Source organism: Bradyrhizobium glycinis, from assembly GCF_016031655.1.
Lineage (GTDB): Bacteria > Pseudomonadota > Alphaproteobacteria > Rhizobiales > Xanthobacteraceae > Bradyrhizobium > Bradyrhizobium glycinis.
This window is the reverse complement of record NZ_JACCHQ010000031.1, coordinates 1-56,569: the sequence shown is the minus strand read 5'-3', so window position 1 is coordinate 56,569 and position 56,569 is coordinate 1. Positions and strand designations below refer to the sequence as shown.

Annotated in this window: 55 protein-coding genes (1 of these 55 cut by a window edge); 30 read left to right on the top strand and 25 right to left on the bottom strand. The window is 64.3% G+C overall.

The window, feature by feature from the left end; genetic code table 11:
* Positions 1-238 carry the 5' portion of a threonine/serine dehydratase gene (locus tag HZZ16_RS31640; protein WP_197953979.1) on the bottom strand. It extends 746 nt beyond the left edge of the window, so the window shows 238 of its 984 coding nt (coding positions 1-238); it begins with the start codon at positions 236-238; its stop codon lies beyond the left edge, outside the window.
* Positions 239-265: 27 nt separating this feature from the next.
* Here HZZ16_RS31640 and HZZ16_RS31635 point away from each other — a divergent pair, with 27 nt between their 5' ends.
* Both HZZ16_RS31635 and HZZ16_RS31630 read left to right on the top strand, forming a co-directional pair.
* Entirely contained in the window at positions 266-568 is a 303-nt protein-coding gene (locus tag HZZ16_RS31635) for an ArsR/SmtB family transcription factor (protein ID WP_197953977.1), read from the top strand.
* Between the two features lie 139 nt (positions 569-707).
* Positions 708-1,337 carry a glutathione S-transferase family protein gene (locus HZZ16_RS31630; RefSeq protein ID WP_197953975.1) on the top strand — a complete coding sequence of 210 codons (630 nt, stop codon included), beginning with the start codon at positions 708-710 and terminating at the stop codon, positions 1,335-1,337.
* 397 nt (positions 1,338-1,734) lie between these two features.
* On the opposite strand, the gene metH is transcribed toward HZZ16_RS31630, so the two are convergent.
* Together metH and metF are read right to left on the bottom strand one after the other, a co-directional pair.
* Positions 1,735-5,577, bottom strand: coding sequence for a methionine synthase (metH, locus tag HZZ16_RS31625; protein WP_197953974.1), 3,843 nt, complete (start codon positions 5,575-5,577; stop codon positions 1,735-1,737).
* 6 nt (positions 5,578-5,583) lie between these two features.
* A complete protein-coding gene (gene metF, locus HZZ16_RS31620) occupies positions 5,584-6,504 on the bottom strand; it encodes a methylenetetrahydrofolate reductase [NAD(P)H] (protein WP_197953972.1) in 921 nt (306 codons plus the stop codon).
* A 375-nt stretch (positions 6,505-6,879) separates the two neighbouring features.
* On the opposite strand from metF, the gene HZZ16_RS31615 reads away from it, so the two are divergent.
* Entirely contained in the window at positions 6,880-7,893 is a 1,014-nt protein-coding gene (locus HZZ16_RS31615; protein ID WP_197953970.1) for an LLM class flavin-dependent oxidoreductase, read from the top strand.
* A gap of 37 nt (positions 7,894-7,930) precedes the next feature.
* Here HZZ16_RS31615 and HZZ16_RS31610 read toward each other — a convergent pair whose 3' ends face one another.
* Positions 7,931-8,788, bottom strand: a complete 858-nt coding sequence (locus HZZ16_RS31610) for a prephenate dehydratase (RefSeq protein WP_197953968.1) — start codon at positions 8,786-8,788, stop codon at positions 7,931-7,933.
* A 37-nt stretch (positions 8,789-8,825) separates the two neighbouring features.
* Positions 8,826-9,566, bottom strand: a complete 741-nt coding sequence (locus tag HZZ16_RS31605; protein ID WP_197953967.1) for a 3-deoxy-manno-octulosonate cytidylyltransferase — start codon at positions 9,564-9,566, stop codon at positions 8,826-8,828.
* A 233-nt stretch (positions 9,567-9,799) separates the two neighbouring features.
* On the opposite strand from HZZ16_RS31605, the gene HZZ16_RS31600 reads away from it, so the two are divergent.
* From HZZ16_RS31600 to HZZ16_RS31575, 6 genes are all read left to right on the top strand, one after another.
* Entirely contained in the window at positions 9,800-10,351 is a 552-nt protein-coding gene (locus HZZ16_RS31600; RefSeq protein WP_197953966.1) for a c-type cytochrome, read from the top strand.
* A gap of 210 nt (positions 10,352-10,561) precedes the next feature.
* Positions 10,562-12,478: an extracellular solute-binding protein gene (locus HZZ16_RS31595; RefSeq protein ID WP_197953965.1), complete on the top strand. Its 1,917-nt coding sequence runs from the start codon at positions 10,562-10,564 to the stop codon at positions 12,476-12,478.
* Positions 12,479-12,492: 14 nt separating this feature from the next.
* Entirely contained in the window at positions 12,493-14,367 is a 1,875-nt protein-coding gene (locus tag HZZ16_RS31590; protein WP_197953964.1) for an extracellular solute-binding protein, read from the top strand.
* Between the two features lie 2 nt (positions 14,368-14,369).
* Entirely contained in the window at positions 14,370-15,479 is a 1,110-nt protein-coding gene (locus tag HZZ16_RS31585; protein WP_197953963.1) for a microcin C ABC transporter permease YejB, read from the top strand.
* Entirely contained in the window at positions 15,479-16,657 is a 1,179-nt protein-coding gene (locus HZZ16_RS31580) for an ABC transporter permease (RefSeq protein ID WP_197953962.1), read from the top strand. Before HZZ16_RS31585 ends, HZZ16_RS31580 begins: the two co-directional genes overlap by 1 nt.
* A gap of 5 nt (positions 16,658-16,662) precedes the next feature.
* On the top strand, positions 16,663-18,300 hold the full coding sequence (locus HZZ16_RS31575; protein ID WP_197953961.1) for an ABC transporter ATP-binding protein: 1,638 nt from the start codon (positions 16,663-16,665) through the stop codon (positions 18,298-18,300).
* A gap of 156 nt (positions 18,301-18,456) precedes the next feature.
* On the opposite strand, the gene HZZ16_RS31570 is transcribed toward HZZ16_RS31575, so the two are convergent.
* Together HZZ16_RS31570 and HZZ16_RS31565 are read right to left on the bottom strand one after the other, a co-directional pair.
* Positions 18,457-19,302 carry a C40 family peptidase gene (locus tag HZZ16_RS31570; RefSeq protein WP_197953958.1) on the bottom strand — a complete coding sequence of 282 codons (846 nt, stop codon included), beginning with the start codon at positions 19,300-19,302 and terminating at the stop codon, positions 18,457-18,459.
* Positions 19,295-20,668 carry a leucyl aminopeptidase family protein gene (locus tag HZZ16_RS31565; RefSeq protein ID WP_197953957.1) on the bottom strand — a complete coding sequence of 458 codons (1,374 nt, stop codon included), beginning with the start codon at positions 20,666-20,668 and terminating at the stop codon, positions 19,295-19,297. The genes HZZ16_RS31570 and HZZ16_RS31565 overlap by 8 nt, the downstream gene beginning before the upstream one ends.
* A 448-nt stretch (positions 20,669-21,116) precedes the next feature.
* Here HZZ16_RS31565 and HZZ16_RS31560 point away from each other — a divergent pair, with 448 nt between their 5' ends.
* Both HZZ16_RS31560 and HZZ16_RS31555 read left to right on the top strand, forming a co-directional pair.
* Positions 21,117-22,622, top strand: coding sequence for a metallophosphoesterase family protein (locus HZZ16_RS31560; protein WP_197953956.1), 1,506 nt, complete (start codon positions 21,117-21,119; stop codon positions 22,620-22,622).
* A 91-nt stretch (positions 22,623-22,713) separates the two neighbouring features.
* Positions 22,714-23,541, top strand: coding sequence for a tetratricopeptide repeat protein (locus HZZ16_RS31555; RefSeq protein ID WP_197953955.1), 828 nt, complete (start codon positions 22,714-22,716; stop codon positions 23,539-23,541).
* Positions 23,542-23,588: 47 nt separating this feature from the next.
* Here the strand turns inward: HZZ16_RS31555 and HZZ16_RS31550 are convergent, their stop codons facing one another.
* The 10 genes from HZZ16_RS31550 to HZZ16_RS31505 form a co-directional block, all read right to left on the bottom strand.
* The gene (locus HZZ16_RS31550) at positions 23,589-24,563 is read right to left on the bottom strand and encodes a type II secretion system F family protein (protein ID WP_197953954.1); all 975 of its coding nucleotides are present in this window, start codon (positions 24,561-24,563) and stop codon (positions 23,589-23,591) included.
* 9 nt (positions 24,564-24,572) lie between these two features.
* Positions 24,573-25,550: a type II secretion system F family protein gene (locus tag HZZ16_RS31545; protein ID WP_197953953.1), complete on the bottom strand. Its 978-nt coding sequence runs from the start codon at positions 25,548-25,550 to the stop codon at positions 24,573-24,575.
* A 16-nt stretch (positions 25,551-25,566) separates the two neighbouring features.
* Positions 25,567-27,036, bottom strand: coding sequence for a TadA family conjugal transfer-associated ATPase (locus tag HZZ16_RS31540; RefSeq protein WP_197953952.1), 1,470 nt, complete (start codon positions 27,034-27,036; stop codon positions 25,567-25,569).
* Between the two features lie 21 nt (positions 27,037-27,057).
* Positions 27,058-28,326 carry a CpaE/TadZ family protein gene (locus HZZ16_RS31535; protein WP_197953951.1) on the bottom strand — a complete coding sequence of 423 codons (1,269 nt, stop codon included), beginning with the start codon at positions 28,324-28,326 and terminating at the stop codon, positions 27,058-27,060.
* The gene (locus HZZ16_RS31530; protein ID WP_197953949.1) at positions 28,323-29,057 is read right to left on the bottom strand and encodes a CpaD family pilus assembly protein; all 735 of its coding nucleotides are present in this window, start codon (positions 29,055-29,057) and stop codon (positions 28,323-28,325) included. The genes HZZ16_RS31535 and HZZ16_RS31530 overlap by 4 nt, the downstream gene beginning before the upstream one ends.
* Before the next feature lie 20 nt (positions 29,058-29,077).
* Entirely contained in the window at positions 29,078-30,568 is a 1,491-nt protein-coding gene (locus HZZ16_RS31525) for a type II and III secretion system protein family protein (protein ID WP_197953947.1), read from the bottom strand.
* Positions 30,565-31,362: a Flp pilus assembly protein CpaB gene (gene cpaB, locus HZZ16_RS31520; RefSeq protein ID WP_197953945.1), complete on the bottom strand. Its 798-nt coding sequence runs from the start codon at positions 31,360-31,362 to the stop codon at positions 30,565-30,567. Before cpaB ends, HZZ16_RS31525 begins: the two co-directional genes overlap by 4 nt.
* Positions 31,363-31,492: 130 nt before the next feature.
* A complete protein-coding gene (locus HZZ16_RS31515; protein ID WP_197953943.1) occupies positions 31,493-32,017 on the bottom strand; it encodes an A24 family peptidase in 525 nt (174 codons plus the stop codon).
* 123 nt (positions 32,018-32,140) lie between these two features.
* Positions 32,141-32,281: a hypothetical protein gene (locus HZZ16_RS31510; protein WP_197954028.1), complete on the bottom strand. Its 141-nt coding sequence runs from the start codon at positions 32,279-32,281 to the stop codon at positions 32,141-32,143.
* A gap of 77 nt (positions 32,282-32,358) precedes the next feature.
* Complete coding sequence (locus HZZ16_RS31505) at positions 32,359-32,523, bottom strand: Flp family type IVb pilin (protein ID WP_197953941.1); 165 nt, start codon at positions 32,521-32,523, stop codon at positions 32,359-32,361.
* A gap of 274 nt (positions 32,524-32,797) precedes the next feature.
* Here HZZ16_RS31505 and HZZ16_RS31500 point away from each other — a divergent pair, with 274 nt between their 5' ends.
* The 4 genes from HZZ16_RS31500 to HZZ16_RS31485 all read left to right on the top strand — a co-directional run bounded on the left by HZZ16_RS31500 (position 32,798) and on the right by HZZ16_RS31485 (position 35,700).
* Positions 32,798-33,625, top strand: coding sequence for a sterol desaturase family protein (locus tag HZZ16_RS31500; protein WP_197953939.1), 828 nt, complete (start codon positions 32,798-32,800; stop codon positions 33,623-33,625).
* Positions 33,626-33,774: 149 nt separating this feature from the next.
* On the top strand, positions 33,775-34,269 hold the full coding sequence (locus HZZ16_RS31495) for a pilus assembly protein N-terminal domain-containing protein (RefSeq protein ID WP_197953937.1): 495 nt from the start codon (positions 33,775-33,777) through the stop codon (positions 34,267-34,269).
* A 211-nt stretch (positions 34,270-34,480) separates the two neighbouring features.
* A complete protein-coding gene (locus HZZ16_RS31490; protein ID WP_197953935.1) occupies positions 34,481-35,062 on the top strand; it encodes a TadE/TadG family type IV pilus assembly protein in 582 nt (193 codons plus the stop codon).
* Between the two features lie 5 nt (positions 35,063-35,067).
* Positions 35,068-35,700 (top strand): TadE/TadG family type IV pilus assembly protein, encoded by a 633-nt coding sequence (locus tag HZZ16_RS31485; RefSeq protein WP_197953933.1) that lies wholly within the window; start codon positions 35,068-35,070, stop codon positions 35,698-35,700.
* An 81-nt stretch (positions 35,701-35,781) separates the two neighbouring features.
* On the opposite strand, the gene HZZ16_RS31480 is transcribed toward HZZ16_RS31485, so the two are convergent.
* The 3 genes from HZZ16_RS31480 to HZZ16_RS31470 form a co-directional block, all read right to left on the bottom strand.
* Positions 35,782-35,994 carry a cold-shock protein gene (locus tag HZZ16_RS31480; RefSeq protein WP_027573722.1) on the bottom strand — a complete coding sequence of 71 codons (213 nt, stop codon included), beginning with the start codon at positions 35,992-35,994 and terminating at the stop codon, positions 35,782-35,784.
* Positions 35,995-36,253: 259 nt separating this feature from the next.
* Positions 36,254-36,541 (bottom strand): translation initiation factor IF-1, encoded by a 288-nt coding sequence (infA, locus tag HZZ16_RS31475; protein WP_035998101.1) that lies wholly within the window; start codon positions 36,539-36,541, stop codon positions 36,254-36,256.
* A gap of 23 nt (positions 36,542-36,564) precedes the next feature.
* Positions 36,565-38,163, bottom strand: a complete 1,599-nt coding sequence (locus HZZ16_RS31470; RefSeq protein WP_197953931.1) for a DEAD/DEAH box helicase — start codon at positions 38,161-38,163, stop codon at positions 36,565-36,567.
* A gap of 477 nt (positions 38,164-38,640) precedes the next feature.
* On the opposite strand from HZZ16_RS31470, the gene urtA reads away from it, so the two are divergent.
* The 15 genes from urtA to HZZ16_RS31395 all read left to right on the top strand — a co-directional run bounded on the left by urtA (position 38,641) and on the right by HZZ16_RS31395 (position 52,760).
* Positions 38,641-39,963, top strand: a complete 1,323-nt coding sequence (gene urtA / locus HZZ16_RS31465; protein ID WP_197953929.1) for an urea ABC transporter substrate-binding protein — start codon at positions 38,641-38,643, stop codon at positions 39,961-39,963.
* An 84-nt stretch (positions 39,964-40,047) separates the two neighbouring features.
* Complete coding sequence (gene urtB / locus HZZ16_RS31460; protein WP_197953927.1) at positions 40,048-41,655, top strand: urea ABC transporter permease subunit UrtB; 1,608 nt, start codon at positions 40,048-40,050, stop codon at positions 41,653-41,655.
* Positions 41,652-42,821 (top strand): urea ABC transporter permease subunit UrtC, encoded by a 1,170-nt coding sequence (gene urtC, locus HZZ16_RS31455; RefSeq protein WP_197953926.1) that lies wholly within the window; start codon positions 41,652-41,654, stop codon positions 42,819-42,821. Before urtB ends, urtC begins: the two co-directional genes overlap by 4 nt.
* Positions 42,822-42,827: 6 nt before the next feature.
* Positions 42,828-43,589 carry an urea ABC transporter ATP-binding protein UrtD gene (gene urtD / locus HZZ16_RS31450; RefSeq protein ID WP_080134998.1) on the top strand — a complete coding sequence of 254 codons (762 nt, stop codon included), beginning with the start codon at positions 42,828-42,830 and terminating at the stop codon, positions 43,587-43,589.
* A gap of 3 nt (positions 43,590-43,592) precedes the next feature.
* Positions 43,593-44,288: an urea ABC transporter ATP-binding subunit UrtE gene (gene urtE, locus HZZ16_RS31445; RefSeq protein WP_036021619.1), complete on the top strand. Its 696-nt coding sequence runs from the start codon at positions 43,593-43,595 to the stop codon at positions 44,286-44,288.
* Between the two features lie 38 nt (positions 44,289-44,326).
* Positions 44,327-45,157 (top strand): urease accessory protein UreD, encoded by an 831-nt coding sequence (locus tag HZZ16_RS31440; RefSeq protein ID WP_197953925.1) that lies wholly within the window; start codon positions 44,327-44,329, stop codon positions 45,155-45,157.
* A gap of 24 nt (positions 45,158-45,181) precedes the next feature.
* Complete coding sequence (locus HZZ16_RS31435; protein ID WP_027553946.1) at positions 45,182-45,484, top strand: urease subunit gamma; 303 nt, start codon at positions 45,182-45,184, stop codon at positions 45,482-45,484.
* A 131-nt stretch (positions 45,485-45,615) separates the two neighbouring features.
* Entirely contained in the window at positions 45,616-45,921 is a 306-nt protein-coding gene (locus HZZ16_RS31430; protein WP_026202067.1) for an urease subunit beta, read from the top strand.
* Between the two features lie 163 nt (positions 45,922-46,084).
* A complete protein-coding gene (locus tag HZZ16_RS31425) occupies positions 46,085-46,624 on the top strand; it encodes an HD domain-containing protein (protein ID WP_197953923.1) in 540 nt (179 codons plus the stop codon).
* Between the two features lie 34 nt (positions 46,625-46,658).
* The gene (gene ureC / locus HZZ16_RS31420; RefSeq protein ID WP_197953921.1) at positions 46,659-48,374 is read left to right on the top strand and encodes an urease subunit alpha; all 1,716 of its coding nucleotides are present in this window, start codon (positions 46,659-46,661) and stop codon (positions 48,372-48,374) included.
* Positions 48,375-48,504: 130 nt separating this feature from the next.
* Positions 48,505-48,804, top strand: a complete 300-nt coding sequence (locus HZZ16_RS31415; RefSeq protein ID WP_197953919.1) for a putative quinol monooxygenase — start codon at positions 48,505-48,507, stop codon at positions 48,802-48,804.
* Positions 48,805-48,817: 13 nt separating this feature from the next.
* Positions 48,818-49,429: an urease accessory protein UreE gene (locus HZZ16_RS31410; protein WP_197953917.1), complete on the top strand. Its 612-nt coding sequence runs from the start codon at positions 48,818-48,820 to the stop codon at positions 49,427-49,429.
* Positions 49,410-50,138, top strand: coding sequence for an urease accessory protein UreF (locus HZZ16_RS31405; RefSeq protein ID WP_197954024.1), 729 nt, complete (start codon positions 49,410-49,412; stop codon positions 50,136-50,138). Before HZZ16_RS31410 ends, HZZ16_RS31405 begins: the two co-directional genes overlap by 20 nt.
* 39 nt (positions 50,139-50,177) lie before the next feature.
* The gene (gene ureG, locus HZZ16_RS31400; protein WP_197953916.1) at positions 50,178-50,801 is read left to right on the top strand and encodes an urease accessory protein UreG; all 624 of its coding nucleotides are present in this window, start codon (positions 50,178-50,180) and stop codon (positions 50,799-50,801) included.
* Positions 50,802-51,101: 300 nt separating this feature from the next.
* On the top strand, positions 51,102-52,760 hold the full coding sequence (locus HZZ16_RS31395) for a CHASE domain-containing protein (protein ID WP_197953915.1): 1,659 nt from the start codon (positions 51,102-51,104) through the stop codon (positions 52,758-52,760).
* Between the two features lie 107 nt (positions 52,761-52,867).
* Here the strand turns inward: HZZ16_RS31395 and HZZ16_RS31390 are convergent, their stop codons facing one another.
* From HZZ16_RS31390 to HZZ16_RS31370, 5 genes are all read right to left on the bottom strand, one after another.
* A complete protein-coding gene (locus HZZ16_RS31390) occupies positions 52,868-53,476 on the bottom strand; it encodes a TetR/AcrR family transcriptional regulator (protein WP_197954022.1) in 609 nt (202 codons plus the stop codon).
* A gap of 91 nt (positions 53,477-53,567) precedes the next feature.
* A complete protein-coding gene (locus HZZ16_RS31385; protein WP_197953914.1) occupies positions 53,568-54,716 on the bottom strand; it encodes an OpgC domain-containing protein in 1,149 nt (382 codons plus the stop codon).
* A 176-nt stretch (positions 54,717-54,892) separates the two neighbouring features.
* Positions 54,893-55,348 carry a hypothetical protein gene (locus HZZ16_RS31380; RefSeq protein WP_197953913.1) on the bottom strand — a complete coding sequence of 152 codons (456 nt, stop codon included), beginning with the start codon at positions 55,346-55,348 and terminating at the stop codon, positions 54,893-54,895.
* 87 nt (positions 55,349-55,435) lie between these two features.
* Positions 55,436-55,807 carry an ElaB/YgaM/YqjD family protein gene (locus HZZ16_RS31375; protein ID WP_197953912.1) on the bottom strand — a complete coding sequence of 124 codons (372 nt, stop codon included), beginning with the start codon at positions 55,805-55,807 and terminating at the stop codon, positions 55,436-55,438.
* 78 nt (positions 55,808-55,885) lie between these two features.
* Positions 55,886-56,569 (bottom strand): AI-2E family transporter (locus HZZ16_RS31370; protein ID WP_197953911.1); only part of this gene is annotated, 684 nt, incomplete at its 5' end.

The window sequence follows — 56,569 nt, the reverse complement described above, 5'->3', positions numbered from 1 at the left end:
GCAGCAACAGATTGGCGAAGGCGCCGCGCGCCTTGAACGATCCGGAATGCTGCAGCATCTCGAGCTTGAACGTGACCGGCGCTGCCGGCAGGCCGAAATCGGCGAGATCGGCCTGAAGCAGCGGCGTGCGCCTGATATGCGGACGGATGACCGGCTCGGTCGCCGCAATCCGCTGCCGCGTGATGTCCATTGTCGCTGTCATGATGCCGTCCAGAATAGTCCAAGGGAGCGTTGACATCAATTAGGTAATTAGCAAAATGGCTAAATGAAAATTGCCGTCGCCTTGCGCGCGCTCGCCAACGAACGCCGCCTGCAGATCCTGGAATGGCTGCGGGACCCCAGGAAGCATTTCCGTGAGCAGGAAGATGGCGACCTGGTCGAGGACGGCGTCTGCGGATTGCTGATCGCCGAAAAGCTCGGCGTCAGTGCGCCCACATTGAGCGAGCACATGCGGGTGCTGACATCAGCCAAGCTGGTGCGCGCCAAGCGCATCAAGCAGTGGACCATGTACAAGCGCAACGAGACCGCCATCGCCGCGATCAAGCGCTCGATCCAGGACGGCCTCTGAGCGTGGTGCGCCGTGAGGCCGTCGCGGGTCGTTGCAGCGGGCGCAATGCTCCATTTCCAAGATTCTTGTTGCGTCGCACTGATCTGGTCGTGGAGACTGATCGGCCCTGCCTGTTCAATGATCGAGAAGAGCGAGAACCATGTTCCTGATCGGCCAATATGATTCCCCCTTCGTCCGCCGCGTCGCGATTGCGCTTCGGCTTTACGGGCTCGCCTTCGAGCACAAGCCATGGTCGACCTTCGGCGACGCCGACAAGATCGCGTCGTACAATCCCTTGCGCCGCGTGCCGACCCTGGTGCTCGGCGACGGCGAGGCGTTGATCGAGAGCACGATCATCCTCGATTATCTCGACGACCTCATCGGGCCTGAGAAGGCCATGCTGCCGCGCGGCGGCACCGAGCGGCGCAAGCATTTGCGCATCTGCGCGCTGGCTTCCGGTCTCGGCGACAAGGCGGTGAGCCTGCTCTACGAGCGCGTGCTGCGGAAGGAGCAGCTCGCGCTATGGGTCGAACGCTGCCAGGCGCAGATCGCGGACGTGCTGAAGGTGCTCGAGGCCGAGCGCGCCAAGGTGACGACGCCATACTGGCTGGGGACGCGCATCGGCCACGCCGACATCGCCGTCGCCTGCGTCGTCCGGTTCACCCGCGAAGCGCATCCCGACCTGTTCGATGCCTCGCGCTATCCGGCGCTCGCGGCCCATAGCGAGCGCTGCGAAGCACTGGCCCCGTTCCAGGAGATCGTGCAACCGCTGGCCCCGCCGAAGGGCTGAGTCGCTCACCCTCCCCTGGAGGGGGAGGGTCGATCGCGCGCAGCGCGAGCGGGGTGGGGTGACAGACCATCCGTGATCTCGCTGCTTCTGTCCGCAGTCCTGAGGCTCTCACAGCGAGCTCATTCGTGGCTTCACCCCACCTCGGTCCGCATGCCGCTGCGCCGCATGCGAACCGATCCTCCCCCTCCAGGGGAGGATGGGGATCGTGCGTGTGGGGAGAGTCACAGGGCAGCGCCGGCTTTGCGACACCGCGCACAGCAGCCGATGATGCAATAATACCCCTGTTTTGCCCGACGCCGCAAACCGCCTTCGGCAAGACCGAAAATCCTCAAGCCTTTCAACCCCATCGCTACTGTGCATGGGGTTGTTTTCTCCACTTTTTGTTTTGCAGGCGCGCCTAGCCCGCGCCGGCGCGCTTTTTCTGCCAGACGAGGTGCACCGCGCAGGTGCAGCCTGGCGGATGCGAGGCGAGGTCTTTCGGTATCTCGTCGTTCGCCGGCCTGGCGGCGAAGGCCTTGTCCTGCGAGGGGATGTAGTTCAGCACCGGCGCGAGCCAGCGCTCGGCTTCCGCCACGCTCATGCCCTTGCGCGCGGCATAGTCCTCGACCTGGTCGCGCTCGATCTTGCCGACGCCGAAATAATAGCTTTCAGGGCTGGCAAAATAGAGCCCGGACACGCTGCTGCCCGGCCACATCGCAAAGCTCTCGGTCAGCTTCACGCCGGCGGTCGCCTCCGCATCGAGCAGCTCGAACAGCGTTGCCTTCTCGGTGTGATCGGGCTGGGCGGGATAGCCGGGCGCCGGGCGGATCCCAGAGTACTTCTCCAGGATCAGCTCCTCGTTGGTGAGCGCCTCATTCGGCGCATAGGCCCAGAACTCGCGGCGGACGCGGGCATGCATGCGTTCGGCGAAGGCCTCGGCGAGGCGGTCGGCCAGCGCCTTGCACAGGATCGAGGAGTAATCGTCGTTGGCTTTTCTGAAGCGGTCGGCGACCGCGTCCTCGCCGATCCCCGCCGTGACGACGAAGCCGCCGATGTAATCGGGCACGCCGGCCGGCGCGATGAAGTCGGACAGTGCCGCGTTGAAGCGGCCCTCGCGCTTCTCCAGCTGCTGGCGCAGCGTGTGCAGCGTCGCGATGCTCTTGGTGCGGCTCTCGTCGGCATAGAGCACGATGTCGTCGCCTTGCGCATTGGCCGGCCAGAAGCCGATCGTCGCGCGCGCCCGGAACCACTTCTCCTTGACGATGGTGTCGAGCATCTTGCGGGCATCGTCATAGAGCGAGCGCGCGACCTCGCCGACCTTGGAATCGTCCAGGATGGCCGGGAAGCGTCCGGCGAGCTCCCAGGTCTGGAAGAACGGTGTCCAGTCGATATAGGGCACGAGCTCGGCGAGGTCGTAATCGTCGAAGCTCCTCGTGCCGAGGAAGGTCGGCTTCACCGGCTTGTTCGCGGCGAAATCAATCGGCACGCGGTTGGCGCGGGCGTCAGCGAGCCTCAGCCGCTTCTTGTCGGCCTGCGCGCGCAGATGCGCCTCCGAGATTTTGGCATATTCGGCACGCACCTCGGCCGCATAGGCCTCGCGCTTGTCGGGCGAGAGCAGTGCGGAGGCGACACCGACAGCGCGGCTGGCGTCGTTGACATGTACGACGGGACCAGCGCGATAGCTCGGGTCGATCTTGACGGCCGTATGCACGCGGCTGGTGGTGGCGCCGCCGATCAGGAGCGGCAGCCTGAGGCCTTCGCGCTGCAGTTCGCCGGCGAAGAACGCCATCTCATCGAGCGAGGGCGTAATCAGGCCGGACAGCCCGACGATGTCCGCCTTCTCGGCTTTCACGGTCTCGACGATCTTCGCGGCCGGCACCATCACGCCGAGGTCGATCACCTCGAAATTGTTGCACTGGAGCACGATGCCGACGATGTTCTTGCCGATGTCGTGGACGTCGCCCTTCACCGTCGCGAGCACGATCTTGCCGGCGGACGAGGAGCCCTCGGTGCCGATGCCGCTGGCAAGGTTGCGCGCCTTCTCCTCCTCCATGAACGGCATCAGGTAAGCGACGGCCTGCTTCATGACGCGGGCGGACTTCACCACCTGCGGCAGGAACATCTTGCCGTCGCCGAAGAGGTCGCCGACGACGTTCATCCCGGCCATCAGCGGGCCTTCGATGACGTCGAGCGGGCGCGAGGAGTTTTTGCGGGCCTCCTCCGTGTCCTGTTCGATGAATTCGGTGATGCCGTGCACCAGCGAATGCGACAGCCGCTTCTCCACCGGCCATTCGCGCCAGGCGAGATCGGCTTCCTTGGATTCGCTCTTCTTGCCGCGGAATTTCTCGGCGAGTGCAAGCAGCCGCTCGGACGCGCCCGGATCGCGGTTGAGGACGACGTCCTCGCACACCTGCCGCAGCTCGGGATCGATGTCGTCATAGACGATCATCTGCCCGGCATTGACGATGCCCATATCCATGCCGGCTTTGATGGCGTGATACAGGAACACCGAGTGCATGGCCTCGCGCACCGGCTCGTTGCCGCGGAACGAGAACGACAAATTGGAGACGCCGCCCGAGACATGCGCGCCCGGCAGGTTCTGACGGATCCAGCGCGTCGCCTCGATGAAGTCGACGCCGTAATTGTTGTGCTCCTCGATGCCGGTCGCGATCGCGAAGATGTTCGGATCGAAGATGATGTCTTCCGGCGGGAAGCCGACCTTGTTCACCAGGATGTCGTAGGCGCGCTTGCAGATCTCGGTCTTGCGCGCGAACGTATCGGCCTGGCCGATTTCGTCGAACGCCATGACCACCACTGCCGCGCCGTGGCGACGGGCGATCTTCGCCTCAAGGATGAACTTGTCCTCGCCTTCCTTCATCGAGATCGAGTTGACGACCGGCTTGCCCTGCACGCATTTCAGGCCGGCCTCGATCACGGAGAATTTCGAGGAATCGACCATGACCGGCACGCGCGCGATGTCGGGCTCGGCGGCGAGGAGATTGAGGAAGGTCACCATGGCCGCTTCGGAATCAAGCAGGCCCTCGTCCATGTTGACGTCGATGATCTGGGCCCCGTTCTCGACCTGGTCGCGCGCCACCTGGAGCGCAGCGGTGTAGTCGCCGGCCGTGATCAGCTTGCGGAAGCGGGCCGATCCCGTGACGTTGGTGCGCTCGCCGACATTGACGAAGGGAATCGCGTCCGTCAGCACGAACGGCTCGAGGCCGGAGAGCCGCAGGCGCGGGGTGATCTCCGGCACGATGCGCGGCTTGTGCGGGGCGACCGCATCCGCGATCGCGGCGATGTGGTCCGGGGTCGTACCGCAGCAGCCGCCGACGATGTTGACGAGGCCGTCGCGCGCGAACTCGCCGATCAGCCGCGCCATGTATTCGGGCGTTTCGTCATACTGGCCGAACTCGTTCGGCAGGCCGGCATTGGGATAGGCGCACACCAGCGTGTCGGCAATGCGGCCGATATCGGCGATATGCGCGCGCAGATCTTCGGCGCCGAGCGCGCAGTTGAAGCCGATGGTGATGGGCTTTGCGTGCCGCACAGAATTCCAGAACGCTTCCGGCATCTGGCCCGACAGCAGGCGGCCGGACTTGTCGGTGATGGTGCCCGAGACCATCACGGGCATGTCGATACCGCGCTCTTCGGTGATCTCCGCGATCGCATAGAGCGCCGCCTTGGCGTTGAGCGTGTCGAAGATGGTCTCGACCAGCAGCAGATCGACGCCGCCGTCGATCAGGCCGCGGATCTGCTCGCCATAGGACTTGCGCAGATCGTCGAAGGTGACGGCGCGGTAGCCCGGATTGGAAACATCGGGCGAAATCGAGGCGGTGCGGTTGGTGGGACCGATGGCGCCCGCAACGAATCGCGGCTTGCCGTCCTCGGCCGCGACGCGCCGTGCGGCATTGCCGGCGAGGCGGGCGCCTTCGCGCGCCATGTCGTAGACGATGTCGGTGAGGTCGTAATCGGCCTGCGCGATCGAGGTCGTGGAGAAGGTGTTGGTCGCGACGATGTCGGCCCCGGCGCGCAAGTAAGCGGCGTGGATGTCCTCGATCGCCTGCGGCTGCGTCAGGATCAGCAAATCATTGTTGCCGCGCAGGTCGCGATGGAAGTTCTTGAAGCGCTCGCCGCGGAAGGCTTTCTCGTCGAGCTGCAGGTTCTGGATCATCGTGCCCATGGCGCCGTCGAGCACCAGGATGCGCTCGCGCGCGGCGTTCAGCAGGGCAGTTCGCTTCGGAGAGACGGTCACGGTCATTTTCTCTTACGCCGCCTTCTGCGCGCTCTTGGCGCGAATGCCGAGCAAATGGCTGATCGCGAACACGAGATCGGCGCGGTTCATGGTGTAGAAGTGGAAGGTGTCGACACCGTGCTTGGCGAGCTTCTGCACCTGGCCGGCCGCAACGGTCGCGGCCACCAGCTTGCGCGTTTCGGCATCGTCATCGAGGCCCTCGAACTTCGCCGCGAACCAGTCGGGCACCGTGGTGCCGGCACGCGTCACGAAATTGCGGGCCTGTTTGAAATTGTGCATGGGCATGATGCCCGGCACGATCGGGATGTCGATGCCGCGCGCACGCACGCGGTCGAGATAACGGAAGTAGAGATCGTTGTCGAAGAACACCTGGGTGATCGCGCGCGTCGCACCCGCATCGACCTTGGCCTTGAGCGTGTCGATATCGGCATCGAAGTCGCGCGCCTCGGGGTGCTTCTCGGGATAGGCCGAGACCGAGACCTCGATATCGCCGTGCCGGTTCTTGATCCCGGCGACGAGATCGGCCGAGCTCTGATACCCCTCAGGATGGCTGGAATAGGGTGTGCCGATGCCGCCGACGGGATCGCCGCGCAAGGCCACGATGTGGCGGACGCCGACCTCGTGATAGCGGTCGACGATCTCGTCGATCTCGCCGCGCGAAGCACCGACGCAGGTCAGATGCGCCGCCGGCAGCAGCGCGGTTTCTTGCAGGATGCGTGTGATGGTCGAATGGGTGCGCTCACGGGTCGAGCCGCCGGCGCCGTAAGTCACCGAGACGAACTTCGGCTCGAGCGGGGCCAGCCGGTTGATGGTCTCCCAGAGATTGCGCTCCATCTCTTCCGTCTTGGGCGGAAAGAATTCGAAAGAGATCGCGGGCTGCTTCAGGTGCCCGTCCTGCCGGTCGGCTGTCGCAGGCGAGATCAGGTCAGTCATGGCACCACTCACTCCAATGTCAGGGCGCGATCGGGGTCTAGCCTCGGAGAGCTAGAATACGGCAAAGGCCCTCTAGTCGACAGCCCATCATTGATGGGAAGTTGCCCATATAGGTGCAAGCGGATAGATTTTTCTTGTGACTCATGCCTCTAGTGGGAAGGTGACCCGTTTAACCTAAAGGACTGAAACTGAGATGTTATTGTTCATTAACGGTCCTTTTGATTACTCGATTTTGTGGTGGGCAGAACAATTTTATCTACGAACAGACAGTAAGTTTCCCAACTTGAGCTGCTGGCGTGCCGGCCCGTTCGTACACGTCAGGCCTGCGCAGCCCGCCCATTGTCGCCGCGACCGCCTCCATTACGTTAAGCCGCCATGATCCCGCTCTCCGTCCTCGACCTCTCCGTCGTCACAACAGGCACCAAGCCCGCCGCGGCGCTGCGCAACAGCATCGATCTGGCGCGTCACGTGGATGGCCTCGGCTATGTCCGCTACTGGCTCGCCGAGCATCACAATCTCGCCTCCGTCGCGAGCCCCGCGCCCGATGTCATGATCGGCCAGATCGCGGCGGTGACGAAGCACCTCCGCGTCGGTTCCGGCGGGGTGATGCTGCCCAACCATGCGCCGCTGGTCGTCGCCGAGCGCTTCAAGATGCTGGAGGCGCTGTTTCCGGGCCGGATCGATCTCGGTCTCGGCCGTGCCCCCGGCACCGATGGCGCCACGGCGTATGCGCTCAGAAGCCGGCTCGACCGGCGCGACGGCGACGATTTCCTGGAGCGGCTGCACGAGTTGATCCTGTGGGAGACCCGCGAATTCCCCGCAGGGCACCCCTACAACAACGTCGTCGCCATGCCCGACGACACCGGGCTGCCGCCGATCTGGCTGCTTGGCTCCAGCGATTATTCCTCGGAATTGGCCGCCCAGGTCGGCATGGGCTTCGCCTTCGCCCATCATTTCGCGTCCCACGACGCGATCGATGCGATGGTGCATTACCGCAACCGTTTTCAGCCCTCGGCCTGGCGTGCGAGCCCGCATGCCATCCTCGCGGTCGCCGTCATCGCGGCCGAGACCGACGCGGAAGCCGAAAGCCTTGCCTCGTCCTTCGACCTCAATCGCCTGCGCCGCGACCGCGGCCAATATCTGCCCCTGCCGAGCGTCGAAGAAGCGATGGCCTATCCGTATACGGATGCCGAGCGCACCTCGATCCTGCGCAACCGCTCGCGCCTGTTCGTCGGCAGCCCCGCGACGGTGCAGAAGAAGCTGCAGCCCTTGATCTACGCGAGCAAGCCGGACGAGCTGATGGTGATCACGGCGGTGTACGACCACGAGGCACGAAAGAGGTCGTATGCGCTGCTGGCGGAGGCGTTCGGGCTCAGAGCGGCGGGGTAGCTTCCCCTGGAGGGGCGCTCAGGGGAGGGGTGGCAAATCAATCCTGCGCCTCGCTGAATGTCGCGCGGAACGGATGGCCCGGATAGACGCCGACGATGCGGAATTCGCGCGAGAAGAATTTCAGCTCCTCGATGGCGAAGGCGAGGCCCTTGTCATCGGGGTGGCCGTCGACATCGGCATAGAACTGCGTGGCGAAGAAATTGCCGTCGACCATGTAGCTCTCGAGCTTGGTCATGTTGACGCCATTGGTGGCGAAGCCGCCGAGCGCCTTGTAGAGTGCCGCCGGCAAATTGCGCACGCGGAAAACAAAGGTCGTGACGAGCGGTCCGGTGCCCTGGGGCGCCCATTTCGGCTCGCGCGCCAGCACCACGAAGCGCGTGGTGTTGTGGGCCTCGTCCTCGATGTCCTCGGCGAGGATGTCGAGACCGTAGATCTTTGCGGCAAGGCGCGAGGCGATCGCGGCCACGGTCTTGTCCTTGCGCTCCGAGATGTCGCGGGCGCTGCCGGCGGTGTCGGCGTGGACGATCGGCTTGATGCCGAGCTTGCGGATGATGCGCCGGCACTGGCCGAGCGCGTGCACGTGGCTCTCGACGCTCTTGATGTCTTCGAGCTTGGTGCCCTTCACGGCCATCAGCTGATGCCGGACCGGCAGAAACCATTCGCCGACGATGAAGAGGCCGGACGCCGGCAGGAGGTGATGGATGTCGGCGACGCGGCCGGCGACCGAATTCTCGATCGGGATCATGCCGAGATCGGCCTCGCCCGACGAGATCGCCGACAGCGCGTCTTCAAAAGTGGCGCAGGGCATCGGCTCGGCGTCGGGATAGGCCTCGACGATGGCGATGTGGGAATTGGCTCCGGGCTCGCCCTGGAATGCGATCTTCATCTTGCTCATGTCTAGAAGTGCTCCTGGTCGGCCTTGTAGCAGCGGCTCAGGATTTGGAAAGGATGCTGCGCGCGGTTTCGAGATCGGGCGGGGTGTCGACGCCGCGGGGCACGCTCTCGACGATCATGATGTCGATGCGCATGCCGGCCTCCACCGCCCGCAGCTGTTCCAGGCTCTCCTGACGTTCCAGGGGCGACGGCGGCAGCGATACGAACCGCTCCAGCGCGGCGCGCCGATAGGCATAGAGGCCGATGTGGTGGTATCGCGGTCCGTTGCCGTAAGGGGCGGTGGCGCGGGTGAAATAAAGTGCCCGGAGCCGCCTCGGCCCGATCGGCGAACCGATGGCCTTGACCACGCTCGGCGCGAGGTCCTCCTCCTCGGTGTGGATCTGCGAGGCCAATGTGACGATGTCGACCGCGGGATCGTCGAAGGGCGGCAGCACCTCGCGGATGGCCTGCGGCGTGATGGTCGGGAAATCGCCCTGGAGATTGATCACGATCTCGGCCTTGCCCTCGGGATCAAGCTTCTGCATGGCCTCGTGGATGCGGTCGGAGCCGGAGGGGTGGTCCGCGCGGGTCATCACGGCCTCGCCGCCATGGGCGGTCACGACCGAGGCGATCTCGTCGGTGTCGGTCGCCACCGCGACCCTGCCGATTGCGGCGGCCTCGGCACGGCGCAGCACATGCACGATCATCGGCAATCCCGCGATATCGGCGAGCGGCTTGCCGGGCAGGCGGGTGGCGGCCATGCGAGCCGGGATCAGCACCAGGATGCGAGGATCGATCATTGGGTTCAAAGGTCTGAGGTCAAGAGCCTGAAAACGGAGCGTTTTCCGCACCGGGAAATGGGATGGGGACGAGCCCGAAGCCGGGTCGCTTATACGGGTTGCCAGACCTCGGGCAAACCGATATCTCAATAGCAAAACTCGGGGAAACAATAAGGAACGCTTGATTCTCCCGAGGCTCGTCCTGGCGGCCGTCTGGGCCGCTGTTTCCTTCTTGCGGTGGGGCCTGGCCGGAAATGGACTCTTTCGAACTCAACAAGATTCTCGGTGCCGTGCTCGGCACCTGTCTGTTCCTGCTGGTGACGAGCTTCACCGCGAGTGCGCTGTTCTCCCCCAAGGTGCCGGAAAAGCCGGGCTTCGAGATCGCGGTGAAGGAAGACGCCGGCCACGGCAAGCAAGGTGGCGCCGCCGCTTCCTCCGAGCCGATCGAAAAGTTGCTCCAGACTGCCTCCGTCGAGAAGGGCGCTGCCGCCGCCAAGAAATGCGGCGCCTGCCACACCTTCGAGAAGGGCGGTCCGAATCGTGTCGGTCCGAACCTCTATGGCGTCGTCGGCGAGAAGCGTGGTGAGGGCCGTGGCGGCTTCAACTTCTCGGCTGCCATGAAGGCCAAGGGCGGTACCTGGACCTTCGACGATCTTGACAAGTTCATTGCCAACCCGAAGGGCTTCATCCCGGGCACCGCCATGGGCTTCGCCGGCATTCAGAAGGATTCCGAACGTGCCGACGTCATTGCCTATCTGAACTCGCTGTCCGAGCATCCGCAGCCGCTGCCGACCGCGTCGAAATAAGGCTTCCAGAACCGATTTTCGGATGTGCGGCCAGGCTGAAAAGCCTGGCCGTTTCCTTATCCGGACCTCGCGACGACGTTATCGGGGCGTTTGGCCGCATCCGTAGGCCGACCGGGCTTCCAAGATGAGGAAAAAGCAACATATTCGGTCGAAACCTCGCCTATATTGGGAACTTAAAGGAGTAGCCTCCTTCAAGACAGGGATGTTGATTTGGCCATTACCCGACGCGATCTCCTGCTCACCGGCACTGCTGCGGCAGCGCTTCCAGCCCTTGGTTCCGTCGCGGGCGTTCCCGTCGTCGGCACGGCACAGGCGCAATCGGCAAGCGAGCTGTCTTCAGGCGGGCTACCTTGGCGCCATGCGCTCTCGCTGTTCGGAAAGGTCAAGTATCCCGCCGACTTCAAGCGCTTCGACTACGTCAATCCGGACGCTCCCAAAGGCGGTGTCGCGCGCCAGATCGCCGTCGGCACGTTCGATAATTTCAACATCGTCGTCTCGGGCGTGAAGGGCCAGGTCGCGGGCGCCGTCGCATTCATCTATGAATCGCTCCTGACGCAGTCGCTTGACGAGGTCTCGACCGAATACGGCGCGCTGGCCGAGGCGGTCAGCCATCCCGACGATTTCTCCTTCGTCATCTATCGCCTGCGCCCGCAGGCGAAATGGCATGACGGCAAGCCTGTCACGCCGGAGGACGTGATCTTCTCGCTCGATTCCTTCAAGAAGAACCATCCGATGTACTCGGCCTATTACAGCCATGTGGTGAAGGCCGAGAAGGTCGGCGAGCGTGACGTGAAGTTCGAGTTCGACGCACCCGGCAACCGCGAGCTGCCGCAGATCGTGGGACAGCTGATCGTCCTGCCGAAACATTGGTGGGAGGGGACGGACGCGCAGGGCCGCAAGCGCGATGTCTCCGCCACCACGCTGGAAGTGCCGCTCGGCTCGGGCCCCTACAAGGTCAAGGAATTCGTCGCAGGACGCTCGATCGCGCTGGAGCGCGTGAAGGACTATTGGGGTCGCGATCTTCCCATCAATGTGGGCCGCAACAATTTCGACGAGCTGCGCTACGAATACTTTCGCGACGGCACCGTTGCGATCGAGGCCTTCAAGGCCGACCAGGTCGATTGGCGCACCGAGAACAGCGCGAAGAGCTGGGCGACTGCCTACGATTTCCCGGCCGTGACCGAAAAGCGGGTGATCCTCGAGGAATTCGCCAATCGCAGCTCGGGCGTGATGCAAGCCTTCGTGCCGAACCTGCGCCGCGCCAAGTTCAGCGATCCGCGTGTTCGCCGTGCACTCAACTACGCGTTCGACTTCGAGGAGATGAACAAGCAGATCTTCTACGGTCAGTACAAGCGCATCAGCAGCTACTTCGATGGTATCGACGAGCTGATGGCAACCGGATTGCCGCAGGGCAAGGAGCTCGAAATTCTCGAGACCGTTCGCGCCCAGGTACCGCCCGAGGTCTTCACGACGGCCTACACCAATCCGGTGGGAGGCAGCCCGGAAGCGGTGCGCGACAATCTGCGTGAAGCGCTGCGCCTGTTCAAGGAGGCCGGCTACGAGGTGCGAGACCGAAAGCTGATCGACGTCAAGACCGGCGCCCAGTTCTCGCTGGAATTGCTCAACTCGGATCCCAGCTTCGAACGAATTACGCTGTTCTATAAGCCGTCGCTGGAGCGGCTCGGCATTGCCGTGAGCGTTCGGACGGTCGATCCGACCCAATATGAAAACAGGACGCGCGAGTGGGACTTCGATATCGTGACGAATTCCTGGGGCGAGTCGCAATCGCCGGGCAACGAGCAGCGCGAGTTCTGGTCCTCCAAGTCGGCCGACATCGCAGGCTCGCGCAACATTGCCGGCATCAAGAATCCGGCGGTCGACAAGCTGATCGAGCGGGTAATCTACGCCACTGATCGCGACGATCTGGTTGCCGCAACCAAGGCCCTCGACCGCGTGTTGCTGTGGAATCACTACGTTGTGCCGCAGTGGACCTACAACAAGATACGCACCGCGCGCTGGGATCGGTTCGGACGGCCGGCGGAACTGCCCAAATACGGTCAGTCCGGCTTCCCGTTCATCTGGTGGTACGACACAGAGAAGGCGGCGCGGATCGCAAGAAAATCGTGAAGGACAATCTCCGCATGACGCAGATGTCACGCCGCCATGTGCTGGCCTTGGGCGTTGGCGCCCTCGGAGCGTCCGTCGGCGCGCCGCTGCTGCGAGCATCGGAAGCGGCGACCGAGGCGCACGGCATGTCGGCATTCGGCGATCTCAAATATCCCGCCGACTTCCACCATTTCGAATACGTCAATGTCGACGCGCCGAAGGGCGGCACGTTCTCGCTGATCCCGTCGGTGCGCGCCTACAATCAGTCCTACCAGACCTTCAACTCGCTCAACGCCTTCATCCTGAAAGGCGACGGCGCACAAGGTATGGACATGACGTTTTCGCCGCTGATGGTCCGGGCAGCTGACGAGCCCGACGCAATGTACGGGCTGGCGGCCAAATCCGTGCAGATATCGCCGGACAAGCTGGTCTACCGCTTCACGATGCGGCCCGAAGCGAAATTCCACGACGGGACCAGGCTCACTGCCCACGATGCAGCTTTTTCGCTGACAACGCTGAAGACCAAGGGGCATCCGCTGATCATCGTGCAGATGCGCGACATGGTCAGTGCGGAAGCCCTCGACGATGCGACGCTCGTCGTCACCTTCGCCAAGGGACGTGCGCGCGACGTGCCGCTCTATGTCGCCAGCCTGCCGATCTTCTCGAAGGTGTACTACGCCTCCCGCCCATTCGATGAATCGTCGCTGGAGATTCCGCTTGGCTCGGGCCCGTACAAGGTCGGCAGGTTCGAAGTCAATCGCTACATCGAGTTCGAGCGGGTGAAGGACTGGTGGGCCGCTGATCTGCCGCCCTGCCGTGGCAGCTACAATTTCGATGTCGTCCGCTACGAATTCTATCGCGACCGCGACGTCGCCTTCGAGGGCTTTACCGGCAAGAGCTATCTCTACCGCGAGGAGTTTACCTCGCGTATCTGGGCGACGCGCTATGACTTCCCCGCGGTCAAGGACGGCCGGGTCAAGATGGAGGTCGTGCCCGACGATACGCCGTCCGGGGCGCAAGGCTGGTTCATCAATACGCGACGGGACAAATTCAAGGACCCCCGCGTGCGCGAGGCCCTGATCAACGCTTTCGATTTTGAATGGACCAACAAGACAATCATGTACGGCGCCTATGCCCGTACGGTGTCGCCGTTCCAGAACTCGGACCTGATGGCTGGCAATGCGCCGCCTTCGCCGGAAGAGCTGAAGCTGCTGCAGCCGTTCCGCGGCCAGATTCCCGACGAGGTGTTCGCGGCGCCGTTCACGCCGCCGGCCTCCGACGGCTCCGGACAGGACCGCAGCCTGCTCCGCAAGGCGCAGCAATTGCTGACCGAGGCCGGCGTGCCCATCAAGGACGGCAAGCGGGTGCTGCCGAACGGCGAGGTGTTCAAGATCGAGTTCCTGCTGGATGAGCCCTCGTTCCAGCCGCACCACGCGCCTTACATCAAGAATCTCGCGACGCTCGGCATCGAAGCGAGCGTGCGCCTCGTCGATGCCGTACAGCACAAGGCCCGGCAGGAAGATTTTGATTTCGATATGACCATCCAGCGCTTCAGCATGTCGGCGACACCAGGCGATGCCATGCGCGCGTTCTTCTCCTCGCAGGTCGCGAACACCAAGGGCTCGTACAATCTGGCTGGCGTCGCCAGTCCGGCGATCGACGCCATGATCGAGAAGATCATGGCGGCCGACAGCCGCGAAGAGCTGACCGTCGCCTGCCGCGCCTTCGATCGCCTGTTCCGCGCCGGTCGCTATTGGGTGCCGCAATGGTATAATAAGACGCACCGGCTGGCTTATTGGGATCAGTTCGACCACCCGCCGAAATTGCCGCGTTATGCCAACGGCGTCGGCGCGCCGGAGATCTGGTGGTATGAACCGGCCAAGGCGGCCAAGCTCGAGCAGGCAAAATAGCCATGAGCGCCTATATCGCGCGCCGCATCCTGCTGATGATCCCGACGCTGCTCGGGATCCTCTTCGTGTCCTTCGTCGTGGTGCAGTTCGCGCCGGGCGGCCCGGTCGAGCGCGTGATCGCGCAACTCTCGGGCGCCGACACCGGCGGGACCTCGCGTATTTCCGGCGGCAGCGATTTTGCGCAGCGCGCGCCGGGACAGGTCGGTGTCGGCGGCGATGCCATCAACTCGAAATATCGCGGCGCGCAGGGCCTCGACCCTGATTTCATCAAGAAGCTGGAAGTGCAGTTCGGCTTCGACAAGCCCGCGCCGGAACGCTTCCTGCTGATGGTGTGGAACTTCGCCCGCTTCGATTTCGGCAAGAGCTATTTTCGCGACGTCAGCGTGCTCCAGCTCATTAAGGAGAAGCTTCCCGTCTCGATCTCGCTTGGCCTTTGGCTGACGCTTGTGACGTACCTGATCTCGATCCCGCTCGGCATTCGCAAGGCCGTGAACGACGGGGCGCGTTTCGACACCTGGACCTCGACGGTGCTCGTGCTCGGCTATGCCATCCCCGGCTTCCTGTTCGCGATCCTGCTGATCATCCTGTTTGCCGGCGGCTCGTTCTTCAACTGGTTCCCACTGCGTGGGCTGACCTCGGACGGCTGGTCGCAATTTCCCTGGTACTGGAAGATCGTCGATTATTTCTGGCACCTGACGCTGCCGCTGATCGCCATGGGGCTAGGTGCCTTCACCACCATGACGTTCCTGACCAAGAACTCGTTCCTGGACGAGATTCGCAAGCAATACGTCATGACCGCGCGTGCCAAGGGCTGCACTGAGAGCCGGGTGCTCTACGGCCACGTCTTCCGCAACGCCATGCTGATCGTGATCGCAGGTTTTCCCGGGACATTCATCCATGCCTTCTTTTCCGGCTCGCTTCTGATCGAAACCATCTTCTCGCTGGACGGGCTGGGGCTGCTCAGCTTCGAGAGCGTGCTCAACCGCGACTATCCAGTGGTGTTCGGCACGCTCTACATCTTTTCGCTGGTCGGCCTCGTGATCAACCTGATCTCCGACCTGACCTATATGTGGATCGATCCCCGGATCGATTTCGAGGCACGGGAGGTCTGATGACGATCACCGCGCCCACGCCGATCGAGACAACAGCGAAGTCGCCGCTCGGCGATGCCGTTCCGATCACGCGCAAGCCCTTCGTGCCTTCACCGCTCAACAAGCGGCGGTGGCAGAACTTCATGGCCAACCGCCGCGGCTACTGGTCCTTCTGGATATTCATCGGCCTGTTCGTGATCTCGCTGTTCGCCGAGTTGATCGCGAACGATCGGCCCTTCCTGATCAAGTTCGACGGGCGGCTTTATTGGCCGGCCTTCGTAACCTATTCGGAGACGACCTTCGGCGGTGATTTCGAGACGGCGGCCGACTACCGCGACCCGTACTTGCAGAAGCTGATCAAGGACAAGGGCGGCAGCATCGTCTGGCCGCTGATCCGTTACTCCTACGATACCCACAATCTCGACCTGCCGACGCCGGCGCCGTCGCCGCCGACCTGGATGCTGACGGAGAAGCAGTGCAAGCCGGTGGTGGAGAAAAAGGGACTGAAGAGCTGCCGCGATCTCGAATACAATTGGCTCGGCACCGACGATCAGGGCCGCGACGTGGTGGCGCGGCTGATCTATGGCTTCCGCATCTCGGTGCTGTTCGGCCTTTGTCTCACTATCATCTCGTCGGTCATCGGCATCGCCGCGGGTGCCGTGCAGGGCTATTTCGGCGGGTGGGTCGATTTGATCTTCCAGCGGTTCATCGAGATCTGGACCGCGATTCCATCGCTCTATCTTCTCCTGATCCTGTCCTCGGTGCTCGTGCCCGGCTTCTTCGTGCTGCTTGGCATCTTGCTGCTGTTCTCCTGGGTCTCGCTGGTCGGCCTCGTGCGCGCCGAATTCCTGCGCGGGCGCAATTTCGAATACATCCAGGCGGCGCGGGCGCTCGGCGTCTCCAACCCCGTGATCATGTTCCGTCACCTGCTGCCGAACGCGATGGTCGCGACCATGACCTTCCTGCCGTTCATCGTCTCGAGCTCGGTGATGACGCTGACGGCGCTCGATTTCCTCGGCTTCGGCCTGCCACCGGGATCGCCCTCGCTCGGCGAATTGCTCTCGCAGGCCAAGGCCAATGTGCAGGCGCCGTGGCTCGGTTTCTCCGGCTTCTTCTCGGTCGCGATCATGCTCTCGCTCCTGATCTTCATCGGCGAAGCCGTGCGCGACGCCTTCGATCCGCGCAAGACGTTCAGGTAAGGCAGATGGACGCGATCAACCAGCCCCTGCTCGCCGTTCGCGACCTCTCGGTGGCCTTCCATCAGGGTGGCGCCACCACGCTTGCGGTCGACAAGGTCTCGTTCCAGATCAAGCGCGGCGAATGCGTCGCGCTGGTCGGCGAATCCGGCTCCGGCAAGTCGGTCAGCGCACTCTCGATCTTGAAGCTGCTGCCCTATCCGAACGCCTCCCATCCCTCGGGCAGCATCCGCTTCAAGGGGCAGGAGCTGATCGACCAATCCGAGCAGCAGATGCGGGAGATCAGGGGCAGCGACATCTCTATCATCTTCCAGGAGCCGATGACCTCGCTCAATCCGCTGCACACGATCGAGGCGCAGATCGGCGAGATCATCCAGCTGCACAATCCAACCAGCAATGCGCAGGCGCGCAAACGGACACTGGAGCTGTTGACCCAGGTCGGCATCCCCGATCCGGAGACGCGGCTGAACAGCTATCCGCACCAGCTCTCCGGCGGCCAGCGCCAGCGCGTGATGATCGCGATGGCGCTCGCCAACGAGCCGGACCTTCTGATCGCGGACGAGCCGACCACGGCCCTCGACGTCACCGTGCAGGCGCAGATCCTGGCGCTGCTCGCCGAGATCCGCGCGCGGCTCGGCATGAGCCTGCTCTTCATCACCCACGATCTCGGCATCGTGCGCCGCATTGCCGATACCGTTTGCGTCATGAAGGGCGGCGTGATCGTCGAGCAGGGGCCGGTCGAGCAGGTCTTCAAGGCCCCGAAACATCCCTATACGCGCGACCTGCTCGCGGCGGAGCCCAAGCCCGATCCGGCGCCGCCGCAGCCGAATGCGCCGGTGGTGATGTCAGCCAATGATCTCAAAGTCTGGTTCCCGATCAAGCGCGGCCTGATGCGCCAGACGGTCGGTCACATCAAGGCGGTCGACGGTGTCAGCGTTGCCGTACGCAAGGGCGAGACGCTCGGCGTGGTCGGCGAATCCGGCTCGGGCAAGACCACGCTGGGGCTGGCGCTGCTGCGGCTGATCTCCTCGAACGGGCGCATCGTGTTCTTAGGAAACGACATCCAGGGCCTGCGCTTCAAGGAGATGCGTCCTTTCCGGCGCGACATGCAGATCGTGTTCCAGGATCCGTTCGGCTCGCTCTCACCGCGTATGTCGGTCGCCGACATCATCGCCGAGGGCCTGTCCGTGCATCAGCCGACGCTCTCGCGCGAGGAACGCGAGGCGCGCGTCGTCAAGGCGCTCGAGGATGTCGGCCTCAATCCGGAGACGCGCTTTCGCTATCCGCACGAATTCTCCGGCGGCCAGCGTCAGCGCATCTCGATCGCCCGCGCGATCGTGCTGGAGCCGGATTTCGTCGTGCTGGACGAGCCGACCAGCGCGCTCGACATGCTGTTCCAGGCGCAGATGGTCGATCTGTTGCGCGAGCTCCAGCGCAAGCGCGAGCTCACCTACATGTTCATCTCGCACGATTTGCGCGTCGTCGCCTCGCTCGCCAGCCACCTCATCGTGATGCGCGGTGGCAAGGTGGTCGAGGAGGGGCAGGCCGCCGAGCTGTTCAGGAATCCGAAGACGGATTACACGCGCGCGCTGTTCGCGGCCGCGTTCCGGTTGGAGACGGCCGGGAACGGGGCGGTGGCGACGTAGCACTTCACCTCTCCCCGGAGGAGAGAGGTCGATTTGCGCCAGCAAATCGGGTGAGGGGTCGCAGCGTTCGGTGAGGTCCTAACCCCTCACCCGGATCGCATCTTGCGATGCGATCCGACCTCTCCCTCCGGGAGAGGTGTCGCCCGCGCCAGGAGGTCAACCGAGCCGCTTGATCGCGATGATGTCGCTGCCAGCCGCTTTGATCCGCGCGATCGCCGGCTCGATCGGCTCGATCACCGTTGCCATGTGATGCGCATTGGCGTGAACCATGGTGGCGGCATCGCGCACGATCGCGACATGGCCTTTCCAGAAGATCAGATCGCCGCGCTGCAAGCTGCTCCATTCATGCGGCTCCAGCGCACGGCCGAGACCGGCGAGCTGCATGTCGCTGTCGCGCGGGCAGCCGATCCCGGTGGATGTCAGCGAGACCTGGACGAGGCCGGAGCAATCGATGCCAAGGCTGCTCTTGCCGCCCCAGAGATAGGGCGTGCCGACGAAGCGCTCGGCCACCGCGACGAAATCTGGTTCGCGACGATCGAGCGGGATGAGATGCGTTCTCGGCAGATATCTGCCGTCGTGTGTCACGGCGAAGCTGCCGTCCTCGCGCGCCACGGCGAGCTTCGATCCCATCACGAGCGTGTCGGTAGGCGGCAGCTTGATCGAGGGTCCGGGGAACGCAAACGTCCGCAGCGCGCCGACCAAGTGCGTCGGGGCGGCCGACGGCCTTGCGAGCGCCGCATCCGGCAGCCAGCCGACATAGCCATCGCCATTGAGCTGGCCCCATGCCCAACCCTCGCCATTGCGATCGTAGATGGTGACGCGTTCGCCGCGCAGGGCCTCCGTCATCAGCATCGCGTTCGAAGACGGCTGCTCGCGCACGGAGGCGATTGGCTCGACCACCTCGAATTCCTCGCCGGTGACGAAACGCTCCGCCTCGACCTTGCCTTCGAGATACTTTGCGGCGAGGTCGCCCCGCGCCGGCGTCAGCCGCGGGTCATGCATAGCGTTCGCTCAGCAGTGCGTAGATGGCGCGTGCGGCCTGGCACTCGCCGCCCTCGGGCCGTGCCGGCTTCGCCGACGGCGTCCAGCCGAAGATGTCGACATGCAGCCAGCTCCTGGCGTGCTCGACGAAGCGTTGCAGGAACAGGGCGCAGGTGATCGAGCCGGCGAAACCTCCCGACGGTGCATTGGTGATGGTGGCGGTCTTGGAGTCCAGCCAGGCATCGTAAGGCGGCCACAGCGGCATGCGCCACAACGGATCGTTCTCCTGCATCGCACAGCGCGCGAGGTCGGCAGCGAGCGTCTCATCATGGGTGTAGAAGGGCGGCAGATCCGGCCCCAGCGCGACGCGGGCCGCGCCGGTCAACGTGCCCAGGTCGATCAGCAGATCGGGCGTCTCCTCGTCGGCCAGCGCCAGCGCGTCGGCGAGCACGAGGCGGCCTTCGGCGTCGGTGTTGCCGATCTCGACGGTGATTCCTTTGCGCGAGGTGAAGATATCGAGCGGACGGAAGGCATTGCCCGCGACAGCGTTCTCCACCGCCGGAATCAGCACGCGCAGCCGCACCTTCAGCTTCGCATCCATCACCATGCGCGCCAGCGCCAGCACGTTGGCGGCGCCGCCCATGTCCTTCTTCATGATCAGCATGCCGCTCGACGGCTTCAGGTCGAGGCCGCCGGTGTCGAAACAGACGCCCTTGCCGACCAGCGTCACCTTGGGATGATCAGGATCGCCCCAGACGATGTCGATCAGACGCGGCGTGCGGCTGGAGGCCATGCCGACGGCGTGGATCAGCGGAAAGTTCCTTGCCAGCTCTTCTCCGATGGTGCAGGAAAAGCTCGCGCCGAACTCGGCGGCGAGCGCTTGCGCGGCTGCGGCGAGCTCATCCGGGCCCATGTCGTTGGACGGCGTGTTGATGAGGTCGCGCGCGAGCATTGCCGCATCGGCAATCCGCTCGATCTCGGCCGCGTCGACGCCGTCCGGCGGCACCAGCCGGACCTCGGGGCGATCAGCTTTGCGGTAGCGGGCGAAGCGGTAGCACCCCAGTGCGAAGGCGAGCGCGGCCAGCCGCGCATCGTGCGGTGCATTGGCAAAGCGATAGGTGCCGGGCGGCAAAAGCCCGGGCAGGGCGCCGGGCCGAAACAGGTCGCGCGATCTTGCACCCTCTTCCTCGAGTCCGAACAGCACCTGCGCAATGGTGCCGTCGGGCGCGGGCAGCGCCAGATAGCTGCCCGGCTTGGCGGCGAAGGCGCTGGCACGGGCGAACTGGCATTGCGCCGGCGGCAGCGTCTCGACGACCTGATCCCAGCTCGATTTGGTGACGAAGGTGATCGGGGTGGCGGTGGATGACGTCTCGAAGAGGGAAGGCATTGGCGGGTCCGGATCGTCGGTTCAGGCGAGTCATGCGAACGGACGAGACTTCGCAGAGTTTGGCCGCAGCTGCAATCGGCTTTGCCGTCACCGTTCAGCGAGCCGCTACTCGCCGCAAGGTGGGCACACGGTTCGATGCGTCGACGAGGTCCGCAAGCGGCTTGCCATCGAATATTGACCGGACGCGACGAAACCGTCCTCGGACAAATCTCGTATTTCACGCCGAGAGCTGCCGTTCGCGACGCCACGCCGCAGGGCTTTACTAGCGTTACGGTTGTGGCATTATTGACGAATATTTTAGATTGTGTCGCTCGCTCTGCATGAACTCGACCGCAGACACGCGGCGGCACGGTGCTTGCCCAGGTTGGGTCGATACGGCTGAATCTGCTCGTCGAAGCATTTCTCTCACTGTTTGGGCGGCGCAGCATGTGCAGATGAGCGGCGCAAAATGGATAGATCGTTCGTTGTTGCGCAGATTTCCGACCTGCATCTGGACGGGTCGGGCCGGCTGCTTCCCGCCATCGAGACGCTTAAGGCCGCGATTTGCGAGAAGATGGCGGGTGCCACGAATGTTCCCGATCGCATCCTGCTAATCACGGGCGATCTGGTGGACGACCCGACGGCGCGCGCGTTCGACGAGGCGCTCGCCGTCATCGCCTCCTTCCGGCAGACCGGGCTGTTCACCGACATCCAGGCCGTGGCCGGCAATCACGACGTCAAGCGGCCGAGCCAGCGTGCGGGCCGTCACGACGCCTACGATTACCTCCACCTGCCGCGCACCGCGAAAAGTGTCTACTACCGCCAGTCAGGCCTCGATCTGGTGCTGCTCGATTCCAATCGCGCCAGCCTGAAGGCGCTCGCGAGTGGCAAGATCGACGAGAGCGCTTACAAGGCGATGGTCGCAGATTCAGCCCGGCTGAGCGCCGAACTCGCGGGGAGCATCGGTTCGGCCGGGCGTGCCGACTATGCCGAGCCGGCGGACAACCTGGTGCGCGTGCTGGCCCTGCACCATCATCCGCTGCCGCAGGCGACCGGCGAAGGAAAGCGCTTTCTAGGCATGCCGGACGAGCCGCTGATGTATCTCGCCGCACCCGCGACCTTCCTCGAGGCCGCCACCTCGCTCAACGTCGATCTGGTTCTGCACGGTCATCGCCATGTCGAGGGGCTGACCCGCTATTCCATCCCAGATCCGCGCGCGACGTCGAGCGAGAGGGGTGAGGCGTTCTGGCGCACGATCTACGTGCTCTCCTGTCCGTCCTCGACCGGGCAAGCCGGCGACGATGCCGGTTTCAACCTCGTCCATTTCGGCCCCGCGTCCCATGCCGGCCGCACGGAGCACCGCTTCGCGATAACCCGCTATACGAGGCTCCGCAACGATGCGGCCTTCAGGCCGCTCGATTCCAACCTGCCGGGCGGCGTCATCAGGCTGCCGGCGGGGCGGGACTTTTCCCGTGATCCGGCCGTCCAGTCGGCGATAGAGGCCGCCTCGTCCCGCCCACTGAAACGCGACCAGGTCGCGGCGATCGCCCGGCGGCTGTTCATGCGTGGCAGCTTTTACGATGAGGCGGAGCCGAACTGGCCGAATGCGCTCTACACCTACATGGTCTCGGCCCATGCCTGGGCGGAGCTCGAGCGCAAGGCCGCGAAATCAGGGCCGGGGTTCGACAGCGACGCGCTCGTCGCAGTGAAAACGCTGCTCGGCCGATTGATCGAGCAATCCGCCGACGTGCTCGGCATCGATCGCGCTCAGCTCGATGAGCTCTACGGGAGAGGCCTGATCAATTGTGACGACTTCCTGCGTCAGGTGCCGCGGCTGCCTTGCGACGGTGTCGACGTTCAGCGGCGGGAGCGGCAGAGGCTGCAATTGCTGTGGGAGCTGGACCAGCAAGTGCAGGCGCTCGGCCTCGATCTCGGCCTCGGCGGCGAAGCGCCGCCGCAACCATCGCCGGCGTGAGAGCACGTCTGAGCCGTTAACCGGCCGTTAGGGTTAACATTCTATTGCTGACGCGTTCGGCTCGATCGAGCAGCTCGAGAGTCAAAGCGTCATGCGTCAACGGATCAGGCTTACCCGGCTACTTGCTTCCACGTCGCTGGTCGCGACGGTGGCGATGGGCCTCGGCGGCTGCACGGCCATGTCGAAACTCTCGGAGGTAACTGGCTCGGTCGGCCCCCGGGCGGACGCGGCGTCTGCTGATCGCGCGCCCACCGATCCGGCGCGTGCGGTCGAAGCCTATGGCGAGCGCTACCGCGCCAATCCCCGGGATGCCGACGCCGCGCTCGCTTATGGACAGGCCTTGCGCGCCAACGGCCAGCGCGCCCAGGCCGCCGCCGTGCTCGAGCAGGCGACCATCGCCAACCCCGGCAACAAGGCGCTGCTTGCCCAGTACGGCCGTGCACTCGCCGACAACGGCAATTTCCAGCAGGCCTTCGACGTGCTGTCGAAGGCGCATTCACCCGACAATCCGGACTGGCGCCTGCTCTCGGTGCAGGGCACCGCGCTGGACCAGATGGGCCGTCATGAGGAGGCGCGATCCTATTATGCGAGCGCGCTGAAGATCGCACCGGGCGATCCCGGCGTGCTCTCCAACCTCGGCCTGTCCTACATGCTGTCGAAGGAGCTGCCGAAGGCGGAAGAGGCGCTGCGGCAGGCCTATGCCTCGCCGCGTGCCAGTGCCCGGGTGCGGCAGAATCTCGGCTTGGTCGTTGGCCTCCAGGGCCGCTTCGCGGAGGCGGAGACCATCGTCAAGGCGGACCTGCCGCCGGACCAGGCTGCGGCCAATGTCGCCTATCTCAAGGAAATGCTGAGCCGTAGCGACGCCCCGCGCAGCGCGCCGAAGCGGATGCCGGTCGCTTCGCTGAGCCAGCCCGACTAATCATCTGACTTGCTGGCCCCGGTGGCGGACGGTTGGTCCAGCCCGGCTCACTGCATTTCGGTGACCTTGATGGCGGTGGGTCCGAGAATGACCACGAACAGCACCGGCAGGAAGAACAGGATCATCGGCACCGTGAGCTTCGGCGGCAGAGCGGCCGCCTTCTTCTCCGCCTCGTTCATGCGCATGTCGCGATTCTCCTGCGCCATGACGCGCAAGGAATGGCCGAGCGGGGTGCCGTAACGTTCCGCCTGTTGCAGCGCCAGACACACCGACTTGACGCCCTCGAGCCCGGTGCGCCGTGCCAGGTTCTCGTAGGCGACCTTGCGATCCTGCAAATAGGACAGCTCGGCCGTGGTCAGGGTGAACTCCTCCGACAGCGCGATCGACTGGCCCACGATTTCGTTCGCAACTTTCCGGAATGCCATCTCGACCGACATGCCGGATTCGATGCAGATCAGAAGCAGGTCGAGCGCGTCGGGAAACGCACGTTTGATCGAGAGCTGGCGCTTGGAGATCGCATTCCTGAGGAACAGCATCGGCGCCTGGAGGCCGAGATAGGCGGCGCCGATGCAGATGCCGATCTTGATCGGCATCGCCTGTTGCATATTTCCGATCACGAACACGTAGAGCGCCGCGCCGATCAAGAACACGATCGGGGCGACCATGCGGGCAAACAGGAAGGTGACATAGGGCGCCTGGCCGCGGTAGCCCGCCATGATGAGCTTGTCCCGCGCAGCTTCCTGCGCAAGCCATTTGGTCAGGTTGAAGTCCTCGACCACCTTGGAAACGAGTTGCTTCGGCGTCTGGCGCAGCGAAACCTTCTCGCTCTTGTTGAGACGCTCACGCTCGCGCTGCCGGATGCGTTCACGCTCGCTCGCCACCGCCTTCATGCGCTTGGAGAGGCCCTCGCCGGCGAACAGCGGCATCACCAGCGTATAGACGGTGGCGCTCGCGGCGATGGCCGCGAGCAGCATGGTCATGAAACGGACGTCGTGCAGTTTCGAGACGAGGAATTCGACCATACGACACCGTCAGAAATCGAAGTTGATCATCTTCTTCATCACCAGGATGCCGATCGACATCCAAACGACGCAGCCGACCAGCATCAGCTGGCCGGTGGGATGAGTCCAAAGCACCGAGATGTAGTGCGGCGTCGTGAGATAGACCAGGAACATCACGATCGGCGGCAGCGAGCCGATGATGCCGGCCGAAGCCTTGGCTTCCATCGACATCGCCTGGATCTTTTCCTTCATCTTCTTGCGGTCGCGCAGCACCTTGGACAGGTTGCCGAGCGCTTCGGAGAGGTTGCCGCCCGATTTCTGCTGGATCGACACCACGATGCCGAAGAAATTGGCTTCCGGCAGCGGCATGCGCTCGTATAGCCGCGCGCAGGCCTCGCCCAGCGGCATGCCGATCGCCTGCGTCTCGATGATGGCCAGAAACTCGCTGCGCAGCGGCTCGGGCGAATCGGCGGCCACAACCTTGATCGATTCGAACAAGGGCAGGCCTGCCTTGATGCCGCGGACGATCACGTCGACCGCGTCGGGCAGTGCAGCCAGGAACTTGGCTTCGCGGCGCTTCTTCAAAAAGCCGAGGGCCCAGCGCGGCAGGCCGAAGCCGCCGGCAAAGGCAAGACCGGCGGCGCCGATCAGGCCGCCGCCCGCGAACATGGCGGCCGCGAAAAATACGCCCGCCACGACGGCGGACACGATCCAGAATTTCTGCGGCGTCCAGTCGAGCCCGGCCTGCGACAGGCGGACGCTGAGCGGAGCACTCTTCTCCTGGGCGCGCCGCGCCTCGAGGTCCTTCAGCGTGGATTCGACCTGCTCGCGGCGCGAGCGCTGGGTTTTCTCGGCCTGTCGGGCCGTGGGCGCTTCGGCGCGCGCGACCGAGGCGCGGCGGCTTTCCGCCTTTCGCTCCCCGGACAGCATCGGATAGAGAAATACCCAGGCGATGCCACCGACCGCTGCGGTGGCGAGGAAGGCGAGGGCGAGGACCTGCATGTTCATGGTGCTGCCGATCTGCTCACGTCTTCGGCGCGACTTCCGCCGCGTCGAGCGCCGCGGCGAGGCGCTTCTCCTCGCCGTAATAACGGGCGCGTTCCCAGAACTTCGGACGGCCGATGCCGGTTGAGCGGTGCCGGCCGATGATCTTCCCGTTGGCGTCCTCGCCGACCATGTCGTAGAGGAAGATGTCCTGGGTGATGATGGTGTCGCCTTCCATGCCCATCACCTCGGTGATGTGGGTGATGCGGCGGGAACCGTCGCGCAGGCGCGCGGCCTGGATGATGACGTCGATCGAGGCGCAGATCATCTCGCGAATTGTTCGCGACGGAAGGGAAAAGCCGCCCATCGTGATCATCGATTCGCAGCGCGACAGCGCCTCGCGCGGGTTGTTGGCGTGCAGCGTGCCCATCGAGCCGTCATGGCCGGTGTTCATGGCTTGCAGCAGGTCGAAGGCTTCGGGTCCGCGGACCTCGCCGACGATGATGCGTTCGGGACGCATACGCAGGCAGTTGCGCACCAATTCGCGCATCGTGACCTGGCCCTCGCCCTCGATGTTGGGCGGGCGGGTTTCCAGCCGCACCACGTGGGGCTGCTGCAGCTGGAGCTCGGCGGCGTCCTCGCAGGTGATGACGCGCTCGTCGTGCTCGATGTAGTTGGTGAGGCAGTTGAGCAGGGTGGTCTTGCCCGAACCGGTACCGCCGGAAATCAGCACGTTGCAACGGACGCGGCCGATGATCTGTAGGATCTCGGCGCCTTCCGGCGTGATGGCGCCGAACTTGACGAGCTGATCCAGCGTCAGCTTGTCTTTCTTGAATTTGCGGATGGTGAGCGCGGGGCCGTCGATCGACAGCGGCGGCACGATGGCGTTGACGCGGGAGCCGTCGGCGAGGCGCGCGTCGCAGATCGGCGAAGATTCGTCGACGCGCCGGCCGACCTGGCTGACGATGCGCTGGCAGATGTTGAGAAGCTGTTGGTTGTCGCGGAAGCGGATGCCGGTGCGCTGGATCTTGCCGCCGACCTCGATGTAGACGGTGTTGGCGCCATTGACCATGATGTCGGCGATGTCGTCGCGCGACAACAGCGGCTCGAGCGGGCCGTAGCCGAGGACGTCGTTGCAGATATCGTCGAGCAGCTCCTCCTGCTCGGCGATCGACATCACGATGTTCTTGATCGCGATGATCTCGTTGACGATGTCGCGGATTTCCTCGCGCGCGGACTCCGAATCGAGCTTGGCGAGCTGGGCGAGGTCGATGGCCTCGATCAGCGCCCCGAAGATGGTCGCCTTGACCTCGTAATAATTGTCCGAACGCCGGCTCTCCATGGCCGGAGGCGGCGGGGCCTTGGCGGGCGCAAGCGGCGGCGAGGCGACGGCCGGCGGAGGCGGAGCGCGCGACACCGTCGGCGCCTGAGCCGGGGCAGGCTCGAGCGACACGGCGCCGGGCTTGGGCGCCCGAAAGTCGGTGTCTGTTCCGCTACGCTTACCGAACACTTAACAACTCCATGCGGCGGCTTATCTTCCCCGCAACTTCTCAATCAGAGGTGAAAGCAGGGACGACTTTTGCTTCTTGGTCTCGCTGCGGCCGGTCAGGCGCTGGGCGATCTGGAGGAACATCTCGATCGACCTGTGGTTGGCGGAGATCTCCGCAATCATCTGGCCGTTGTTGGCGGCCGAGCCGAAGATTTGCGGCTCGAAAGGGATTGAGACGACCGGCTGGCTCTCGATCGCCTTGGCGAACTCCGCGGCGGCGATTTCGGGCCGTTTCGGCACGCCGACCTGGTTCAGGCAGTAGAGCGGCGGCCGGTCGTTGGGACGGGCGGCCTTCAACAGATCGAACAGGTTCTTGGTATTGCGCAGATTGGCGAGGTCCGGCGCGGCCACGATCAGGATGTCGTCCGCTCCGATCAAGGCGCGCTTGGTCCAGCCCGACCATTGATGCGGAACGTCGAGCACGATGCAGGGCATGGTGGAGCGCAGGGTGTCGAACACGGAGTCGAACGCGTCGGTGCCGAAATCATAGACCCGGTCGAGCGTCGCAGGGGCCGCCAACAGGCTGAGATGGTCGGTGCACTTCGACAGCAGGCGGTCGATGAAGGCGGTGTCGACGCGGTCGGGCGAGAACACCGCGTCGGCAATACCCTGCGGCGGATCCTGGTTGTAGTCGAGGCCTGCGGTGCCGAAGGCGAGGTCGAGATCGGCGACGACAGCGTCCATCGCGAGGTCGCGCGCGATCGCCCAGGCGACGTTGTGCGAGATGGTCGAAGCCCCGACCCCGCCCTTGGCGCCGACCACGGCGATGATGCGGCCGACCGCCTTGGCTTCCGGCGCCGAGAACAGGTTGCAGATCGAGCGTACGACGTCGATCGCGCCGACCGGCGCGAGCACGTAATCGCTGACGCCGCGGCGCACCAGCTCGCGATAGAGCGTGACGTCATTGATGCGGCCGATCACGACCACGCGGGTGCCGGCATCGCAGACGGTGGCGAGCTGGTCGAGCCCGCCCAGCAGGTCGCTGCGACCGTCGCTCTCGAGCACGATCACGTTCGGCGTGGGAGCCGAGCGGTAGGCTTCGATCGCGGCCGCCATGCCGCCCATCTGGATCTTCAGATGAGCCTTGCCGAGACGGCGATCCTCGCCGGCCGACTGTACCGCGGCGGCCGTCTCCACGGTTTCGCAGAAGGCCTGGACCGAGACGCGCGGCGCGGGCGCAATATGCTCCTCGACCGGCGGAGGAGCTGCTGCCGGCTGCTCTTCGTGTGTCTGGCGCGCGTAACTGATCATTTGCCTGTGTCGCTGAGTTTGGCCTTGTCGGCGTCGGGATAGGCGACTCCCGTCGGCATTCCCTTGCGATACTTCTCGAATGCGGCAGTGCGCCGTATCGTGTAGGAAGGTGTCTCGGGCCGCGGCTGCTCGAGGTCAGATGGATTGTCGACCATGGCCGCCATGTTGCGCTGATAGGCGCAGCCGTAATTGTAATAGTCCTTGTTCTCAAACCAGCTCTTGTTCTTCATCGAAGGGCCGATATCGTCCGGCCACAGTCCGCAGGGACCCGCAACCGCGGCAATCTTGGAATAAGTCAGCCGGATCGGCGGCAGGAACCGCTTGTCCTCGGGCTGGTAGGGACGAAGACTGATGCCGCGCGGCGGAACGCCTGCCCCTGCCAGCATGGCCTGTATCTCGCGCATCGTGTCCGCGACCGGACGCGCATTGGGCGTGCCGGACGGCACGTCGATGCGAATGGCGCCGGTGCCCTCGTGCAACCATGCCGATGCGACGCCCATCACGTCCGCGCGTTGGGCAGCCGTCAATCCGCCACGGGCATGACCGACGAAGACGACGATCGAGCGGTTCTGCTCCTCGATCGCGATCGGATGGCGCTGCTTGTAGTCGTCGGGAATGGAGCCGGTAACGACCTCGTTGTGCTGGCAGCCGCCGAGCGCGAGCGTCAGACCGACGAGCGCGCCACCGAGGCGGACGGCGCGTTTGCGAAGCTGGGGTGGTCTTGTGATCATCGTGAAGTCCCCGTTCCGCCTCACTCGGTGATGAAGCCGTAGGTGCCGCGGTAGTTCTTGGCCGGTTCGGTCCGTCCAGGCACGCCGTAGAGCCGGTTGATGTTGCCGATCAGCTGGGCCTGCGGATCGGCAGGCGGGGCGAAGCCGTCATCCGGCCGCGACAGGTCCTTCGGCGCCACTGCGCGGACGACATAAGGCGTCACGATCACGACCAGCTCGGTCGCGTTGTTGACGAAGTCGCGGCTGCGGAACAGCGTGCCCAGGATCGGCAGCTGCATCAGCCCGGGCAATCCGCTGATCGCCTGCTTGGTCTGCTGCTGGATCAGGCCGGCCATCGCCATTGCGCCGCCGGAGGGAATTTCCAGCGAGGTCTCGGCGCGGCGGGTCCTGATCGAGGGCACCGTCAGCGAGTTCACCGAGGTCGAGGTCACCGCCTGCGACAGCGTGATCGCATTCTCGTTCGACAGCTCCGAGACCTCGGTCATCACCCGCATGCTGATCTTGCCCTCGCTCAGCACGACGGGGGTGAAGTTCAGCGAGATGCCGAACTTCTTGAAGCTGATCTGGGTGGTACAGACATGCGTGGTGGGATCGCACGCATAGCCTGCCGGAACCGGGAATTCACCGCCCGCAATGAACGTCGCCGATTCGCCGGAGATCGCGGTCAGGTTTGGTTCGGCCAGCGTGCGGATCACGCCGGCGGTTTCCATCGCGCGCAGCGTGGCCTGCACCGACGGGGCGGCGCCGAATTTCGTGGTCAGATTGTTGCCGTCCACGAGGTTCTTGCCGAGCGCCGTGAACGGGTTCGAATTGGTGAAGCTCACCACCGAGGTGCCGTAGTTAAGGTTGGCAGAGAGGTCGATGCCGAGCTGCTTGACGATGTTGCGCTGGACCTCGGCCACCGTCACCTTGAGCATGATCTGGTCGCGGCCGCGCACCACGATCGAGTTCACGACCTTGTCGACGCCGCCGGCAAGGCGCACGGCGAGATCGTTGGCCTGCTGCGCCTCCAGCGGATTGGCAGCCGTGCCGGTCAGGATGACGCCGTCGCCGAGGCCGTCGATCTGGATGTCCGCATTGGGCAGGACCTGCTTCAGCGCGGCCCGCACGCCGTTGAGGTCGCGTTTCACCGCGATGTCATAGGCCGCAATCTGCTGCCCGGCGGAATCGAAGAACACGATATTGGTCTGGCCGACCGCGGCGCCGATGATATAGGCGCGCTGTGCGGAGCGGACCACCGCATTGGCGATCTTGGGATCGGCGACCAGCACGTCCTTGATGTCTCGCGGCAGGTCGATCACGACCGACTTGCCGATGCCGAGCGAGAGGAAACGCGCATTGATCTGGCCGTCCGCCGCGGCCGGCGCCAGGGGACGGTAATCGGCGGCGACCGCCGGGGCGATCGCCGGGTTGAGCGCCAGCGCGAGGGCGGCCGAAAACGACAGGGCGCGGACCAGTGAGGTCCGCATCGTCGCCAAATCTGCCCTGCATTTGATGTCGACTGTCTTCATCGTGCCTTAGCCGTCTGACTTGGAATGCCGTAGCGAATGATCGAGACACCCTCTCGCTTCTGCGCGGAGTCATCGAGCGTGATCTCGCTCATCTTGACGTCGACGATGCTGCGCAGCGCCAGCGACAGCGTGCCGCTCTGACGCGCCGCGGAGAGCGTTGCGGTCTGCGCGGGATTGAGCTCGAGGGTGACGGTCTTGCCGATCACCGCGTTCTGCCCGTCCTTCTCCTTGGGCGCCTGGTCGATGGCCAGGACCCGGATATTGGCCAGGATGATTTCGGAGGTGACGATGTCGGGAGCGCCGCTGCTCTGGTCCGGGTTCTTGAGCCGGCGCGTGAGCAGGACATCGACGCGGTCGTTGGGCAGGATGAAGCCGCCCGCGCCGGTCTCCGGCGAGATCTCGGTCGAGATCGCCCGCATGCCGGTGGGCAGGATCGCCGCCATGAAGCCGGAGCCTTCGGCCTTGACCAGCTTCTGGTCGCGGATCGGCTCACCCTGAATGAAGGGCGCGCGCGCGATCGAGCCGACCACCTGGGTCGCGCCGTCGGGGCGCTCGTTGCGTCGGATGAAGGTGGCGCTGGCGGTCGCGGTCGGCCAGGTCTGCCATTGCACGTCTTCGGGCTTCACGGTTTGGCCAAGCCCGATGTCGTTCTTGGCCACGAGGACGTCGACCGTCGGCAGCTGCGCGACCGGAGCCGGAGGCGGCGCAGAATTGTCGGTGCCGCTCGCCAGGTACGCGGCGACGCCGCCGGCGCAGATGGCGACCGTCAGGACGACAATGCGTGCCCTATTCATACGCTTCAACTTTCCAACAATACGCCGCGACGCTGCCGCCGCCGTGATCGGCAGTTGACCAGCTATTCGTCAAAGCATGGTTAATGAGGCGTATCTAAATCGCCTTAACGCCGGGTTTACCCGAGGCCGTTCAGCGCAGTGCGAGGTGAGCGAGGTCGATCGCCTTCACCCATTCGGTCTCCGGGTAGACCATCAGCGCGCTCAGCGCGAGCGCGATGCCGTAGGGAATGCCGCTCTCCTTGGCGTGCAGCCGTGCGAGCCAGGCCTGTCCTGCCAGCCCGTAAGGCAGCGGCCACTGCCGGAACTGGAGCAGGAGCAGCGTCAGCGCGCCGCCGAACAGCGAGGCGTAGAGCAGGAAGTTCATCAGATGTGGGAAGCCGAACCAGAGCGCGACGGAGGCAGCGACCTTGGCGTCGCCGCCGCCCACCCAGCCCATGGCGAAGCAGGTGAAGGCCACGACCAGTACGAGCGCACCGGCGCCGACATGACTCAGCATCTCGTAAGGTGCCATGCCACCGGCGAGGGCGAGCACGAAGAAGCCTGCCACCAGCGCCAGCGACACGCGGTTCGAGATCGTCATCGTGAAGAGATCGCTCGCGGCGGCGAACGCCATCAGGGCCGGAAAGAGCAGAAGGCGCGCAAGGTCGAGAATCATGGGCTGCGTCTTGAGGCCTGGGTTTGCCGCGGGAGCCGGCGTCGGGCGATGCTAGCGCGCGAGTGCTAAACAAACCGACAACGGCGGCACGGGCGCGCGGAGCCTCGGCCGCCGAACGCGCCTTCACCAGAAGCTGGCGATGCGTGCGGCGAGCGCGACCGTCGCAACCAGCAGCGCAAGGCAGATCCAATAGACCGGCGAGCCGGCCTGCGCCGCTTCCGCCTCGCGCGCCGCGACCGCGGCATCGGTTCTGAACTCGTGCAACGCCACTGGAACTCGCCGTCTTCAGAAAAACAAACGCCCCGGAGGTCCGGGGCTTTTGCCGTCGTTCGTGGACCCGCTTACTTCAGCGAGCTGCTGATCGAGTTGAACTTGGCGTTCAGCGTGGTGCCGAGATTGTTGACGACGGTGATGATGGCCAGCGCGATGCCGGCGGCGATCAGGCCGTATTCGATGGCGGTGGCGCCGGATTCATCCTTCGCGAAACGCGCAATCAAGTTCTTCATGAACAAAACTCCGTTCTGGGTGGGGACCGCCTCGTTCGGCGCTGTCGTTGACGCGACGACCATGAGAGCCGAGCTCTTTCGGGAGAGTTAATTCGATCGGGTAAACCCGCGTCCAGCGCAATGCTTTTGCCCAGAGTGAATTTCGCCTTAAGCGGCACCTGCAAATTCGTTGCGGTTCCGGATGCGCCGCCAATGCGGCGCCTGTGCTTCACGCTCCCTTAAATTTCGCGGAGTAGGCCTTAAGCAGCAGCGGTATTCACGGAGAGAGGCGACGATGTCGAGCCTGCCCATGCAAGTCGCCTTGATGCTCGGCGAGACCATCGTGAAGGTGATCCCGGTCACCTTCATGCTCGCAGCGGTGTTCACCGTGCTGGAGCATTTCTGGGCTTGCAACCCGGGTGCGCCGTGGTGGCGCAAGCGGGAGATCGTCACCGACATCTGCTACTGGTTCTTCGTCCCGGTGTTCGCCCGCACCATGCGGATCGGGCTGCTGGTCGTCGGCGCCGGCGTCGTCTTCAACATTCACGACGCCGACGAGCTCATCGCCTTCTACGACAATGGCCACGGTCCGCTGGCACAACTGCCGCTGTGGCTGCAGGCCCTGCTGTTCCTGGTGCTGTCCGATTTCATGCTGTACTGGCTGCACCGGCTTTTCCACGACGGCGGCTTCTGGAAATATCACGCCATCCATCATTCGTCGGAGGAGATCGGCTGGATCTCCGCGGCGCGCTTCCATCCGGTCAATCTCTTGCTCGGGACGATCAGCGTCGACGTCGTGCTGCTGATGGCAGGCATCTCCCCGAACGTCATGGTCTGGGTCGGCCCGTTCACCACCTTCCACTCGGCCTTCGTGCACGCCAACCTGAACTGGACCTTCGGACCGTTCAAATACGTCCTGGCGACGCCGGTCTTCCATCGCTGGCACCACACCTCGCTCGAAGAGGGCGGCGACACCAATTTCGCCGGAACGTTCCCGATCTGGGACGTGCTGTTCGGCACCTTCCGCATGCCGGAGGGCAGGCTGCCGCAGGATTACGGCAAGGACGAAGCGGCCATGCCCAAGGAGATCGGGGGCCAGCTCGCCTATCCGTTCCGGCATTAGGGGGCGGGCCCGCAAATGTCCGTCCGTTCAAACAATAACCAGCGAGTTTGCGGAACGTTCACGAATTAAAGGCAGGTTAGCCGGGTCGGGCACCGGCTCCGCTGTATTCGTCGCTTCTGCCGGTTTGTGACGTCCCGGGGGTAAAGAGTATGCGTAAAGAAATGCGCCGTCATGTGCGCGTCTGTGTTCTGGTTGCCGCTGCGGTGCTGGCATCGCCGGCCGCTGGTCTGGCCGAGCCCGCCGCCGATACCATCGCCGTCAATGTCGACCAAGCCAAGCTGGTGCGGCTGCCCGGCAAGGTGGCGACCATCGTGGTCGGCAATCCCCTGATCGCCGACGTCACGCTCCAGCCCGGCGGCATGATCGTCGTGACCGGAAAGGGCTACGGGGCCACCAACTTCATCGCGCTCGACCGCGGCGGCGAGATTCTGGTGGACCGCCAGATCCAGGTCGAAGGTCCGAGCGATCGGCTCGTCACGGTCTATCGCGGGGTCGAGCGGGAGTCCTACAGCTGCGTGCCGCTTTGCCAGCGCCGCGTGACGCTCGGCGACAGCGACGCCTACTTCAACAACGCAATGAGCCAGGCCGGTACGCTGAGCAGCAGCGCCAGCGGAGGCGCCGGCGCGGCTGCCAAGCCAAACTAGCCGACCGGCGGGCCTCGATCCCGCCACGCCGCTCGCCGATTCGAGGGCGGCATCTCCTTGGACGCCGTGTTTCCGCGCGCTTCGGGACGCGCCTGGTTAACGTGGTGTTAACGGCGCGGTCCGCCGAAGGCGGATCGTCTGAAACACTTAGACAATCAGTTTCCGCTATTGAACGGGCAAATGATCGCCGGTTGCTGGGAAGTTTGACGAGATGGCATCGCCTGCACCTACGAGGTTCACGCTGCGGAAAGCGCTGCTCCGGTTTCGCGGCAACCGCCGCGGCTCCGCAGCCGTCGAGTTTGCGCTGGTCGCGCCGATGTTCTTCGCGCTGCTGTTCGCGATCATCGAGACGGCGCTCATGTTCTTCTCGAGCCAGGTGCTCGAGACCATCGCGCAGGACTCCGCGCGCGCGATTCTAACCGGCCAGGCTCAGGCACAGGGCGGCTCGGTGGCGGCCTGCCAGACCGCGCCCAACACGGTCTCTGCCTGCGATCAGACAACGTTCAAGGCCTTTGTCTGCAGCAAGATCCCGGCGCTGTTCGATTGCAGCAAGCTTTACGTCGACGTTGTCAGCACCAGCTCCTTCGGGACGCTCAGCCTCACCAACTTCGGCAATTCCTGCAACTTCAATCCTTCCGGCATGCAGTACAGTGCCGGAACCTCCGGTCAAGTCGTCGTGGTGCGCCTGTTTTATCAGTGGCCGCTCATCGTCACCGGCCTCGGCTACAACATGGGATGCAACAACAAGCGGCTGATGGTGGCGACGGCGGCGTTCAAGAACGAACCCTTCTGAGGCAGATGGATCTGGGCGGACCGATGCGGGCGATCGCGAACATCTGGTGGAATGCACGCTGCTCGGTGCGCGGCTTCGTCGCCGACAAGCGCGCGCTGGCGGCGACCGAATTCGCGGTCATCGTACCGCTGATGCTGGTGATGTTCTTCGGCACCGCCGAATTTTCGTCCGCCGTGGCGATCGACCGCAAAATCACGTTGATCGCGCGGACATTGTCCGATTTGACCTCGCAGTCGACGACGCTCAACGATGCCGGCATGAAGGATACGTTCACGGCAAGCATCTCCGTCGTCATGCCTTACGACGCTGCGCTCGTGAAGGGCACGATCTCCCAGATCTACATCGACGCCAACAGCGTCGCCAAGATCCAGTGGAGCAAGGCCGGCACGATCGCGAGCGGCGCGACGCAAGCCACGCTTGCGACCTCGGCTCGGAACGCCGGCGACACGGTCACCACGATGATTCCCCCGGCACTCTTGATTCCGTCGAGTTATCTCATCCTGAGCGAAGCCAACTACACTTACACGCCGACCATCGGCTACGTGTTGAAGTCGAGCATAACCCTGAGCGATCTCTCCTACACGCGGCCGCGTCAGGTCACCTGCGTGCCCTACAACAACGTGCCGTCGACGTGTTGAGATTGGTCAGCCGTCCGTGACATGAAAAAGGCCGTGCATCACGCACGGCCTTTTTGCTTTGGCTCGCTGATCGGGCCGGGCTCAGCTCGCAGCGCGCAAGTTGTCCGCCGCCGACTTGCCGGAACGGCGGTCGGCCACGATCTCGTAGGAGATCTTCTGGCCCTCGCGGAGCGAGCCGAGGCCGGCGCGCTCTACGGCGCTGATGTGAACGAACACGTCCTGGCCGCCATCGTCGGGCTGAATGAAGCCATAGCCCTTGGTTGCGTTAAACCACTTCACGGTTCCCATGCTCACGGGGGTAGTCCCTTCTCAGATAACACTATGTCGGAGCCCGCTCGCGCGGGCAGGGTTAGATCGAATTTCTGGAAGGGTCGTCAGCGTGTCTGAACCGGCTGTACCGGTGGATGCCAATGTCGTCCGGCCGAAAATCGATTAATTCATTTTATCGGAAGCAACGGTTCGAAACAATCCGGACGCGCACGATTTTTTGATCCGCCGTGATGTCACGGCGGATCAACCTACAGATCGGAAAGCGAACCTGCGCCGCAGCCGACTAGCGGCGGCGGAATTGGCCGCCGCGCTGTCCGGGACGGGGCGGTCCGCCCGGCGTGCTGGGACGTTCATCCTTGTGGCGGAAAATCAGCCGGCCCTTCTCGAGGTCATAGGGCGACATCTCCACCGTCACACGGTCGCCCGCGAGCGTCTTGATGCGGTTCTTCTTCATCTTGCCGGCGGTATAGGCAACGATCTCGTGTCCGGCGTCGAGCTGCACGCGGTAGCGGGCATCGGGGAGGATTTCGGTGACCAGTCCTTCGAACTGGATCAGCTCTTCCTTAGCCATGAATGTCTCCAGGTCGTGGACGGCTAGTGCGAATAGGGTTTGCGGTTCGGTTGGCTGTTTGGCCGACTCTGGCGGCGCAAAAAGGCAACGCCTTGTATCCCATCAGGGGTCCCGGCGCTATGCGCGGAACGCTGTTCCGGACGGTCGACAGGCGATGAATGCATCTTACCACCGGAGCGGCGGCGGCGAGAACCCTTGGAGGCATTCTGCCCAAAGCCGGGCCGTCCGTCGGCATGCCTTCCTTCCGTCGGCCTTGCCTCCGTGTGGCGTCCCTCACCGTGCCTTCCGTCGGCTGGCTTGCCGGCACTGTGGTGGCGCCCGTCAGCATGCCGCTCGTCGGCGCGACGTCCGTCACCGTGACGTGCGCCTTGTTGGCGCTGGCCAGGGCGACCGCCCGGCCGGCCCTGTCGCTGCTGCGACGGAGCGGGACCGGGATCGCGGCGGCCGGCGTCGGTGCGGTGGTCCTCACGCGGCAGGGCGACGCGAATCAGCCGCTCGATGTCGCGCAGATAGCCGAGCTCCTCGCCGCCCGCGACCAGCGAAATCGCGGTGCCGTCGGCGCCGGCACGCGCGGTGCGGCCGATGCGGTGGACGTAGGTTTCCGGCACGTTCGGCAGGTCGAAGTTGATGACGTGACTGATGCCGTCGACGTCGATGCCGCGGGCGGCGATGTCGGTGGCGACCAGGGTGCGGATCTCGCCCGAACGGAACTGGGCGAGCGTGCGCTCGCGATGGTTCTGCGACTTGTTGCCGTGAATGGCGTTGGCGGCGATCCCGGCCTTGGCCAGCGTCTTCACCACCTTGTCGGCGCCGTGCTTGGTGCGAGTGAAGACCAGCGCGCGGTTGATCGCCTCGTCCTGCAGCAGCTTGGTCAGGAAGGCGGGCTTGGCCGCGAAATCGACCTGCAGGATGCGCTGGTTGATCCGCTCGGCGGCCGAGGACACCGGGGTCACGGCGACGCGGGCGGGGTCGCGCAGCATGGAATCGGCGAGTTCGGCGATGTCCTTCGGCATGGTGGCCGAGAAGAACAGCGTCTGCCGCTTGATCGGCAACTTGGCGACGATTTTGCGGATGTCGTTGATGAAGCCCATGTCGAGCATGCGGTCGGCTTCGTCGAGCACGAGGAACTCGACGCTTGAAAGCCTCAAGCCGTTGCTCTGCACGAGGTCGAGCAGGCGGCCGGGGGTGGCGACCAGCACGTCGACGCCCGGCATCAGCGCGCGGACCTGGCGGCCCATCGGCACGCCCCCGATCGCAAGCGTCGAGGACAGGCGGATGTGGCGGCCGTAGGCGTTGAAGCTGTCGAGGATCTGCCCGGACAGCTCGCGGGTCGGCGACAGCACCAGCACGCGGGCGGTCTTGGGCTGCGGCTTGATGCGGTTCTCGAGCACACGATGCAGGATCGGCAGCGCGAACGACGCGGTCTTGCCGGTACCGGTCTGGGCGATGCCGACGACGTCGCGACCGGTCAGTGCCAGCGGGATGGTCTGGGCCTGGATCGGAGTGGGGGTGACGTAATTCTCTTCACGAAGAGCGCGCGCGATGGGTTCGGCGAGGCCGAAGTCCTGAAACGAAGTCAAAAGAGGGGTTCTTTCCATGTCAAAAGCGAACGCCCGGCGCATCGGCGCGGCGCGCGCAAAAGGTGTCGAGAAGACACCTGCGTGTTTGGGGTGTCGGATGGCTTGGGAGAGATGGGGCAAGCCAGAGGCCCGTAGAGGGCTTAAGAACACGCGGCTTGCTACGACCCCTTGATTCGCAAGAGGTCTCGGACGCTCATATGGAACATCGAGCGGGCGCTTTCAAGGCAGGTTCGTCAGAAACAGCGGGCGCGGCGCAGAATACGACTGCCAGAAATTTAGCCAAAATAGGCAATATGCTTAAAAAGTAACCTGCTTGCCGCTTTCGCATACATTTATATTGCCTGCGATTTAGGCTGTCAGACTGCGGCGAAACATTGATTTCCGGCGATAAGGTAAGCGGATTCAATGAGTTGACGGGTGCCCAGCCCATGGCATGGTTCTTGCGATTCCGTTAACCGCAGGCGGCCGTGGGGCCGTTTCGCAGCGTTTTCACGTCTGCGTCAGGGAGATGAGGCACTCATGTTTAACAAATCCACTCACGATACAGCGGCGTCATTTAGCCGCCGCGGCGTGCTCGCCGCGACCGCCGGACTGATGCTCGGTCTGGCTTCATTGACTGGCGCGAAGGCCGCGGACGACACCATCAAGGTCGGTGTGCTCCACTCCCTGTCCGGCACCATGGCGATCAGCGAAACCACGCTGAAGGACACCATCCTCTTCCTGATCGACGAGCAGAACAAGAAGGGCGGCGTGCTCGGCAAGAAGTTGGAAGCCGTCGTCGTCGACCCCGCTTCGAACTGGCCGCTGTTCGCCGAAAAGGCGCGCGAGCTGATCACCAAGGACAAGGTCTCGGTCGTGTTCGGCTGCTGGACCTCGGTGTCGCGCAAGTCGGTGCTCCCCGTCTTCAAGGAGCTGAACAGCATCCTGTTCTATCCCGTGCAGTACGAGGGTGAGGAGAGCGAGCGCAACGTGTTCTACACCGGTGCTGCGCCGAACCAGCAGGCGATCCCGGCGGTCGACTATCTGATGAAGGAAGAGAAGGTGAAGCGCTGGGTGCTCGCGGGCACCGACTACGTCTATCCGCGCACCACCAACAAGATCCTGGAAGCCTATCTGAAGTCGAAGGGTGTCGCCCAGGAAGACATCATGATCAACTACACGCCGTTCGGTCATTCCGACTGGCAGACGATCGTGGCCGACATCAAGAAGTTCGGCTCGGCCGGCAAGAAGACCGCGGTGGTCTCGACCATCAACGGCGACGCCAACGTTCCCTTCTACAAGGAGCTCGGCAACCAGGGCATCAAGGCGAAGGACATCCCGGTGGTGGCGTTCTCGGTAGGTGAGGAAGAGCTCGCCGGCATCGACACCAAGCCGCTGGTCGGCCATCTCGCCGCCTGGAACTACTTCCAGTCGATCAAGTCGCCGGAGAACGAGAAATTCATCAAGGCGTGGCAGGCCTACACCAAGAATCCGAAGCGCGTGACCAACGATCCGATGGAAGCGCACGTGATCGGCTTCGACATGTGGGTCAAGGCGGTCGAGAAGGTGAAGTCGACCGATCCTGACAAGGTGATCGACGCTCTCCCGGGCATCGAAGCCAAGAACCTGACCGGCGGCACCTCCAAGATGCTCCCCAACCACCACATCACCAAGCCGGTGTTCATCGGCGAGATCAAGGCCAACGGCCAGTTCGACGTGGTCTGGAAGACCCCGAGCCTCGTCCCGGGCGATGCCTGGTCGAAGGAGCTCGACGGCTCCAAGGACCTGATCGGCGACTGGGTCGGCAAGAAGTGCGGCAACTTCAACACCAAGACCAACAAGTGCCTCGGCTCGGGCTCCTGATCCCGATCTGACGCTCCATTGCAAGACCGGAGAGGGCGGCGATCCCGCTGCCTTCTCCACTCATTTCTGCCGGGGTCATTCACAGTGCCAGCCCATTTGTCCGCCCGTCTCTGTTCGCTTGCACTCTCGTTGTTCCTGATCGCGTTTGCGCTGCCGGCCTTCGCCGGTCCGTTCGAGGATGCGGTCGCCAAATTCGCCAATGATGATTTTTCCGACACGGAAGAGGCGATCGGTGTGATCGCAAGCAGCGGCAGCAAGCTGGCTTTTCCGATCATCAATGCGCTCCAGGACGGCCGTCTCATGGCCGATCCCGACAGCAAGAAGGTCTACGTCACCGGTACCGACGGCAAGTCGATCGACGCTGCGACCGGCGAAGCCGTCGCCAGCGTTCCCGACAGTGCGAGCGCGGTTCGCCTCAACAACCGCCTGCGCCGCAGCGTCGATGCCGCACTTGGGAGCCTGACGCTGCAGTCTCCGGATGTCGGAGCACGCCTGCAGGCCGCGCAGTCCGTCTTCAAGTCGCACGAGGAGACCGCGCTCGAGGCGGTCGATGCCGCGCTTGCCAAGGAAGCCAACAGATCCGTCAAGGCGGCGCTGGGTGAGGCCCGCGCGGCGATCCTGCTGTTCAAGTCCGACGCCACCGAGGTCGAGAAGCTCGAAGCGGTCGCGATCCTCAAGGCGCGGGGCGACCAGGATGCGCTGGCGCTGCTCACCGGCATGGGCGATCAGCCGGCCTCGGTCACCAAGGCAGCCGCGAGCGCGATCGGCTCGATCCAGAATTCGCTCGCGGTCTGGTCGATGGTGCAGAATGCCTGGTACGGCCTCTCGCTCGGCTCGGTGCTGCTGCTCGCCGCGATCGGACTCGCCATCACCTTCGGCGTGATGGGCGTCATCAACATGGCGCATGGCGAGATGGTGATGATCGGGGCCTACACCACCTTCGTGGTGCAGGAAGTGATCCGCACCCGCTATCCCGGCCTATTCGACTATTCGCTTTTGATTGCCGTGCCGCTCGCCTTCCTCGTCGCAGGCGCGATCGGCGTGCTGATCGAGCGCAGCATCATCCGCTTCCTCTACGGCCGCCCGCTCGAGACGCTGCTCGCGACCTGGGGCCTGTCGCTGGTGCTGCAGCAGGCGGTGCGCACCATGTTCGGCCCGACCAATCGCGAGGTCGGCAACCCCTCCTGGATGAGCGGCGCGTTCGAGCTTGGCCAGATCACCATCACCTATAACCGGCTCTGGATCCTTCTCTTCACGCTCGCCGTGTTCGCGATCCTGCTCGCGATGCTGCGCTACACCGCGCTGGGCCTCGAAATGCGTGCGGTGACGCAGAACCGCCGCATGGCGGCTTCCATGGGCATCGCCACCTCGCGCGTCGACGCGCTGACCTTCGGCCTCGGTTCGGGCATTGCCGGCATCGCCGGCGTCGCGCTGTCGCAGATCGACAATGTCAGCCCGAATCTCGGCCAGAGCTACATCATCGACAGTTTCATGGTCGTGGTGTTCGGCGGGGTTGGCAATCTCTGGGGCACGCTGGTCGGCGCCTTCACGCTCGGCATCGCCAACAAGTTTCTGGAGCCGGTCGCAGGCGCCGTGCTCGGCAAGATCGCGATCCTGGTTCTGATCATCCTGTTCATTCAAAAGCGGCCGCGCGGCCTGTTCGCGCTCAAGGGCCGTGCGGTGGAAGCATGACCCCTCACATGCTGACGCGATCGCTCGACCGCAGCGCGACGATCTTTCTCGCCATCGTCGCCGCTTGCGGCATCCTCATCCCGCTCTCCAACCTGCTGCTGCCCGCCGGCTCATTCCTGCAGGTGCCGACCTATCTCGTCGCGCTCTGGGGCAAGTATGTCTGCTACGCCATCCTGGCGCTCGCGATCGACCTGATCTGGGGTTATTGCGGCATCCTCTCGCTCGGCCACGGCGCCTTCTTCGCGCTCGGCGGCTACGCCATGGGCATGTACCTGATGCGGCAGATCGGCACTCGCGGCGTCTACGGCAACCCGATCCTGCCCGACTTCATGGTGTTCCTGAACTGGCAGAAGCTGCCCTGGTACTGGTACGGCTTCGACATGTTCTGGTTCGCCGCGCTGATGGTGCTGGTCGTGCCCGGCCTGCTCGCCTTCTGCTTCGGCTGGCTCGCATTCCGCTCCCGCGTCACCGGTGTCTATCTGTCGATCATCACGCAGGCGATGACCTATGCTTTGCTGCTCGCCTTCTTCCGCAACGACTTTGGTTTTGGCGGCAATAACGGCCTGACCGACTTCAAGGACATCTTGGGCTTCAACGTGCAGGCGGAGGGGACGCGTGCGGCGCTGTTCGCGCTGAGCTGCCTGGCGCTGATCATCGGTTTCCTGATCTGCCGCGCCATCGTCTCCTCCAAGCTCGGCAAGGTCTTGATCGCGGTGCGTGACGCGGAATCGCGCACGCGCTTCCTCGGCTACCGCGTCGAATCCTACAAGCTGTTCGTGTTCACGGTGTCGGCCTGCATGGCCGGCGTCGCCGGTGCGCTCTACGTGCCGCAGGTCGGCATCATCAATCCGAGCGAATTCGCACCGGGCAATTCGATCGAGGCGGTGATCTGGGTCGCGGTCGGCGGCCGCGGTACGCTGGTCGGCGCTGCGCTCGGCGCCGTCGTCGTCAACTACGCCAAGACGTTCTTCACTTCGGGCGTGCTCGCGCCGTACTGGCTGTTCATGCTCGGCGCCCTGTTCATCCTGGTGACGCTGCTGCTGCCCAAGGGCATCGTCGGCACCTTCAACGCCTGGTGGGATCAGTCGAAGGAAAAACGCATCCCCGCGACCATGGCGAGCGCCGCGGCTGAAGACGGCGTCACCGAACCTAAGATGGCGGAGTAAGCGGTCATGAACGTCATGGACACCCGCGCGACCTCCGCGATGCTCTATCTGGACGGCGTGCACGTCTCCTTCGACGGCTTCCACGCCATCAACAATCTGTCTCTGACGCTCGAGCCCGGCGAGATGCGCGCCATCATCGGCCCGAACGGCGCCGGCAAGACCACGATGATGGACATCATCACCGGCAAGACCAAGCCGGATGAAGGCACGGTGCTGTTCGACGGCGTCACCGATCTGACGCGCCTCGACGAGACCCGCATCGCCGAGCTCGGCATCGGCCGCAAATTCCAGAAGCCGACGGTGTTCGAGAGCCAGACCGTGCAGGACAACCTCCTGCTGGCGCTCAATGTCGACCACTCGGTCCGGGGCACGCTGTTCTGGCGCGGCAGCAGGGCGGAGTCCGAACGCATCGACAAGGTGCTGGAGACGATCCGTCTCACCGAGGCTCGCAACCGCCTCGCCGGCAGCCTCAGCCATGGCCAGAAGCAGTGGCTGGAGATCGGCATGCTGCTGGCGCAGGACCCCAAACTGCTGCTGGTCGACGAGCCCGTCGCGGGGATGACCGACGTCGAGACGCATCTCACCGCCGAGCTGCTGAAGGAAATCAACAAGACCCATACCGTCATGGTGGTCGAGCACGACATGACCTTCGTGCGCGAGCTCGGCGTCAAGGTCACCTGCCTGCACGAAGGCACGGTGCTCGCGGAGGGGACCATCGACCAGGTCTCGTCCAACGAGCGGGTCATCGAAGTCTATCTGGGACGCTGAGCGATGCTTGAGGTCAAGGACATCAACCTGTTCTACGGCGCGGCGCAGGCGCTGCGCGGCGTCTCGATCTCGGCCGAGCCCGGTAAGGTGACCTGCGTGCTCGGACGCAACGGTGTCGGCAAAACCTCGCTCCTGCGCGCGATGGTCGGGCAATATCCGATCTCCTCGGGCGCAATCGTGTTCGACGGCAGCGATATCACCGGCCTCAAGCCGTACGAGCGGGCGCGCAAGGGCATCGGCTTCGTGCCGCAAGGCCGCGAGATCTTCCCGCTGCTGACGGTCGAAGAGAATCTCAAGACCGGCTTCGGTCCGCTCAAGCGCGAGGACAAGCACATTCCCGACGACGTGTTCTCGCTGTTTCCGGTGCTGCAATCCATGCTCGGCCGGCGCGGCGGCGACCTCTCCGGCGGCCAGCAGCAGCAGCTCGCGATCGGCCGCGCGCTGGTGATGCGGCCGAAGCTGCTGCTGCTCGATGAGCCGACCGAAGGCATCCAGCCCTCGATCATCAAGGATATCGGCCGCGCCATCTCTTACTTGCGCAACCTCGGCAACATCGCCATCGTGCTGGTCGAACAATATCTCGACTTTGCCTGCGAACTCGGCGACAGTTTCGCGGTGATGGATCGAGGCGCGGTGAAGTTCACCTGCGACCGCTCCAATCTCGATCCGGGCGAGATCAGCCGCCAGATGGCGCTGTAGGCCGGAAAAGACCTGCCGCGACCGGCTGGGGGAGACGGATGCGCAGCGAAGTGTCAGCCACGTCCACGCTGTTCGAGGCCAACCGTGCCCGTGGCGCGGTGCGTTTCGACGTGCATGCGCGCGACGGCGTGACGCGTCGCGGCGTCTTGCACGAATCCGGTTCGCTCCGCGTCCGCTTTCCTTCGCCGGAAGATCAGGGCCTGTCCGGCGTGTTCGTGAACACGGCCGGCGGAGTTGCTGGCGGAGACCGCTTCGATATCGAGATAGCGGCGGCGGATGGATCGCGGCTGACGCTGACCACAGCGGCAGCCGAAAAGGTCTATCGCACGCCCGGAGCGGCAGCGCAGCTCAACATCGCCCTGAAGGTCGGCGCGGGCGCGCACCTTGCCTGGCTGCCCCAGGAGACGATTCTGTTCGACCGTGCCCGCGTGCAGCGCCGCTTCGACATCGACCTCGACGAGGCGGCCTCGCTCCTGCTCTGCGAGATCGTGGTGTTCGGTCGCACCGCCATGGGCGAGAGGATGGAGCAGGGCGAGTTTGTCGACCGCTGGCGGCTGCGCCGCGGCGGCAGACTGGTATTCGCAGAAACCGTCCGGCTCGACGGCGATATCGGTGCGAAGCTTGCATGGCCCGCGGTCGCCAGAGGTGGCGCGGCGATCGGCACAGCCCTGATCGTGCCCGGCGATGAGGCCCTGGTTGAGCGCATCCGGGAGGCGTCGGAATCGTTCTCCGGCGAGGTCGGAATCTCGGCTTGGAATGGCTTTGCAATGGCGCGGTTCTGTGCCCAAGATGCGGCGCGCTTGCGCGCCGATATGATGACGGTGCTGGCACGCACCGGTGCGGCTCTGCCGCGACTCTGGTTGAATTGACGTGCTGAACGGAAGAGATGTCGCATGAACCTGTCTCCCCGCGAAAAGGACAAGCTTTTGATCTCGATGGCGGCGATCGTCGCCCGCCGCCGGCTGGACCGCGGCGTCAAGCTCAACCATCCCGAGGCGGTCGCGATCATCTCCGACTTCATCCTCGAGGGCGCCCGCGACGGCCGCACCGTCGCCGAGCTGATGCAGTCCGGCGCGCAGGTCCTGACGCGAGACCAGGTGATGCCGGGCATCCCCGAGATGATCCACGACATCCAGGTCGAGGCAACTTTTCCTGACGGCACCAAGCTCGTCACCGTGCACGAGCCGATCCGTTGAAGCGCGACACTGCATCAACATCGTCATGCCCGGGCCTGTCCCGGGCATCCACGACCTTCGAACCAAGTGGCACCACGTGGATGACCGGGACAAGCCCGGCCATGACGCAGCGGAGCAAGACGAGGTAGCACATGATCCCCGGCGAACTCTTCATCCAGGACGGCGAGATCGAGCTCAATGCCGGCCGTAAGACCGTGACGTTGACCGTGGCCAATACCGGCGACCGCCCGATCCAGGTCGGCTCGCACTACCACTTCTTCGAGACCAACCCGGCGCTGAAGTTCGACCGCAAGAAGGCGCGCGGCATGCGCCTCGACATCGCCGCCGGCACCGCCGTCCGCTTCGAGCCCGGTCAGACCCGCGACGTGCAACTCGTCGCCATGGCCGGCAAGAAGACGATCTACGGCTTCCGCGGCGATGTGATGGGGAAGCTGTGACTTGCACTAGTGCGGGACGCGGATCGTGATCCACAGTGAGGTAAGCACGACTGTCTCGCTCCCTCCCCCCTTGCCAGCCCGCAAGGGGGGAGGGAACGGAGAGAGCACGCGAAGGAACGAATTCGGCAGCGGCACGGTTGAGGCGGAAACGGAGGTATTTCCCATGCTCTCGCCAATCCGCCTCGTCTCGGAAGCTGCCGAGTTCGCCGCGCAGCGCCATATCGGCATGGCGCGCAAGGGCCGCGGCAATGAGCCCTATATCAATCATCTCGCCGAGGTCGCGAACCTGCTCGCGACTGCGACCGACGGCGCCGATGCCGAGCTGGTCGCGGCCGGCTGGCTGCACGACACCATCGAGGACACCGACACCACGCGTGAGGAGCTCGGGCAGAGATTTTCCGAGCGCATCGCCTCGCTCGTTTCCGAGTGCACCGACGACATGAGCCTGCCGAAGGCAAAGCGGCGGCAGAAGCAGATCGAGGACGCGCCCCACAAATCGCCGGGCGCCAAGCTGATCAAGATTGCCGACAAGATCAGCAATATTCGTGCGCGCATTCAAACCGATCCGAGCGCCGGGGAGCGCGAGGATCTGGCCGATTACGTCGCGTGGGCCACGCAGGTCGTCGACGGCTGCCGCGGCGGCAATGCATGGCTTGACGAAAAATTCGACGATGCCGTGAAAGCAGCAAAGGCCTTGCTGTGACCAACCAGACATTCAATCGCAAACGGGGCTTGTGATGTCCGTCAAGATGAAGCGTTCCGTCTATGCCGACATGTTCGGCCCGACCACCGGCGACAGGGTGCGGCTGGCCGACACCGACCTCATCATCGAGGTCGAGAAGGATTTCACCACCTATGGCGAGGAGGTGAAGTTCGGCGGCGGCAAGGTGATCCGCGACGGCATGGGGCAGTCGCAAGTCACCAACAAGCAGGGCGCGGCCGATACTGTCATCACCAATGCGCTGATCGTCGATCACTGGGGCATCGTGAAGGCCGACGTCGCCATCAAGGACGGCATGATTTCGGCGATCGGCAAGGCCGGCAATCCCGACATCCAGCCGGGCGTCACCATCATCATCGGCCCCGGCACCGACGTGATCGCGGGTGAGGGCAAGATCCTCACCGCCGGCGGCTTCGACAGCCACATCCATTTCATCTGCCCGCAGCAGATCGAGCATGCGCTGATGTCAGGCGTCACCTCGATGCTGGGTGGCGGCACCGGCCCCTCGCACGGCACCTTCGCCACCACCTGCACACCGGGGCCGTGGCACATCGGGCGGATGATCCAGTCGTTCGACGCCTTCCCGGTCAATCTCGGCATTTCCGGCAAGGGCAACGCCTCGCGGCCCGCCGCGCTGGTCGAGATGATCAAGGCCGGTGCCTGTGCGCTGAAGCTGCACGAGGATTGGGGCACCACGCCGGCCGCGATCGACAATTGCCTCTCGGTCGCCGACGATCACGACATCCAGGTGATGATCCATACCGACACGCTGAACGAATCCGGCTTCGTCGAGGACACGATCAAGGCGTTCAAGGGCCGCACCATCCACGCCTTCCACACCGAAGGCGCCGGCGGCGGCCATGCCCCTGACATCATCAAGGTCGCCGGGCTGAAGAACGTGCTGCCGTCGTCGACCAACCCGACGCGCCCCTTCACCCGCAACACCATCGACGAGCATCTGGACATGCTGATGGTGTGCCACCATCTCGATCCCTCGATCGCCGAAGATCTGGCGTTCGCCGAAAGCCGCATCCGCAAGGAGACGATCGCGGCCGAAGACATTCTGCACGACCTCGGCGCGCTCTCGATGATGTCCTCGGATTCGCAAGCCATGGGCCGTCTCGGCGAGGTCATCATCCGCACCTGGCAGACCGCCGACAAGATGAAGAAGCAGCGCGGGTCGCTGCCGCAGGACAAGGGCAAGGACAACGACAATTTTCGCGTCAAGCGTTACATCGCCAAGTACACGATCAATCCCGCGATCGCGCATGGCGTGTCGAAGCTGATCGGCTCGGTGGAGAAGGGCAAGCTCGCCGACCTCGTGCTGTGGTCGCCCGCCTTCTTCGGCGTCAAGCCGGATTGCATCGTCAAGGGCGGCACCATCGTCGCGGCGCCCATGGGCGATCCCAACGCGTCGATCCCGACGCCGCAGCCGGTGCACTACCAGCCGATGTTCGGCGCGTTCGGCAAGGCACGTACGGCATCCTCGGTGGTGTTCACTTCCAAGGCCGCGGTCACCGGTGGCCTCGCGCGAAAGCTCGGCATCGAGAAGAAGCTCTATGCGGTCCAGAACACCCGCGGCAAGATCTCCAAGAAGAGCATGATCCACAACGACGCGACGCCCGATATCGAGGTCGATCCGGAGACCTATGAAGTGCGCGCCGATGGCGAGCTCCTGACCTGCGCTCCGGCGGAGGTGCTGCCGATGACGCAGCGATATTTCATGTACTGAAATAGCGCCTCAACGCATGTCCCCGGCGGTGTCCGGGGACGGCTTTTTTGCGGTTTTGCGTTCGGTCTCGCCTGGTCTAATGTCCCGCCCGGTATCGTAACCCTCAGAAGAAAAGCCGGGAGGATTTCTCGTGATCTACGTCGTTGCCACCTTGACCATCAAGCCCGAGACGCGCGCCGAATTCATTGCAGCCGCCACCGCCTGCATCAAGGAGACGCGGAAGGAGCCCGGCAACATCGCCTACGACCTGCATGAGAGCGTCACCGATCCCAGCAAGATGGTGTTCGTCGAGCAGTGGGAGAATATGGAGGCGCTGGGGCCGCATCGCGCCGCCGAGCACATGAAGACGTTCGGCCGCGTCGCGGTGAAATGCTTCACGGCGCCGCCGAAGATCGAATACATCACCCCCGAGAAGGTCGAGACACGGTAAAGAGGTAAGACGCATGATCCGGGCGACGCAGGTCAGGGGACAGCACCGCTTCACGGAAACGCCAGTGGACACGGTCGTGCTCGATTTCGACGATCGGCACCGCCGCCGCATGGCGATGACGGGGACGCGGGGCCTCGAATTCCTGCTCGACCTGGAGCATGCCGTCGCGCTGCGCGGCGGCGATGCGCTGGTGCTGGAGGACGGAAGGCTGATTGAGGTGGTCGCGGCGCCCGAGCCGCTGCTCGAAATCCGCGGCCGCGATCCGCACCACCTCGTCCGCATCGCTTGGCATCTCGGCAACCGTCATCTGCCGACGCAGATCATGGCCAAGGCCCTGCGCATCCGGCGCGATCACGTCATCGAGGCGATGGTGAAGGGCCTCGGCGCGCGTGTGATCGAGATCGAGGCGCCGTTCGATCCCGAAGGCGGCGCCTACGCCGATGCCGGCCACGCGCATGGACACAACCATGCGCATCACGATCACGACCATCATCACCATGACCACGGCCACCACCATGATCATGCCGCGCATGACCATGGCCACGAGCACCACCATCACCACGACGAGCATTGCAATCATCCCGACCATCACCACGGCCACCAGCATGCTCATGACCACAAATGAGCCGGTCGGTGCCGGTGATCTTGCCGAGGGCGAGGCGGCGGCGCTGTACCGGCTGATGACCTGGCTGTCGCCGGCCTTCCCGGTCGGCGGTTTCTCGTATTCCAGTGGCATCGAATGGGCGGTCGAGGCGGGTGACATCACCGACACGACGACGCTGGCGGATTGGCTCGATGCAATGCTCGGCGACGGCTCCGGCTTCTGTGACGCAACGTTTCTGGTTCACGCCTATCGCGCCACGGAATCGGGCGAGACGGCCGCTTTGAACGAGATCGCGGAGCTCGCGAGCGCCTTCGTGCCGTCGCGCGAGCGGCAGCTGGAGACGACCTCGCAGGGCCGCGCCTTCATCGACATCGCTCGCGCCGCGTGGAATGCCGACGGACTGGATGCCACGGTCGCGGCATGCAGCACGCCATTGGTTTATCCGATCGCGGTCGGGGTTGTCGCCGCGATGCACGCCGTGCCGTTGGCGCCGACGCTGCACGCCTTCCTGCATGCGCTGGTCTCGAACTGGATCTCTGCGGCCAGCCGGCTCATTCCGCTCGGCCAGACCGATAGCCAGCGTGTGCTGGTGAAGCTGGAAGCCGCCGTTGCCGCCACCGCCAATCGCGCGCTGAATGCGACCTTGGACGATCTCGGCAGCGCGACGTTCCGCGCCGATCTCGCCAGCCTGCGGCACGAGACGCAATATACCCGCTTGTTTCGGTCGTGAGCGGTGCGGCCGTCAACTCATCAGGAGAGAACAAGTCACATGGCGAAATCTCACGGTCCCTTGCGTGTCGGCGTTGGCGGTCCGGTCGGATCGGGCAAGACCGCGCTGATGGACCTGCTCTGCAAGACCATGCGCAAGCGCTATGACATTGCGGCGATCACCAACGACATCTACACCAAATGGGATGCGGAGTTCCTGGTGCGTTCGGGATCGCTGACGCCGGATCGCATCGCCGGTGTCGAGACCGGCGGTTGCCCGCACACGGCGATCCGCGAGGATGCCTCGATGAATCTCGCTGCGGTCGCGGACATGCGCGCCAAGTTTCCCGGACTTGATCTCGTGCTGATCGAATCCGGCGGCGACAATCTCGCTGCCACTTTTTCCCCAGAGCTGGCTGATCTCACCATCTATGTCATCGACGTCGCCGCCGGCGACAAGATCCCGTCCAAGGGTGGCCCCGGCATTACCCGATCCGACCTCCTGGTCATCAACAAGACCGATCTTGCGCCCCATGTCGGCGCCTCCCTGGAGAAGATGGAGACGGACGCCAGGCGCATGCGCGGCGAGCGGCCCTTCGTCATGACCAACCTCAAGAAGAGCGAGGGGCTCGACCGAATCGTCGGCTTCATCGAGGCCAAAGGCGGCCTGAAACGGGCGGGCTGACCCCGGACGCGACCAGTGGCGCAGGCGTTTTTCGCCGGTAACGCCTGGGCCGCACCGCAACCGCGGAACAAATTTCGGACACGGCGATTAACTACCTCCGGCGCCCGGGGCGAAAATCATCCCGGTCAGACCATCGGCCGGGCGGATTAAGCTTTTCAGGCGACCCAAGTTGCGTACTGATGCCTCCTCCTTCATTATCACCGCCACTGGGGTTTACCCTGCTTCGGCCCATGGCCGTTCGAGCGGCGTTCATATGCTCCGTGTTTATTGCCGACCTCCTGCTTTCGCCTGAGTAATCGCGTGGTCAGGCTGGGTTTCATCATCGGCTTCATCGCTCTGCTCGGGGCCTTGCTCTCCGGGCTTGCGGCTTATCGCGTCCACGACCAGGAGCTGGCGCTGGACCGGATTGCGCTGGCGCGTGCGATCGACGTGCATGCGAGCCTGGTTCAGGACCGCCTGACCGAGCGGGAGCTGCTCGCGCGTGTCGCCTCGGGCCTGTTTCGCGCGCCATCGGTGATCAAGCCGAACACGCTGGAGCCGCTGCGCTCGGCGATCTACGCCTTCAAGACCGACTTCGTGGTGGCCGGCTGGATCGCCCGGCTGAAGCCGAACGAGCTTGCGGCGGCGCAGGCCGCCATCGCCGCCGCCGGCTTCCCAAATCCGCAGATCCGCTCGTTTGACGACAGGCCGATCAGTCCTGCCGATGTCACCCAGCCGATCGACGTGCTGTTGGACCTCGAGCCGCGCAGCAACGAGACCAAGACGTTGCCCGGCCGCAGCTACGATCAGGATCCGGTTCGCAGCGCGATGCTGACGCGGGCGCGCGCCGAAAAGAGGTCGGTCGCCTCGGACCCGGTGCCGTTGATCCGCGGAAACGGTCCGATCGGCATCATCGTCGCCGCGCCCGTCGTTCCCGAGGGCGCGACGGAGCCGGCCGGGTTCGTCACATTTTCCTACGAGCTCGCCTCGCTGATGCTGGCCAATGACGACATGTCGCTGTTCGCGGTGGCGCTCAGGGATCCGCGCAAGGATGGCGGCGAGCTGATCGCCAACGATCAGGGCGTGGTTTCGACGCGGATGGCGGCGGACGGGCTGGCGCCGTCGGCGACGCGCACGGTGAGCTTCGGTGGCCGCGATTGGCAGCTTAGCTATTACGCGAAGACCAATTCGGTGCGCCGTGCCGAGCAGACCGCCATCATCGTAGCGGCGATCGGCTTTGCCATTACCGCAATGGTGTGCGGCCTGTTCGGTTACGTCGCCTACAACAATCTGCGGCTCAGCCGGGAGATCCAGGTCAGGATCGGCTTCGAGCGCCGGTTGACCGCGGTCATTGACGAGCTCAATCACCGCGTCAAGAACATCCTGGCGGTGATTCAGTCGATCGTGACGCGCACCTTGCGCCACGGCGCGGACATCGACATCGCGCGCGAGCTCCTGATCGGGCGCATCCACGCCATGTCCAACGTGGTGTCGCTGCTCAGCGAGAGCCAGTGGCAGGGCGTCAAGTTGAAGGGCCTGTTCGAGGCGCGCGCGATTCCGCATGCCGATCGCATTGCCGTCACCGGCCCCGACATTGCGGTCAGCGCGCGTGCCGCACAGAGTCTTTCTCTGCTGTTCTTCGAGCTCGCCTCGCATTCCGACGAGGGCCTGTCGCTGGTCGGCAAGCACCCGCACATCACCGCCAACTGGACGGTGACCGGCGAGGAGGGCGACGAGGTCTTCCATTTCCGTTGGGAGGAGTTCAACACCAGCGAGGCGACGCGCCGGCCCGATTCCGATTTCGGCCTGATCCTGCTCGACCGCGTCGCGCCCGAGGCGCTGGGCGGGACCGCCAAGCGCTTCTTCACCGACGTCTCCTACGTCTATGAATTGACCGCGCCGATGGAGACGGTGGTCGACATGACCGAGCGCGACCGCACCGACAAGATTTCGGCGCCGGTCCGGCCGGTGCGAAGCTAAAGCGGAATGGCTTTAGGTCGAATCGATGCCGCGGTTCACCTCTCCCGCTGGCGGGAGAGGGAGCTCACCTCCGTCGTTGCAGCGATCAAGCCTCAATTCATCGCGCTTTAGCCCTTTGGCCGCAACACCAGATCGACGAGGCTGCGCGCGTAGCCGGGTGTGATCGGCGCGATGCCGAAGATATAGCGGTAGAACAGGCTGCCATAGATCGCGTCGTAGAGATGCTCAGGGGGACCCTCGGCCTGAATGCTGCCGTCCTTCTGGCCGGCGGCGATCATGTCCACCAGCGCGTCGCGGCGGAATTGTAAGTACCGGGCGTAGAACAGCTCGGCCGAGCCGGTCTTGGAAATGCATTCCGAGATGACGGCGAGCTGGACCTTGCCGAACTCGCCCTGGAGCGCCTCGGCATAGGCGGCGGCGTGGCGCCGCGCGCGCGCTGCGGGCGTGCCTCCGCTCGCGGGCGGCAGCGGCAGCATCTGCACGGCATGGTGGAGGAAGGCATCGATCAGCAGCGCTTCCCGCGACGGCCACCATTTGTAGATAGTCATCTTGGACACGCTGGAGTGGCGTGCGATCGCATCGATGGTGGTGGCGGCAAGGCCGGTGGTCGCCATCAGCGCATAGGCGCTTTCCAGGATGGCATTGGTGGTCTCGATCGACCTTGGCCGGCCGCGCCGGGGCGCGCTCTCCGCCTCTTCACGCCCGTCTTTCGTCATCGCCACGCCCGGTCTCCTCACGCAGAGTCCCGGCATAGCGCAGGGGCGGCTTTCGGCCTAGCAGAATCGCACGATTTTGTCGCCGAAGCGATCAGCTCTGGGCCTGCTGCCGCAGGGCTGCCGGCAGATCCTGCCGTTTCGACCAGGCGATGTAGTAGGCGAGCCCGGTCATCGCCGCGAAGCCAATGATGCTCACCGCCACCTGCATCACCATCAGGTTTGGCCCGGTGATCAGGATGAGGTGGCCGGCGAAGGACAGGAACACGGCGACACAGAATACCGCGAGCCATTCCTCACCGCATGCGATCACCGCTTGCAACGGTCTCCATCTCAGGCCGGGGTGATCCGCCGGAATGAGATGGGTCGCAATGAACGCGAGGGCGAGGAAGTGGACCACGCGATAGGGCGCGAGGTTTTCCTTGTCGGTCGGCGCGATGCTGTTGAGGAGCAGATCGGGCAGATAGGCGGACAGCGTCGGCGAATGGCGCATCAAGGTGACGGCCATCGCGAAGAGCAGATAGGCGCCTGCGAGGATCCGCAGCCAGGACATGCCGCGCAGCACACGCCCGGGAGCACCCGTCACGGCGAACCAGCCGCCCAGCACCATCAGCAACTGCCAGCACAGCGGATTGAAGGTCCATTCCCCGTCCGGATAGATCCGAAAATTCCAGCCGAACCAGCGTGCGGCGAGATACAGCGCGACCGATCCCGCCAACGTCAGGTTCGGCCCTCGCAACAGGCCCCACAGCGCTAACGGAAAGAACGCCATCAGCGGGATCATCAGCTGTAGCAGATCGAGGTTCAGCGGCTCTTCCTGGAGCACGAGACCGCGGACCAGGATGCGCAGCGGGTGCTCGAGAATTCCGGAGATGTTGTATTCGTGGATGATCTCCGGCGCCATCGATTGCGAGGCGACATAGGCGATGGCGTCGATATAGATCACGAACAGCACGACATAGGCGGCATAGAGCCGCCAGACCCGGCGAAAGATGCGCGTCGCCGCGACCACGTAGCCGCGTTCCAGCGCCATCCTGCCATGGATGATGGCAACCCCGTAGCCCACCACGAACACGAACAGGTCCGCCGCGCTGCTGAAGCCGAAATTGCGCAGCGTCAGCAGGTTGACGACGTTGTTGGGAATATGGTCGACGAATATGGACCAATTGGCGATGCCGAGCGTCAGATAGAGCCTGGCATCGTGCTGGAATGCGGCGAGGTTCGCCTTGACGGACGGTTTCATTGAGTAAAATAGCTTTGAGAATCAGGATATTCTTCTAGCGGCAACCGCCCGCCCATCCGAGTAGCGTTTGCGTGAGCAGGGAAAAAATCGCGCCAAACGGCGTAAAATGTGCCGACTTGCTCTCTGAAATTCAGATAGTTACGCGCGTAGTAATTATATTGCCGACCCTCGGACCTTTACTCGGCAGGTTCGGCCGACACCTCGTCGGACATGCCGGCGCGGCTCGCCAGGATGCCGAGAGCGACGCCGCCAATGGCTAGGATGGGCAGCAGCCGCTTGACGCCGATGGCGCGAACGATCTGAAGTCCGGTGGCGAGGAGCATCGGATCTGCAAGCATGCTCTGCGCTGCCGATTTCGCGGCGCGCTCGGCCGCGATCTGGGCGCGCTTCTGCACCTCGCGCTTGTAGCTCCAATAGGAACCTGCCGCGGCCAGGGTCAGCAGGAAGAAGATGCCGGCGCCGGCAAGACAAGCCTGCACCGGGCCGTATTTCTGCAGCACCCAGATGAAGACGGCCGCACAGAGGAAGCCTGTGGTCACGAGCAGCGCGAAGGCAGCGCCCGCGGCAAGGGAGGTCAGCCGAACAGTCGTGCCGGTTGATGCGCTGATGCCGTCGATGATGCGCTGAAACATGGCCTTGCTCCTCATCCCCACCAGCCGAATCGTCACGAGCCCACAGCGGCGGCGTGCCGCCGCCGTATCCAACGGGCCTCGGCATCCCTAGCGCCGCCAGGCGGCGCCGATCAGGAAGCCGATGCCGAGCGCCAGCCCGACGGTCGCGAGCGGCCGCTGCGTGATCGCCTCTTCCAGCGTCTCCTCGATCGAGCCGTAGGCGTCTTGTGCAGCTTCCATCATCGCGCTGCCGCGCTCGGACATGTCGTCCATGGCGGAGTCCATGTTCTCGCGCGCCTGGCGATAGCCGCGGCGAGCCTGCTTGCTGGTGGAGTTGGCGAAAGTATTGAGCGCGTCGGTGATCTGGTCGGTGAGGGCGGCGATATCGCTTTTCACGGCTGCTACATCCTTTTCGAGGCGGTCTCGGGTGGCTTTGTCGGTCCAGTCTCTCATCCCGGTTTCGGCATTGGGCGTGGACATCGGGAGCTCCGAACTGTTGACGGCTGAGATGGGCGGAGAACGTTTCGTCGCCGGGTAAGTTCCGTTCGCTGAAACCGGTCAGGCTTGCGGAAGCTGCGGCGAATTCTCCGGTAACAGATGATCCTTCAGGATCAGCGCGACGATCAGGAGCGGGGACGACAGGAACGCGCCCATCGGCCCCCACAGCCAGGTCCAGAACGCGAGCGCGAGCAGCACGGCGAGCGCGTTCAGGGCGAGCCGCCGCCCGATGATCGTCGGCGTGATGAAGTGCCCCTCCAGAAAGGTGAGGCCAGCGAAGGCGAGCGCTGCCATCAGGCCGCCGCTGATGGTCGGGAAGGCGATCAGCCCGACCACGACCAGCACCGCGAACATCGCCACCGGCCCGATGATCGGGATGAAGTTGAGCGTGGCCGCCAGTGCACCCAGCCCGGCCGGATTGGGCATTCCGGTGAGGGCGCAGATCAGGCCGGTGGCGATGCCGACGCCGACATTGATGAGGGTGACGGTCAGCAGATAATTGCCGAGATGGACCTCGATCTCGTTGAGGATCCGGAGCGTGCGCAGCCGCGCGTCATGATCGCTGAAGGTCATGATCATGGCCCGCCGCAGGTCGCGCCAGCTTGCGATGAACAGGATCAGGGTGACGAAGAACAGCAGGAATTCGGTAAAGGTCGGTGACAGGAATTCCAGCGTCGGCTGCACCCACTCGACCTTGGGGATGTGGAGGCTCGGGAATCCCTCCGAGCCGCCGAGCATGGCTTG

Coding starts and splice junctions, on each gene's coding strand:
- urtC (WP_197953926.1), top strand. CDS start 41,652: ATGACCCCTCACATGCTGACGCGATCGCTCGACCGCAGCGCGACGATC.
- HZZ16_RS31630 (WP_197953975.1), top strand. CDS start 708: ATGTTCCTGATCGGCCAATATGATTCCCCCTTCGTCCGCCGCGTCGCG.
- HZZ16_RS31590 (WP_197953964.1), top strand. CDS start 12,493: ATGACGCAGATGTCACGCCGCCATGTGCTGGCCTTGGGCGTTGGCGCC.
- HZZ16_RS31435 (WP_027553946.1), top strand. CDS start 45,182: ATGAACCTGTCTCCCCGCGAAAAGGACAAGCTTTTGATCTCGATGGCG.
- ureC (WP_197953921.1), top strand. CDS start 46,659: ATGTCCGTCAAGATGAAGCGTTCCGTCTATGCCGACATGTTCGGCCCG.
- HZZ16_RS31555 (WP_197953955.1), top strand. CDS start 22,714: ATGCGTCAACGGATCAGGCTTACCCGGCTACTTGCTTCCACGTCGCTG.
- HZZ16_RS31575 (WP_197953961.1), top strand. CDS start 16,663: ATGGACGCGATCAACCAGCCCCTGCTCGCCGTTCGCGACCTCTCGGTG.
- HZZ16_RS31430 (WP_026202067.1), top strand. CDS start 45,616: ATGATCCCCGGCGAACTCTTCATCCAGGACGGCGAGATCGAGCTCAAT.
- HZZ16_RS31405 (WP_197954024.1), top strand. CDS start 49,410: ATGCTCATGACCACAAATGAGCCGGTCGGTGCCGGTGATCTTGCCGAG.
- HZZ16_RS31410 (WP_197953917.1), top strand. CDS start 48,818: ATGATCCGGGCGACGCAGGTCAGGGGACAGCACCGCTTCACGGAAACG.
- urtE (WP_036021619.1), top strand. CDS start 43,593: ATGCTTGAGGTCAAGGACATCAACCTGTTCTACGGCGCGGCGCAGGCG.
- HZZ16_RS31605 (WP_197953967.1), bottom strand. CDS start 9,566: ATGATCGATCCTCGCATCCTGGTGCTGATCCCGGCTCGCATGGCCGCC.
- infA (WP_035998101.1), bottom strand. CDS start 36,541: ATGGCTAAGGAAGAGCTGATCCAGTTCGAAGGACTGGTCACCGAAATC.
- HZZ16_RS31545 (WP_197953953.1), bottom strand. CDS start 25,550: ATGAACATGCAGGTCCTCGCCCTCGCCTTCCTCGCCACCGCAGCGGTC.
- HZZ16_RS31615 (WP_197953970.1), top strand. CDS start 6,880: ATGATCCCGCTCTCCGTCCTCGACCTCTCCGTCGTCACAACAGGCACC.
- HZZ16_RS31495 (WP_197953937.1), top strand. CDS start 33,775: ATGCGTAAAGAAATGCGCCGTCATGTGCGCGTCTGTGTTCTGGTTGCC.
- HZZ16_RS31585 (WP_197953963.1), top strand. CDS start 14,370: ATGAGCGCCTATATCGCGCGCCGCATCCTGCTGATGATCCCGACGCTG.
- HZZ16_RS31390 (WP_197954022.1), bottom strand. CDS start 53,476: ATGACGAAAGACGGGCGTGAAGAGGCGGAGAGCGCGCCCCGGCGCGGC.
- HZZ16_RS31635 (WP_197953977.1), top strand. CDS start 266: ATGAAAATTGCCGTCGCCTTGCGCGCGCTCGCCAACGAACGCCGCCTG.
- HZZ16_RS31570 (WP_197953958.1), bottom strand. CDS start 19,302: ATGCATGACCCGCGGCTGACGCCGGCGCGGGGCGACCTCGCCGCAAAG.
- HZZ16_RS31550 (WP_197953954.1), bottom strand. CDS start 24,563: ATGGTCGAATTCCTCGTCTCGAAACTGCACGACGTCCGTTTCATGACC.
- HZZ16_RS31530 (WP_197953949.1), bottom strand. CDS start 29,057: ATGATCACAAGACCACCCCAGCTTCGCAAACGCGCCGTCCGCCTCGGT.
- HZZ16_RS31560 (WP_197953956.1), top strand. CDS start 21,117: ATGGATAGATCGTTCGTTGTTGCGCAGATTTCCGACCTGCATCTGGAC.
- HZZ16_RS31490 (WP_197953935.1), top strand. CDS start 34,481: ATGGCATCGCCTGCACCTACGAGGTTCACGCTGCGGAAAGCGCTGCTC.
- HZZ16_RS31535 (WP_197953951.1), bottom strand. CDS start 28,326: ATGATCAGTTACGCGCGCCAGACACACGAAGAGCAGCCGGCAGCAGCT.
- metH (WP_197953974.1), bottom strand. CDS start 5,577: ATGACCGTGACCGTCTCTCCGAAGCGAACTGCCCTGCTGAACGCCGCG.
- HZZ16_RS31515 (WP_197953943.1), bottom strand. CDS start 32,017: ATGATTCTCGACCTTGCGCGCCTTCTGCTCTTTCCGGCCCTGATGGCG.
- HZZ16_RS31505 (WP_197953941.1), bottom strand. CDS start 32,523: ATGAAGAACTTGATTGCGCGTTTCGCGAAGGATGAATCCGGCGCCACC.
- HZZ16_RS31440 (WP_197953925.1), top strand. CDS start 44,327: ATGCGCAGCGAAGTGTCAGCCACGTCCACGCTGTTCGAGGCCAACCGT.
- HZZ16_RS31470 (WP_197953931.1), bottom strand. CDS start 38,163: ATGCGCCGGGCGTTCGCTTTTGACATGGAAAGAACCCCTCTTTTGACT.
- HZZ16_RS31610 (WP_197953968.1), bottom strand. CDS start 8,788: ATGAGCAAGATGAAGATCGCATTCCAGGGCGAGCCCGGAGCCAATTCC.
- HZZ16_RS31385 (WP_197953914.1), bottom strand. CDS start 54,716: ATGAAACCGTCCGTCAAGGCGAACCTCGCCGCATTCCAGCACGATGCC.
- urtA (WP_197953929.1), top strand. CDS start 38,641: ATGTTTAACAAATCCACTCACGATACAGCGGCGTCATTTAGCCGCCGC.
- ureG (WP_197953916.1), top strand. CDS start 50,178: ATGGCGAAATCTCACGGTCCCTTGCGTGTCGGCGTTGGCGGTCCGGTC.
- HZZ16_RS31600 (WP_197953966.1), top strand. CDS start 9,800: ATGGACTCTTTCGAACTCAACAAGATTCTCGGTGCCGTGCTCGGCACC.
- HZZ16_RS31485 (WP_197953933.1), top strand. CDS start 35,068: ATGGATCTGGGCGGACCGATGCGGGCGATCGCGAACATCTGGTGGAAT.
- HZZ16_RS31375 (WP_197953912.1), bottom strand. CDS start 55,807: ATGTCCACGCCCAATGCCGAAACCGGGATGAGAGACTGGACCGACAAA.
- HZZ16_RS31425 (WP_197953923.1), top strand. CDS start 46,085: ATGCTCTCGCCAATCCGCCTCGTCTCGGAAGCTGCCGAGTTCGCCGCG.
- HZZ16_RS31525 (WP_197953947.1), bottom strand. CDS start 30,568: ATGAAGACAGTCGACATCAAATGCAGGGCAGATTTGGCGACGATGCGG.
- HZZ16_RS31565 (WP_197953957.1), bottom strand. CDS start 20,668: ATGCCTTCCCTCTTCGAGACGTCATCCACCGCCACCCCGATCACCTTC.
- HZZ16_RS31580 (WP_197953962.1), top strand. CDS start 15,479: ATGACGATCACCGCGCCCACGCCGATCGAGACAACAGCGAAGTCGCCG.
- urtD (WP_080134998.1), top strand. CDS start 42,828: ATGAACGTCATGGACACCCGCGCGACCTCCGCGATGCTCTATCTGGAC.
- metF (WP_197953972.1), bottom strand. CDS start 6,504: ATGACTGACCTGATCTCGCCTGCGACAGCCGACCGGCAGGACGGGCAC.
- cpaB (WP_197953945.1), bottom strand. CDS start 31,362: ATGAATAGGGCACGCATTGTCGTCCTGACGGTCGCCATCTGCGCCGGC.
- HZZ16_RS31500 (WP_197953939.1), top strand. CDS start 32,798: ATGTCGAGCCTGCCCATGCAAGTCGCCTTGATGCTCGGCGAGACCATC.
- HZZ16_RS31380 (WP_197953913.1), bottom strand. CDS start 55,348: ATGTTTCAGCGCATCATCGACGGCATCAGCGCATCAACCGGCACGACT.